Origin of the sequence: Heyndrickxia sp. MSNUG (assembly GCF_049532715.1) — a bacterium.
Taxonomy (GTDB): Bacteria; Bacillota; Bacilli; order Bacillales; family Cytobacillaceae; genus Mesobacillus.
On sequence record NZ_CP150978.1, the window covers coordinates 4508470 to 4566140 of the forward strand.

The 57671-nt window shown below is 43.7% G+C and carries 39 protein-coding genes (1 of these 39 running past the window's edge); 10 read left to right on the forward strand and 29 right to left on the reverse strand.

The genetic code is table 11. The features are described 5' to 3' along the window. From AABM38_RS22575 to AABM38_RS22585, 3 genes are all read right to left on the reverse strand, one after another. On the reverse strand, positions 1-275 hold the 5' portion of the coding sequence (locus AABM38_RS22575) for a hypothetical protein (protein ID WP_423408395.1). The gene continues 91 nt to the left of window position 1, outside the view; 275 of the gene's 366 nt are visible here — the first part of the coding sequence; the start codon lies at positions 273-275; its stop codon lies off the left edge, out of view. Between the two features lie 71 nt (positions 276-346). Next, on the reverse strand, positions 347-4390 hold the full coding sequence (locus AABM38_RS22580; RefSeq protein WP_423408396.1) for an S-layer homology domain-containing protein: 4044 nt from the start codon (positions 4388-4390) through the stop codon (positions 347-349). 150 nt (positions 4391-4540) lie between these two features. Further along, positions 4541-5569 (reverse strand): hypothetical protein, encoded by a 1029-nt coding sequence (locus AABM38_RS22585; RefSeq protein ID WP_423408397.1) that lies wholly within the window; start codon positions 5567-5569, stop codon positions 4541-4543. A gap of 272 nt (positions 5570-5841) precedes the next feature. Between AABM38_RS22585 and AABM38_RS22590 the strand changes: the two genes are divergently transcribed. Beyond that, positions 5842-7485: an S-layer homology domain-containing protein gene (locus AABM38_RS22590; protein ID WP_423408398.1), complete on the forward strand. Its 1644-nt coding sequence runs from the start codon at positions 5842-5844 to the stop codon at positions 7483-7485. A gap of 174 nt (positions 7486-7659) precedes the next feature. Here the strand turns inward: AABM38_RS22590 and AABM38_RS22595 are convergent, their stop codons facing one another. The 7 genes from AABM38_RS22595 to AABM38_RS22625 all read right to left on the reverse strand — a co-directional run bounded on the left by AABM38_RS22595 (position 7660) and on the right by AABM38_RS22625 (position 22167). After that, on the reverse strand, positions 7660-11394 hold the full coding sequence (locus AABM38_RS22595) for a chitobiase/beta-hexosaminidase C-terminal domain-containing protein (protein ID WP_423408399.1): 3735 nt from the start codon (positions 11392-11394) through the stop codon (positions 7660-7662). A 115-nt stretch (positions 11395-11509) separates the two neighbouring features. Beyond that, entirely contained in the window at positions 11510-13894 is a 2385-nt protein-coding gene (locus tag AABM38_RS22600) for a 5'-nucleotidase C-terminal domain-containing protein (protein WP_423408400.1), read from the reverse strand. A 525-nt stretch (positions 13895-14419) separates the two neighbouring features. Beyond that, positions 14420-16876, reverse strand: coding sequence for an S-layer homology domain-containing protein (locus tag AABM38_RS22605; protein ID WP_423408401.1), 2457 nt, complete (start codon positions 16874-16876; stop codon positions 14420-14422). Positions 16877-17430: 554 nt separating this feature from the next. After that, on the reverse strand, positions 17431-18519 hold the full coding sequence (locus AABM38_RS22610) for a glycosyltransferase family 4 protein (protein WP_423408402.1): 1089 nt from the start codon (positions 18517-18519) through the stop codon (positions 17431-17433). Then, positions 18497-19981, reverse strand: coding sequence for an O-antigen ligase family protein (locus AABM38_RS22615; protein WP_423408403.1), 1485 nt, complete (start codon positions 19979-19981; stop codon positions 18497-18499). The genes AABM38_RS22610 and AABM38_RS22615 overlap by 23 nt, the downstream gene beginning before the upstream one ends. Positions 19982-20157: 176 nt before the next feature. After that, complete coding sequence (locus tag AABM38_RS22620) at positions 20158-20871, reverse strand: WecB/TagA/CpsF family glycosyltransferase (RefSeq protein ID WP_423408404.1); 714 nt, start codon at positions 20869-20871, stop codon at positions 20158-20160. A gap of 18 nt (positions 20872-20889) precedes the next feature. Continuing rightward, positions 20890-22167, reverse strand: a complete 1278-nt coding sequence (locus tag AABM38_RS22625) for a nucleotide sugar dehydrogenase (RefSeq protein WP_423408405.1) — start codon at positions 22165-22167, stop codon at positions 20890-20892. A 272-nt stretch (positions 22168-22439) separates the two neighbouring features. Between AABM38_RS22625 and csaB the strand changes: the two genes are divergently transcribed. The 4 genes from csaB to AABM38_RS22645 all read left to right on the forward strand — a co-directional run bounded on the left by csaB (position 22440) and on the right by AABM38_RS22645 (position 26950). Beyond that, complete coding sequence (gene csaB, locus AABM38_RS22630) at positions 22440-23549, forward strand: polysaccharide pyruvyl transferase CsaB (protein ID WP_423408406.1); 1110 nt, start codon at positions 22440-22442, stop codon at positions 23547-23549. 86 nt (positions 23550-23635) lie between these two features. Beyond that, entirely contained in the window at positions 23636-24811 is a 1176-nt protein-coding gene (locus AABM38_RS22635) for a glycosyltransferase family 4 protein (RefSeq protein ID WP_423408407.1), read from the forward strand. A 174-nt stretch (positions 24812-24985) separates the two neighbouring features. Beyond that, entirely contained in the window at positions 24986-26509 is a 1524-nt protein-coding gene (gene murJ / locus AABM38_RS22640) for a murein biosynthesis integral membrane protein MurJ (RefSeq protein ID WP_423408408.1), read from the forward strand. Positions 26510-26770: 261 nt separating this feature from the next. After that, the gene (locus tag AABM38_RS22645; RefSeq protein WP_423408409.1) at positions 26771-26950 is read left to right on the forward strand and encodes a hypothetical protein; all 180 of its coding nucleotides are present in this window, start codon (positions 26771-26773) and stop codon (positions 26948-26950) included. Positions 26951-27365: 415 nt separating this feature from the next. Here AABM38_RS22645 and AABM38_RS22650 read toward each other — a convergent pair whose 3' ends face one another. From AABM38_RS22650 to AABM38_RS22730, 17 genes are all read right to left on the reverse strand, one after another. Then, positions 27366-29354, reverse strand: coding sequence for an S-layer homology domain-containing protein (locus tag AABM38_RS22650; RefSeq protein ID WP_423408410.1), 1989 nt, complete (start codon positions 29352-29354; stop codon positions 27366-27368). 240 nt (positions 29355-29594) lie between these two features. Further along, complete coding sequence (locus AABM38_RS22655) at positions 29595-30602, reverse strand: NlpC/P60 family protein (RefSeq protein ID WP_423408411.1); 1008 nt, start codon at positions 30600-30602, stop codon at positions 29595-29597. 554 nt (positions 30603-31156) lie between these two features. Beyond that, complete coding sequence (locus AABM38_RS22660) at positions 31157-33091, reverse strand: S8 family peptidase (RefSeq protein ID WP_423408412.1); 1935 nt, start codon at positions 33089-33091, stop codon at positions 31157-31159. A 161-nt stretch (positions 33092-33252) separates the two neighbouring features. Next, a complete protein-coding gene (locus AABM38_RS22665; RefSeq protein ID WP_423408413.1) occupies positions 33253-34671 on the reverse strand; it encodes an N-acetylmuramoyl-L-alanine amidase in 1419 nt (472 codons plus the stop codon). A gap of 382 nt (positions 34672-35053) precedes the next feature. Further along, a complete protein-coding gene (locus AABM38_RS22670; RefSeq protein WP_423408414.1) occupies positions 35054-35422 on the reverse strand; it encodes a hypothetical protein in 369 nt (122 codons plus the stop codon). A gap of 150 nt (positions 35423-35572) precedes the next feature. Continuing rightward, a complete protein-coding gene (locus tag AABM38_RS22675; RefSeq protein ID WP_423408415.1) occupies positions 35573-37252 on the reverse strand; it encodes a DUF4855 domain-containing protein in 1680 nt (559 codons plus the stop codon). Positions 37253-37650: 398 nt separating this feature from the next. Further along, positions 37651-38025 carry a hypothetical protein gene (locus AABM38_RS22680; RefSeq protein WP_423408416.1) on the reverse strand — a complete coding sequence of 125 codons (375 nt, stop codon included), beginning with the start codon at positions 38023-38025 and terminating at the stop codon, positions 37651-37653. A gap of 215 nt (positions 38026-38240) precedes the next feature. Further along, positions 38241-39434: a phosphopentomutase gene (locus AABM38_RS22685; RefSeq protein WP_423408417.1), complete on the reverse strand. Its 1194-nt coding sequence runs from the start codon at positions 39432-39434 to the stop codon at positions 38241-38243. A 2-nt stretch (positions 39435-39436) separates the two neighbouring features. After that, positions 39437-40546 (reverse strand): alanine racemase, encoded by a 1110-nt coding sequence (locus AABM38_RS22690; RefSeq protein WP_423408418.1) that lies wholly within the window; start codon positions 40544-40546, stop codon positions 39437-39439. Between the two features lie 90 nt (positions 40547-40636). Next, positions 40637-41767, reverse strand: coding sequence for an aminotransferase class V-fold PLP-dependent enzyme (locus AABM38_RS22695; RefSeq protein WP_423408419.1), 1131 nt, complete (start codon positions 41765-41767; stop codon positions 40637-40639). Then, positions 41768-42685 carry a phosphotriesterase family protein gene (locus AABM38_RS22700; RefSeq protein ID WP_423408420.1) on the reverse strand — a complete coding sequence of 306 codons (918 nt, stop codon included), beginning with the start codon at positions 42683-42685 and terminating at the stop codon, positions 41768-41770. 453 nt (positions 42686-43138) lie between these two features. After that, entirely contained in the window at positions 43139-44431 is a 1293-nt protein-coding gene (locus AABM38_RS22705; protein WP_423408421.1) for a YhfT family protein, read from the reverse strand. Positions 44432-44455: 24 nt separating this feature from the next. After that, the gene (locus AABM38_RS22710) at positions 44456-44815 is read right to left on the reverse strand and encodes a DUF2620 domain-containing protein (protein ID WP_423408422.1); all 360 of its coding nucleotides are present in this window, start codon (positions 44813-44815) and stop codon (positions 44456-44458) included. Beyond that, entirely contained in the window at positions 44812-45192 is a 381-nt protein-coding gene (locus AABM38_RS22715) for a PRD domain-containing protein (RefSeq protein ID WP_423408423.1), read from the reverse strand. The genes AABM38_RS22710 and AABM38_RS22715 overlap by 4 nt, the downstream gene beginning before the upstream one ends. 68 nt (positions 45193-45260) lie before the next feature. Beyond that, positions 45261-46193 (reverse strand): GntR family transcriptional regulator YhfZ, encoded by a 933-nt coding sequence (gene yhfZ, locus AABM38_RS22720; protein ID WP_423408424.1) that lies wholly within the window; start codon positions 46191-46193, stop codon positions 45261-45263. 262 nt (positions 46194-46455) lie between these two features. Next, entirely contained in the window at positions 46456-46611 is a 156-nt protein-coding gene (locus tag AABM38_RS22725; protein ID WP_335377376.1) for a hypothetical protein, read from the reverse strand. A 421-nt stretch (positions 46612-47032) separates the two neighbouring features. Further along, entirely contained in the window at positions 47033-47518 is a 486-nt protein-coding gene (locus AABM38_RS22730) for a C40 family peptidase (RefSeq protein WP_423408425.1), read from the reverse strand. Positions 47519-48337: 819 nt separating this feature from the next. Between AABM38_RS22730 and AABM38_RS22735 the strand changes: the two genes are divergently transcribed. The 3 genes from AABM38_RS22735 (at position 48338) to AABM38_RS22745 (ending at position 50512) form a co-directional block, all read left to right on the forward strand. Next, entirely contained in the window at positions 48338-48904 is a 567-nt protein-coding gene (locus tag AABM38_RS22735; RefSeq protein WP_423408426.1) for a sigma-70 family RNA polymerase sigma factor, read from the forward strand. Next, a complete protein-coding gene (locus AABM38_RS22740) occupies positions 48846-49991 on the forward strand; it encodes a DUF4367 domain-containing protein (protein WP_423408427.1) in 1146 nt (381 codons plus the stop codon). Before AABM38_RS22735 ends, AABM38_RS22740 begins: the two co-directional genes overlap by 59 nt. Positions 49992-50152: 161 nt before the next feature. Beyond that, on the forward strand, positions 50153-50512 hold the full coding sequence (locus AABM38_RS22745; RefSeq protein WP_423408428.1) for a hypothetical protein: 360 nt from the start codon (positions 50153-50155) through the stop codon (positions 50510-50512). A gap of 194 nt (positions 50513-50706) precedes the next feature. On the opposite strand, the gene AABM38_RS22750 is transcribed toward AABM38_RS22745, so the two are convergent. Both AABM38_RS22750 and AABM38_RS22755 read right to left on the reverse strand, forming a co-directional pair. Then, the gene (locus AABM38_RS22750; protein ID WP_423408429.1) at positions 50707-51945 is read right to left on the reverse strand and encodes an efflux RND transporter periplasmic adaptor subunit; all 1239 of its coding nucleotides are present in this window, start codon (positions 51943-51945) and stop codon (positions 50707-50709) included. A 14-nt stretch (positions 51946-51959) separates the two neighbouring features. Then, positions 51960-52622, reverse strand: a complete 663-nt coding sequence (locus AABM38_RS22755) for a hypothetical protein (protein ID WP_423408430.1) — start codon at positions 52620-52622, stop codon at positions 51960-51962. Positions 52623-52974: 352 nt separating this feature from the next. Between AABM38_RS22755 and AABM38_RS22760 the strand changes: the two genes are divergently transcribed. Next, positions 52975-54612 carry an SWIM zinc finger family protein gene (locus AABM38_RS22760; RefSeq protein WP_423408431.1) on the forward strand — a complete coding sequence of 546 codons (1638 nt, stop codon included), beginning with the start codon at positions 52975-52977 and terminating at the stop codon, positions 54610-54612. A 135-nt stretch (positions 54613-54747) separates the two neighbouring features. Beyond that, the gene (locus AABM38_RS22765; RefSeq protein ID WP_423408432.1) at positions 54748-57588 is read left to right on the forward strand and encodes a DEAD/DEAH box helicase; all 2841 of its coding nucleotides are present in this window, start codon (positions 54748-54750) and stop codon (positions 57586-57588) included. The last annotated feature ends 83 nt before the right edge of the window (positions 57589-57671 follow it).

The following is a 57671-nucleotide window of genomic DNA, read 5'->3' on the forward strand; positions in this document are numbered from 1 at the left end:
TGGTTGTGGAAGTAATCCCTGGCGATCATGTCTGCAACAAAGGCTGCGGCAAAGCTCATTACCTGAAGCGCAGCGGCCTTCCAGAATTGATTCTGTCTGGTCAGAAAGATTGCTGCCTGAATGATGATTGTCGCAATAAGGAGTACCAGTGTTATATTTTCATAGACTGCTTCATACTGCTGCGGTACAACCAGCGTACCCGTGAGCGCATACATGATATATTCATATCCAATAAAAGCTGCACCTAGCAGCAGCACAATCAGCTTCTTGATCATACCTAGTCTCCTTTGGAACGTGGGGACGGTTCTTGTGTTCCATTCTGGAACACGAGAACCGTCCCTTTGTATCATTTGATTAATTCTGCAATCTTTTCATAAACGATTTCTTGTTTTGTCATATCGCTGTGTGATGATTGGGATGAGCGTCCGACTACGACGAATGCTCGGTTGTAGGAGACTGCCTCTACTCCTTCTTCGTTTTCTCTTTGGAAGTCGGATGGTATGCCTAGCTGGCTGCCAAGTGTTACGATATTGTCCCCGAAGTATTTTTCACTCAAGACATCTTTATTTTCATCCGGCAAAGTAATACCGTGCTTTTCTAGCTCTCTCTTAATATCGGAGAATAGCTGTTCGTCGGTTTTACTTTTACCCTGAGGGCGGAAGGTTAACATAATTGGAGCCTTGTCAGATGGGATGTAATACTTATCTACTTTGCGCGGCGGGATCCGGTCCCCCGGGACATCGTCGATCATTTCGTAATACCTGCCGATCAGTCCGCCGAAGAAATAATAGTTTGTGCTGCCTTTGTTATCGGAATTCAATGGCTGCTGGCCATAATCAGGGCACCAGTTCTTTGGATCCTGATAGAACAGGTCGCTGTCTTCACGGTCAAGGTCGGCTGCCACGAGACCGCACACTCCGCCATTGTTCAGGTAATCGGAACCATAGTGAGGTGTATCGACTGTGACCAGGTTGTCGATTCTCGGATCAGAGCTGTCCTGAAGCGTTTCAATATACGTACGTGACACCAATCCGCCGGCACTGTGGCCAACCAGTGAAAAGCTTGTTTCCTGGCTGTACCCCTTCGTGACATCGACATCCTGATTTGGCAGGTAATTGGCGATCAGATTTTCCAGGTATGTCTCAAGGTGCTGGGCGGCATAAAGGACATGGTCCATGTTCTCCCAGTTAAAGACAAAGATCGATTCGTTCGCATCATACCCTTGCATTTCCAGATGCCTTGCAAGAGAATCAGCCCGCACTTCTTTAATATACTGTGCATCAAGGTGGTTATATGTCAGGTTGTCTCCTTTGTTGTAAGCTGTTTTCGTTGCGGTCAGGTAGCTTGGGACGTCCTTTGTAAAGTCAGGCTCATCCTGTCCGGCAAACAGTGACAGGTTGCCATTGTCCAGCCATGCATCGCCGCCCCATGTATCGCCAGTGTTTGAACGGATGCCGTGAAGCAGGACGACTGGCTTGATGTATTCACGTAATGGTTTGTCATCGTATTTGTCATTATCGTTGTCTCCATCCGTATCCGCATTATTCGGATTGCTGTGCGGATATTCTTTTAAATAAACCTTTGTCTTGTTGGCGTTGACATAAATATTGCTCAGTCCGCCAAGCTCATCAGCGTCATTGAATTCATCGCCATCTGTATCGGCCAGATCGAATTTGGTGGTGAATTTGTTTTCGATTGGAATCTCGATATCGGTGAACGGAATATGGAAGGTATTCTTCAAAATGAAGCCACCATTGCTTTCCGCCAGCTTTTCCACCCAGTCTGGCAGGCCATCGCCGTCTGTGTCATCATTGTCGATTTGATCCTTTGATCGTTCAAGGACGATTTCCAGATCTTCAGCGGACTCTACATGGTAGAAGTCCCCGCCTGTATCATCGGCAATTTTTTGTAAGAGGTTGTAGTCGATGTACTCGCCAAGACCAATAGTCGTAATCTTGACACCCATTTGCTGCGCCTTCGTTGTCAGGGTGTGTGTATAGTACCCTTCACCGTCTGTCAGCAAAATGATCGCCTTATCGGCATCTGCGCGTCCATTCTTTTCTAGTTCGGCAAGACCTACGGTAACTCCTGCTGCGATATCCGTTCCGCCGCTTGAATCGATTTTATCCACCGCTTCTTTCAGAGCTTCTTTATCCTCTGTCAGCTCCTGGAGCAATTGAGCCCAGCCATCAAAATCAACCACTGCTCCGCGGTCGGCGACAACGGCTACCTGGTCTCCTTCCTTCAATGAATCGATTACTTCCTTCGCACCTGACAGCCGGTAGTCATTCGGGTCATTGCTGGACATACTGCCTGAGCTGTCGATGACAAGCACAAGGTCAAGCGGCTTCTCTTGCTCTCCGCCTGCATCAGGTGCTGGAGGGTTCTTCGTGTTTTCTTCCCATGATTTTGCCCACAGGCTCAAATCACCAAGTACATAAGTCGAAAAGTGAGTCAGTGTTGCTGAGACCGTTGAATTTTCTGTGTTCACTTGCTGGTTTTCAACTGGCTCAAGCTGGTTTGTTTTCGGATTGAAGTAAAAAATCCTCAGGTTTTCCGGCTGGATGCCGTTCAGCTGGTTAGGATCGTATTCAACCGTTAGGGTTGCACTGTCAAATTGTGATGAGGTAGTGATATCGATTGGTTTGCCGACAACACCAGTACTGCCGACAAGTTTGCTGACAGACTTATCTTCTTTTATCAGCGTTGTTTCCGTTGCGTCGCCTGTCGCTGCAAATGTCAGCTGGACATTCTGCACTTCGGACTTCAGCGTTTGTTCTCTTTTTTCCAGCCCGTCGATGATGCCGTCTCCATCCGTGTCTGGGTTTAGAGGATTTGACTTGAATTTAATTTCCGTGCCATCGTCTAATTGGTCATTATCTGTATCTTCGAGCGTTGGATTTGTTTTATAGACGCCGACTTCTTCTTGGTCCTTCAGGCCATCTCCGTCTGTATCGTCCGATAATGGATTGGTCAGGAGCTGCTGTTCCTGGATTGTCGTGATTCCATCACCATCAAAGTCCTCGAGCGGGTCCGGGACACCGTCTTCATCTGTATCTGGTTTCAACGGAGAAAGTTCGGACAGATAGAGAACTTCGTAGCTGTCTGCGAGCTTATCGCCATCGGTATCCGGGTTGAGCGGATTGGTGCCAGCTGCTTCTTCGAGGATGTTGACTAGTTTATCCTGGTCATAGTCTTCGGCTCCGTCAGGAATTTTATTTCCATCTGAGTCCGGTTTGAGCGGATCGAATTTTGCTGGCATTTTTGCCTGAACTTCGAAGTAATCCGATAGTCCGTCACTGTCTGTATCCGGATGCAGCGGATTCGTTTTATACGTGTTGGCTTCTTCGCCATCCTTCAGCTGGTCGCCATCGGTATCAGGCTTAGCCGGATCTGTGCCGATTTGCCTTTCCTGTTCATTGGATAGTCCGTCGGCATCGCTGTCTGTAACGGTTGTTTCCTGAAGCTTCTCAACGGAAATCGCAACGGATTTCTCGATGAGGTACTTTTTGCCTTTTGTTGTTACTTCTATTTTTACGATGACCGTATCGGTTTGCGTATTGTTTTTCTCTGCTGTCCATTCTGCCGATTGCTTGTCGTTTGCGACGGTCAGGTTTCCGGCTGTGGCGTCCCAGCTGGCTGTATAGATAAGGTCTTTGTCTTTTGCTTCGAGAGTTAGGGTTACTTTTTCACCATAAGTGATTTTGCTCTTGGAGGCTGTTAGTGTGAATTTTTGTCCGAGGGCCTCCACTTCTGCTTTCTTAATGCCGCTAATATAGCGTGACAGGAAAAGCGAGAATTGAAGTCTTGTGATGTGGTCTCCTGGTCTAAATGTTCCATCTCCATAACCGGTCGTGATGTCATTTGCGGCGATTGCCCGGATGAAGTCGTGCGCCCAATATGTTTTCGGGACGTCTTTGAACTTTTTGCTGTATGTAGCTGGTGTCTTCAGGCTGTATGCTTTCACTAAAATCTTCGCCATCTCGGCACGGGACAGCTTGCCCTGCGGATCGAAATTTCCGTCTGCCTTGCCGCTGATGATGCCTTCCGCTACCGCAGCAGCGATTGCCTCATAGCCAGGCATACCCTTCTTTACGTCCTTGAAATTTGGATTCGGGTGGTTCTTCGTGTCCAGCTGCATTTCCCTTGCGATCATCGTGACCGCCTGCAGCCTCGTGATTGGCAGGTTCGGCCTGAACGTATTGTCCGGATAGCCGTTGATGATGCCAAGCGCCACCAGCTCGTCAATCTCTTTCTGATATTTCGGCAGATCCTTGAACCCCTTTTGCGGGCTGGCAAGGGCCGCGGCTGACAGCGACTGCATGATCAGGAACACGATCAGCAGGACCGGGAAAGTTCTTTTAGTTTTCTTGGTAAACCTTAACCTCACATATACTCCCCCTAGACTCGGAATTCGTTCTCAGTTAACAAGTATATTGTTCGTTATAAGGAACGATTCCTTCTGCATGGAAAAGAAAAAAATTGGAACGTGGGGACGGTGGTCAAAAAAACACCTTCCATTTTTACTGGAAGGTGTCTCTTATTTTTGATGCAGTTTTTTAAGGTATTCATCAATGTTATTGGAGGAAATCTTTTTACCAAAGTCCTCAGGTACGTCTGGCGGGTTATTCATGCTCAGGCGATGAGCGATCAGTGTTCCTACTTCAGGATAGAAGTGGTGGCCGTCAAAGTAGTTAGATGTGTCTTTTGTGACGGTGTTGATGTCCATGAAATTATATACCTCTCCGAATACGTCAACCATTTCATGAAGCCATTTTTCATAATGCGGATAGGCTCCTGAGTCGATGAGTGCCTGGAAAAGAGGTTCAGATACCGGCGTCGTATAGATGATGAACTTTGTATCAGGATTTTTATCTATTAAATTCTGCATAATGTTCTTGTAGTTGGGATTGTATTGATATTCCCCGTAAAATGTTTCCGTGAACTTCTCAATTTTCTTTTGGAGCTCTTCTGCCGCTTCTTCTTCTGATAATCTAAAAGTTGTAGCGACATTTTTTCGGTCGTAAGTGCGGACAAACTCCGGTTTATTTTTTATAGAAGCTATGAAATTATAATAGGAATATCTCGTTAAATCATAGGATATGAGATTCTTCCACCTGACGAAAGGCTTGTCCAATGTACTGGCATATGGGTAGATTGATAGCGCTGCTTTGCTTTCCGGGAGACTAGATTTGAAGAAATCCAACCCAATTATGACCGTCTTTATTTCTCTATCGCTGTTCTCCTTGGCGAATTGGATATAGCTTTCATACTCCTGAACGGACATATTTGCCACTGAATAATTGTAGACATCCATGTCTTCAAATTCATATTGATTGATATACGTGCTGCGGCTGCTGCCAATCAGAAGTGTATCCGGGCTGAACGGCTGGAATTTAATATGGTTCGTTTTTTGCTGTCTCTCGTTGATGGTATCCTGGACATCATTGAATGCATGCGCTCCGCCATACATCCACATCGGATCCATCCAATAATTGAAGCTGCCAATTCCGGCAATCAGCGCGATGAGAATCACCACCAGCTTTATCGCCCACGCTTTATAAGTCATATACATTCACCTAATTACGCTTTTCTAATTTCGAGTCTTGACCATTATACAATACCTGGCTTGATGTGAACATGGGGACGGTTCTTGTGTTCCTACTTTAGTCCTGATTGTCTAAATTTGTCTAAATTACCATAATAATAATCCGATAGAAAAATGAGGAATTTTTCACTGACTTAAAAATATTTGCGTAGGTAGTATTTACAAAATACATTCTAGCAAACTCCTGAATTTAGGTCGGTGTACCTTCACCATTCAAAGGGGGAATTAACTTAATGATGAAAAAGTCATACAAAAGATTTTTAGCAGCAGGTGTGTCAGCCGTTATTGCTGTCAGTGCATTTAGCACTTCAATTCCTTTTAACACTCTTCAGGCAAAAGCAGCATCTGTGAATTTTTCAGATGTAAATCAAAGCAATTATTTTTCTGAAGCTGTTCTTAACCTGTCAGAACATGGAGTCCTTAAAGGATTTGCAGATGGTACTTTCAGGCCAAATCAAGTGGTCACACGGGCTCAGGCAGCTGTCATTCTAGCATCGGCTTTAGGATTAGATACGAAATCCGTTCAAAATCCTGGCTTCAAGGATGTTCCAGCTGGCGTCTGGTACTATAGCTCAGTTGCGGCACTAGTGGATAAAGGCATCATGAACGGACTTGATCATGATTACTTTCTTCCTGGCAAACAGGTTACAAGAGCTGAAATGGCTAAAATGCTGAGCATCGGATACAACCTTAAGGCTGCAAGCACAAAGACAAACTTTACTGATGTACCCGAAAAAAGCTGGTTTTCAGGATATGTAAGTGCGATTGCTGAGAATGCAATCACAGGAGGTACTTCTTCAACATCCTTCGCTCCTGGACAGGCCGTAAATCGAGGACAGATGGCGGCATTTGTTTTTCGCGCGGAAAATAAAAGTGTGAAGGAAGAAGTTGGTGAACCTGACAGTGAAGTAGTAGTTCCGCCTAGCCAGGATAATGGTACAAGCACTCCTCCTGAAGGAAGTACTCCACCTCCAGGCGTGGACAATGGAGGAAGTACGGCACCTGTTGAAGGACCATCGCCTGAATTAGCCGTTTTATCCGGCACAGGCTTTACTTTAGGATCAACTGCTATTTTCCTTGAATCTGGAACGGTTAATCCTACTTATTATCAACTATCCGATCAATCTGCTTCAACACCATCTGTCGGAAGCACTCTCCCAGAGGGGGTAATACAATTTACAACATCCACAGAGATTAAAAGTGTTCAAGCGGGCCAGTATATCCAAGTATATGAGGCAGATGCAAATGGTAAGGTCTTAAAATTCAAGGAAATACAAATTACGAGTCAGGATATTATGACGCGTAATTTTCACAGACTAGTCTACGATTATAGTTCTTCTGCTATCAATTCAATCTCAGTAAAATTCAATACACCACTTTCTGATGCATCACTTTCCAAACTGACTGTAGATGAGGTAGTCGATGTATTGCAAATTACGAATGTGGGTTCGGCAGCTGATTTTGATAAAACAAATATCGATTCTATCAAATGGGATGTTGTAGATACAAATACTGAATTAATTTTCAAATTCAAAACACCAGTTCCATTAGCTGCAAACCGAATCATTGAATTGAACTTTGCTAATCAAGCAATCGTATTTCAATCGAACCCTAATAGTCAATTAGGCGGAATACTATCAAGAATGAACAGCACTGACTTATTAGAAGTAGAACACTTAGTAAATCTGGCAAGCTCCACAGATGCCCCAGGTTTAGCTGATTGTGTAGGTGATTGGCTCATAACCTTCCAGGGCAAGAACTTGATTAACAACTACATCCAAGCCAATAATCCAAATTACTTGATTGCCATAAAGAACAACGCCGATCAAATTACCAATTTCGCATCATTGCAAAACGTTATTGATGCTGCGAATTAATTGATTTACAGAAAAATCAAAATGATTATTATTGCATAAAGGTCCAGCTAAAATAGTTTGGGAACACAAACAGGCACCTCCCCTTTTCAGGGAAGGTGCCTTAATCATTGGTGGAACTTGGGGACGGTTCTCAATTCCATTTTGGAACATGAGAACCGTCCCTGTGTTTTACTTTTAGCTTGCTGCTGCCACTTTGAAGGGAGATTCCATCAGGTTGCCCTGTGAGTCATAGAACTTGATGGCAGATGTGTCTACACCTGATTTTACGTTCCATGTCTGAACATTTTCTGCTCCGTAGATTTCAGTGACATGTGCATTGTCGATAAATACTTCCTTCGTTTTAGCACCGCTTAAATCGATTACAGTATCCGCTTGAGCCGGGCTGATCACGACTAATGTGTTCTCAAGTCCAGCGCCGTTTACTGTTGCTGATTTTTTCAGCCAAATGCCTTCGGTGATTACTGAAGTGCTGTCAATGTTGATTAAGCTGTTTGTAGTGCCAACAACTAGTTTTTTCGTTTTGAATCCTGTGAGGTTATACACTTTGTTATAAACCTTTTCAATTGCTTTAAGATCCGTCTGGATGAGAAGTGGGTCATGGTCACTTGCGCGTCCATGTGCTTCCATGAATCCAGAGTTGATATGAACCATATTTACAGTTGTTGCTGCTTCCATATTCTTTGTTACGAGGATATGGTCGAGTACTTGAGCATTACCCTGGTAAGAGTAAGAGTATCTTTGGTCTGCAGGAACATTTTCAACCATGTCCACTAATACATTTCCTTTTAATGTCTTTAACGGATTTGACCATTCGAAATCGTTAAAGTCACCTAATAGGATGACATTTGCATTAGGGTCCTTCGCTTTTACGTCATTCACAAAACCATTAACGATTTTTGCAATTTCCATGCGCTGTACTTCACTCTTCAATACTGGAGGCTGATTTTTACCGAATAACGGCTGGTCTCCACCTTTAGAGTTGAAGTGGTTCGCTACAACGATAACGCTCTTGCCCTGGAACTTGAATTGAGCTGCAAGAGATTTCCGGCTAGATTTATAAGCTGGATTCGTTGGATCGATACGGCCTGGGTTCAGCGTCAACTTACCGTTTTCAAAGCCTACTGCCTGGTCAGCAGTTCCTTTTGTGCCTTCCATTAGTTCAACACGGTCTTCATTGTACAGGAAGCCTACGCGAATATTACCGCCTGGCTGTCCGCCGTCCTGCTTGTCCTCTGGTGCGATATCAACAAACTTGTAGTTTGGACCACCAAGAGATTTGATCGTTTCAATCAAAAGTGCTGCACTTTGAGAAGCGTCAGTTGTGCCACTGTCAGTTGGGCCATCATTGTCCTGTACTTCTGTCAGGCCAAGGATATCCGGAGATTTAAGATTTTTCACGACTGCTTCAGCAAGCTTATTGACTTTCTCAGCATCTACTTTTGGAGAGAAGTTCTCAACGTTGTAGGATGCGACTGTCAGCTTATCATCTGCAGGAACGATTGATGTGATTTCACGAGCGTTTGTGCCCTCCACCAATGGCGGCAGGCTGTCTTTCTTCGTTAATACTTTATAGTTGCTGTAGCCATAGCTCATAACACCGGTAATTGATCCATTGAACTGATCACCCATTTTCGCTACGAATTTCTCGTCGTTCATGTCGATCGTGATTCTTTCAGGATTGAAATCACCTTCTGAAATGCGTAGTCCGCCAGCAGAAGTGTTTGGCTGCATTGTCCCAGGAATTACGACTACTTCACCATAGTTTTGAGGAGCAACGACTTTCGCGTCGTCAACCTGAACTAGCATGCCTTCTAAGCTTTCATAGAAATCAATTGCATCTTCTTCTGGATCGAATTTTGCCAATCCATCATTGTCGATTAAATCTGTAGGAGCTGTGCGGTCTTTTCCTATTACTACTGGAGCAGGAAGAGCATGTCCGCTTTCTGTTTTTTCAACAGCAGATGCGCTTAGTTCTGTAGAAGGAAGATCAACCTGTGCTTTATCATCATAGCCTTCGATGTAATATTCTTTAACTGTTCCCGTTACCTTTATTACATCTCCTGGAACAAAGCCATGTGCCTTTTTATAAACAAAAATTCCCTCAGCTGTGTTTTCATCGTTATCAGGCTGAAGATCTTGCATGTAGAAGTTATTGCTGTCTACAACATATGTTACAACACCTTCAACGTTGTTTACATTGAAGTTTTCGTACTTAGAGTAGTGTCCTGCACCTTGAATATCATGGATGCGGACAACGTCTTTTTGAATGATGTAATTGTAAGTGTATACTTTGCTGCTTGTTAAGCCTTCTTTTACAGCAAAAGCCTTGATTGTTATATCCCCGTTTACCACGATTGGCGCACTGTAAACCGGGCTGCCAGTTGTTGGCTCGCTGCCATCAGTTGTGTAGTGAATCACTGCATCCGCTGTATCAGTAGAGAGTGTCACTGAATCGCCTGCTTCGATGAATCCAGCGCCCGGAGCTGCCTCAACTGGACGGACATAGCTAGGATCTAGAACGATATCAGCTTCATTTCTCGGGGTTAGCTGGTAAACATCTCTATAAGCACCTAGAACACCTGTGATAGAATCGTAAGAAGTGTCAACTTCAAGCCATTCTGCCACTCCCGGACGAACCTGATAAGAGTCACCGTTCGCGTCTACAGCAATGTAGTTACCGCCTGAATAACTTTCAACCTTTGACTTGCCTACTTTTACAAGCATAGCTTCGTACCGTTCAGACAAATCAGCTGCAGGTAATTCCTTAGCAGCTGGAATTTCTTTTTGTCCAAGGATTTTAACATCCTCTTGTACTACTTCAAGTTCTAAAAGGGTATTGTAGTCAGCTACCTTACCTGATGCTTCTACTTCATCACCAGGTTTTACATTAAGAGTTCCATAAAGAACGATCCCAGCATTTTCATCCTGAATGTAGATGTTTTTTCCTAAAACTGCTGTAACTACACCTGATGTAAGCGCGTAATTGCCTGCTTTCATTGCTCTTACTTCTGAAATCGTCTTTTGCTGTAAAACTGTGTAAGAGAAAGTTGCAACATCGCTGTTTTCAAGGTTATCAGCAACAGCAACTGCCTTGATTGTTGTATCTTCATTGATTGTGATTGGCGTTGAATATACGTTAGAAGACGTTGTTGGTTCCGAACCGTCTACTGTGTAGTAGATTGTTGCGCCTTCCGTTGCAGTTGTTAAAGCTACCTCAGTACCTGCTTTTACAGAAGGAGTTGATACAGAAGCGGATACTGATGATACTTTCGTTGGAACGTCTGAAGAACCGTCCATTTTGTGGGTGCCTAGGTTATCAAAGTAATCGATAGTATTGCTGTCCCATTCTGTTGCTGGATCAAAAGTATCACCAGTATTTGCATCACCAGAAATGACTGTGCTTTTACGGATCAGCGTTTGATCAATTGTTTTTACAGTTGTTCCCCATGCAGGAACAGGTCTTTCCCCAACTTTACCAATTGAGTCGATAATAGTGCCGTTATGTTTTAGTACTAATGCATCGTCACCATTAAAATTGGCAACTCCATGAGTCAATTGTGCTTTTGCTTTGAGCGCATCACTAGCACTGCCATTAGCTATAACAAATGTCTCACCATTTTTTAGTGTTGCATCTGTCAACGTACTAAAGTTCAGTGGGTTGGTAGCAGTTGTAGCACCATTTGAATAAAGCTCTAATATATATTCCTTTAAATTAACGTCTTGACCAGTTCCGTTATACAATTCAATAGCCTTATTGCTGCTTGAGCCTTCCACATACTCAGAAATGAAAAGATCAGAAGCAACAGTAGCCGCCTTTACTTCCTGTGCAATAAAAGGCAAAAATAAGTTAACCATTAAAGCCAGCGTTAACAAGATACTTAATGACTTCCTTTTCGATCGGTTAATCATTAATTAAGTCTCCTTTTGAAGAGGTTTTATTTTTTTAAACATGTCTAAAGTCCGACTTTCAAGAAAAGGATAAAGATAGCCTCCAGTATACATCTAACCAGAGGCTATTTCTTTATTAATCTACTAGAATTGTGTCGCCTTCAACTGTTACGTTTGATAGTTCTACAGTTGAGTTTCCTTTAAGAGTAAGATCACCTTTTACTACAGCATTCTCAAGCTTTGCTACTCCAGTTACATCTACGCTTACAGAACCTTCATAAACTTTTGGAGCTGTAGCAGTACCACTGAAGTTAGCTGAATCAACAACAACTGGAGGTGCTGGCATTGTTGCTACGTCAAGTATGCGGCCTTCGACAGCAGGGCTGATTGTATCATTAGGCTGTGCATCAAGGTACTCTTTGAATACTTCCCAGTCAACAAAGCCAGGTTCACTTACGCGGCCTTCATTATAAGCTTTTGCAAACATTGAGAAGTTGTCTCCGCCTTTTGCAGTAAAGATGTTTGTAGCTACAAAATATTTCTTGTCAGCCTCAAGTGCAGAGTAATTTCCGTCTGTACCTTTAACTTCAACGGATACAACTCGATCACCAGCAGTTTTTCTGCTGTCATAAGTATATTTCATACCTGCAACTTGCAGGAATGCTCCGTTTGCACTTGGTGCGATTGAAACGGCATGTTCAAGAGCAGCTTCAAGTTCTGCACCTGTGATTTCCATAATTGCTAATGCATTTCCGAATGGCATTACAGTTTGTACTTGTCCTAAAGTGATATCTCCTGCAGGAACAGAAGTACGTACTCCACCGCCATTTTGCAATGCGATTACTGTATTAGAGTTGATTGTTTTTGCTTTTGCCAGCATACCATCGGCAATAGCATTTCCCAGGTTTGTTTCTGCAGTTCTAGCTGCTGGGTTTCCACCAACTAGGTCAACAGTAGTTTTACCAACTACAAGATTTTTTGTAATATTAACTTGATCTTTATATGGCTGCAGCAATGCTTTTGCTTCTGCATCTTCGGTCATTGTAGCAACATCAATCAGCTTTCCTGCATATCCTGCTACCTTGCCATCTTTATCAAATTCAACGTCAAGAGTTCCAAGATATTTATTATATTCGTTTGCCTGTACGATAACAGTAGCTTCAGTACCTGTTGTGTCTATAACTGGAGCAACCAGCTTGTCATGAGAGTGACCGCCAACGATAACGTCAATACCTTCAACTTCTTTTGCTAAAGTAACGTCGTTATCTCCGCCGCCGTCCATGTATCCAAGGTGAGATAGTGCAACAATCTTATTAACGCCTGCGGCTTTAAAAGCCTCAACAGCATTTTTTGCTGCTGCTATATAGTCTTCAAATTTCACGCCTTCTCCAGGACTTGAAATATAAAGAGTTTCGGCAGTCGTTAAACCAAAGATACCGATTTTTTCTCCATTTACAACTTTTACGATACCGTTATAGATTTCTCCGTTTGTACCAGCAGTTGTAGAAATGACATCCTTGAAGTCATCATTTAAGTTTGCATCAGCAGAGAAGTCTACGTTAGCGCTTACAAATGGGAATTTTGCACCTTCAACAAAGGCATCAAGCGTTGCTGTACCTTTATCAAATTCATGGTTACCGAATGTCATTGCATCGTATTTCATTAGATTCATGAATTCCAAGTCGGCTAAACCATTAAATTCGTTAAAGTAAAGAGTTCCTGAGAATACATCCCCTGCGCTCAACAATAGTGCATTTGGTTTCACAGCTCTAATCTGCTTAACAGCTGTTACAGTTTTTGCGATGTTATCCAAGTTAGCGTGCGTATCATTTGTATGCATTAAAGATAATTTGAAATTGCCATTTGGTTCGCCATTGCCTGGCGGTGACACTGGTGGAGGAGTTACTGGTGGTGGTGTAATAGCAACAGCTTGAGACGATTTATGTAAGAAGATAGCAAAATCGCCGCGTTTTATGTTAAGGTTTACTCCAAACTGGTCAGACGACATGCCTTTAGTAATATTATTAGCTACTAGAGCTTGTACTGCTGCTTCATAATTTTTTGTAACATCTTTAAAGGAAAGATCAGCGCCACCTGTTAGCTCAAAGCCTTTTTGAAGCCAGATTGCTAGTTCACCGCGAGTAATTGGGCTGTTTGAACCAAAAGTCGTCTTTGTTTTACCAGAAGTAATTCCTGCAGCTTTAAGAGCATTAACAGCTTTTACTCCGCGAGCTGGTACATCTGTAAAGCCAGAAGCAGGAGCACTCTCAATATCCAAACCCAAAATCATGACTGTTAGAACTGCTGCATCGACACGCTTAATTTCTTCATTTACACCAAAGTAAGAACCATCAATTCCCTTTGCACCTTTAGATAAAAGAAAATCAACAGAATCTGAATATCTTTCTGACACATCTGAGAAACCTGCTGCAGAAATAGCCGGAGCTACTACTGCTGTAACCATGGTCGCTGTGGCAGCAGTCGCAATAAATTTACGGTAAGACTTTTGCTTTGACAACATTAAACCAATCCTCCCTTAATTTTGGTAGGTGAACTTAAAATTGTTAAACCTAAGAATTTCAAGTCTCTCAAAATTACCAAAAGAATAAATTTTTAGAATCATAGTAATTTTGACCCAACTCTTATTATATCAAATTCTGCAAAACTTTCACTATTGTTCAACAACTTTTTACACATTATTCATTTCCGTTTTACAATAGGTGACATACAAGGAGTCGAGCACTCTCAAGGTTTCACTTTTTTGAAGGAATAGTTCTCAAATATAAAGGGTTTATTTACCACATTTTAAAAGATTGATAGGAAGTTTGAAGTATACTATTAACCAATTTGCATTTTCTAAATATTCATCAGATTCCAGGTTCATTTCAAACAAAATAATTCCGTGTTTTTCCATATGATAAACATCTAAAATGTGCTATAACCTTTTGACGATGTTACCTAATCGCCAACTGCCAAATGGCAGAATCTCCTAGACAGACAAAAAAGGATCCTCAGCGTTAGCAGAGAATCCTCTTATTGTTAATGATTACTTAGAAACTGTGCTGTTAGCAACTGCGTTTCCGTTAGCATCAACTAGGTTAGTATTTTTGAATTCTACTGTTAATGAATCAGTAGCATTAAGGTTGTTGGTTGTAACAACTTTCACGTCTCCACCCTCAACAGTTACAGAGGCAGGTGTAATTGCTACATTGTTAACTTTCACAGTAACTCCTGAAACTGCTGCACCAACAGGTGTTGTACTTACAACTTCACTGAAATCAACAAGGATAGTTTTGCTATCAGCTAAAGTTACTTTTGTAGCTGTAGGAACAATATTTTCTTTAAGGTCAAGAGTAGCAGTAGCTTTGCCGTTTAATAGCGTGTTACCGTTTGTATCAGTTAGGTTAGTTGCTTCTAGAGCATATTTACCATTAGCTGTTACAGATCCTTGTGGTAACGTGATTACTACGTTCATTCTGTCATTAACAAATTTCAATGTAGTTCCAGCAGGTAATGCTTTTCCACCTAACTTGTAATTAGAAGCATTTACTGCTGAATCACTCATTAATTTGTTGAAAGTTAATGCGATATCAACATTATTTGTCACAGTTTGAGAAACTGATACAGTTACATCTTTTTTATCAGTAGATGGTCCTGTAGTGAATTCAGGAGCAACTGCAGAGAAGTTTACAGTATCAGCTACTTGGTTACCATAAGTATCTGCAACTACTTTTCCATCTAGTTCAAATGTGTAAGATGACTTAGCATCTGCATCATATGCAATTGCAACTACGTTCTTTTCGCCGCCTTCTACCTTACCATTTTTATCAAGGTCATATCCGAATGCTAAATTCGCTCCTTCAGTAAGGGCAACCTTTTTATTAGACTGATAGATTCCATCAATTGATGTGATAGTTAGATTTCCAGCTGCTCCAGCTTTAACTGCATCATCAAAAGTTACTAGGATCACATCGTTAACGCGTGTAGTTGCAGTATCAGTTCCAAGTGTCTTGATTGCTGCAGATACGAACTTAGGAGCTGTAGTATCAGCAGTGAAAGTTGCAGTAAATGTCACTAGATCCATTTTATTTGTAGATGTATCAGCGAAGTCTTTAACTTCTACAGTTTTTGTGAAGAATGTTGTTCCATTGAATAATTTTGCTTCTTGCACATCAACTGTGTAAGTCTTCTTATCTTCTGAAGCAACAACGTAGTCAGCGTTAACAGTTACATCTCCAATTTTCACAGATCCTTCATTAACTGCTTCAGAGAAAGAAAGAGTTAATTTGTTACCAGAAACTGTTGTAGAAACAGTTGGTTTAGAGTTATCAACAACCGGCTTAGCAACTGTGAAGTTAACAGTGATTTGGCCAGACATGTTATTAGCAGCATCCTTAGCGCCTACAACGTCAAGCTTGTAAGACTTTTCAGCTACAAGGTTTTTCACCGTCAATGTTTTGCCATCAGCACTTACATCATAGTCAGTGCCAGCAGAAATTTCTTTACCATCTAAGCTTACAGTACCTACAGTAGTAAGAGCTTCATTAAAAGTAACAACTGCAGTAGTACCTTTAGCTTCTACAGAAGCAACAGCTGGAGCTGAAGAATCTTTGTAAGAGAATAGAGTTACATATTTAGCAGTTTTAACATCTGCATTTGCTTTAGTTTTGATTTGATCGATTTGCAATGTTGCGTTAGTTACATCAATAACTCCAGCATCTTTTACAGTGAGCGTAACTGTTTTAGCATCTTCAGAAACAACTGTCTTAGTTTCATCGAAAGTTACACCAGTTAAAGATACTTTACCAGCTAGATCGGATTTATCGATTGCTTGGTTGAACTTAACAACAAGTTCTTTACCGTTTACAGCAGTTGCACTTACAACAGCAGGAGTTTTAACAACTTCAGCAGCGCGCTTTAAGAAGATTGCAAGGTCTCCACGAGTGATGTTCATGCTTGTGCCGAACATTGTGTCTGATTTACCAGTAGTCACGCCGTAAGCGAAAAGACCCTGGATAGCAGTTTTATAGTTACCTACAGCATCTGTGAAGCTAGTAGCTACGTCAGATTTTAGGTCATAAGCATTAGAAAGCATGATAGCCATTTCGCCACGAGTTACTGTAGCGTTTGGAGCGAATTCAGTTGCAGACTTACCAGAGATGTAGCCTTTAGCTTTAAGAACTGATACGTAAGCATCATAACGAGTGCCTTTTGTATCTGAGAAGCCAGAAGCTGCAGCACCAGTAGTGTCAAGCTTAAGAGCTTTTGCAAGCCAGATCGCTAGGTCTCCACGCTTGATGTTGTCATGAGTTCCGAATAGAGTGTCGGAAGTTCCTTGAGTGATGTTGTTAGCTACTAGGTAGTCAACAGCATCTTTGTACTTTGGAGCAACATCCGTGAAGTTAGATGCAGCGCCCACAGCTGGAGCGATTGCAGTTGCAACTAGAGTTGCAGTAGCAGCAGTCGCTACAAATTTGCGGTAAGATTTTGGTTGGTATGCCATTTTGTGTTTCCTCCCTGTTTTGTAAATAAATTGTTCTTGGTGCCTCCGGACTGGTAAGATCCGGATTTGAAACGTGTTGTAATAGTTTTATAGTCTATCTCTTCTGATAATTCGGTCTGAAAATCCGTTTTCACTGTCTATGTATTATGGAAAATCATAAACTTTCAGAAACAGTAAATTAGACAGAAGAAAATAGGGTTACTATACATGTACATTATTCTACCAAACTTGGTTGATTTTTCAACCTTTTTTTACATTTTTCTACCTATAAAACAATTTTTTGCTAGAAAAGTAGCATAATACTCCTGTTTTTGGGCTATTTACCAGCACAACACAATATGATTATACTACTATTATTCTTTTTTTGGAAGTTTTACCATGGAAGAAAATTGATTGGAAGACATAGTAATTGTTTCCACTTATTTAAGACGGATTAGGTATGAAAAAAGTTTCATATATTAATAAAAAAATTTTCCAAACAAAAAACATGCAGGGTTCCCTACATGTTTTTGGCCCACAAAGATATAACTATGATGCTATATTCGTGAGTATGCTTATATTTTTTTATAGGTTTCTTCTGTACTTTTTGCCAGCTGGTCTACGGAATAGAGGCTGGATGCTTTTTCGTATAAGTTTTTACCCAGCTCCGGCAAGTTTTCGTGGTCGATTGCTTCTGTGATTGCTCCAGCTATTGCGTCTGAATCCTTGATTGGCACTACCCATCCGAGTGAAGGATCCGAGATTAAATCTTTCACCCCGCCTACATCCGTTGAAATAACCGGTGTAAACGCTCGGGCTGCTTCCAGGATGACGAGCGGGAAGCTTTCGCTGTAGGAAGCGAGCAGTTTCACATCAGAGATGCACAGATAGGAGTGAACATCCTGCTGGAAGCCAAGGAATCGAACGTGTTGCGTTAATTCCTTGCTTTTGACTTCCTGTTCCAGCTCCTCCCTCTCTGGCCCATCGCCAATCAGGAGTAATTTTACATTAGGGTTTGCTGCGGTTATTTTTTTCATCGCATCAAAGACGACAGTGTGGCCTTTGATCGGATGCAATCTTGCCACCATACAAATTACAAAGTCTTCTTCATGAAGCTGAAGATCCTTACGCGACAGCTTGCACTCCAGCTTCTCATCAAAAGAAATCCCGTTGTAAACTGTCGTGATTTTTTCTGCCGGCAAGCCAAAGCCCACAAGCATCTGCTTGAACCGCTCAGACACCGCGAAAAAGTGATCGATCTTTTTAATGACCTTCATATTGATCGTCGTGAAGATTTTTCCCTTGATGCCGCCCTTGATGAAATCTTGGGATGGATCGCTGTGAATCGTGCTGATCCATTTAAAAGATGTTGTTTGGCGCACCAGGTAGGTAAAGAGATTGGCACGCGGACCATGTGTATGGACTACGGATATTCCGTTATCCTTGATTGTTTGTTTGATTTTACTGATGACGGAAAAATCGTAGCGTGAGGACTGGCCATACATGATGACCGGAATCCCCATTTGCCTTGCTTCCTCGGATAGTTTCCCTTCCTGGAAAACTCCTAGCAAGACTTCGGTTTCCTGGAGGTGCTTCAATAAAGAAAGCAGGTGGTTTTTTGAACCACCTGTTTCTCCGCCGCTAATGAGATGAAGGACTTTCATTGTTTCCCCACCCTTTATAATTGATGCCGTGTGCAACGACTGCGAGCATCATGAAGAAATAAGTTGTGAATGTTTTGTCTTCCCAGATGTTGTACAGTACCCCTACAACATAGATTCCTATAAGGACAGCTAAAACAGGAATCGCAAGCTTTGTGTCTTTTCTTTTTTTCCAGAGGAAGAAAAGCATCCCTAAAAGGAAGACTGCGAACAGAATTACCCCTACTGCTCCTGTTTGAGCAATGATTTGGATGTACTGATTATCCGAATAAATGTTGAATTCAATTCCGTAGTCATCGTAAATCGGAGATCCCTTTCCTTTTGCAGCTGAGTCGCCAAAGGTCGCGAAGCCGGAACCGATGATCGGGTGATCCTTGAAGATTTCAAAGCCTTTATTGACGATGAACAGACGGCCAGTTGTTTTACTTAGCTCAACAGTCGACATTTCAAATGTCTCTTTAATCCGCTTCTCTTCATCTGATGGCAAGTCTTCGCCGGGTTCTGATTGAATGACATCACGCGGCACATTGTCACCGAAACCAACAGATTTAATATAATTTGTTGCCTGAGTTACCGGAATATTAATCAGGATAATGGATATTACAGCAGCGACAAAGATATTGCCGGTGCGTCTCCAGTTTCTCGATACTGCAAGGTAGGCAGCAAGGGCGATGATGAAGCCGATCCATGTTCCCCTTGAGTACGTAAGGGTAATAACCCCAAGCATCAGGATCATGCCAATGTTAAGGATGATTTTTGTTGTTTTGCCTGCGACCAGCTGCTTCAGGTAAATCGTCAGCATTAGTGCAAGTGACAGGTAGACTGCCAGAACGTTTGGATTGTCGATCAGGCCATAGATTCTGACACGGTTGTTAGGTGACAGTGAACGTCCAACCCATTTTTCAGGCATCAAATACGTGCGAAGCGATAATTTTTCAACGAGTCCATGCAGGCTAAGCAGAATCGCCATAATGAAGGTTGTCCATAAAAACTTCAGGATGTCTTCCTTAGTGATATCAAGTCGTTTTACAACGTAGTACACGATGTACGTAATGACGAATGCGCGGACTTGGAACACAATCGCGCCGATTGATACGCCAGTAAGGTAAGCGGATAAGGCTCCAATTACGATGAAGAGCAAGAATGCCCATTCAAAGATCTGGAATTTGAATAGACTTTTCCAGTTGCCACTGCGAATCGCTGCAAATGCGACGCTTGCAAACGCCGCTAAAATAATTAGATCTCCAGCCATTTTCAGTGACGGATTTACTTCTATTAAAAATGGACGAGTCGGAAAATAGAGCAAAAGCATCATTAGACCATTTTTCGGTGAAACAAGGGCGTACAGAGCTAATAAGGCTGAAGCCCCAAGGCCCGTGATGGTGCCAGGGAACAATAAGGCAACCGCGAGAACTGGCAGGGCAATGAAAATAAACGGGAAATCTCTCCAGGATAACGAGTTCATTCGACAATTCCTTTCTCATGCTTAAATGACTTAGATGGTATGAGTGCAGATTTTATAAAATAATAGACGTTTTTCTAACCTGTTTGGTGACAAACTTTGGCAAATTTCTTCTTTTAGACATTTTAAAAGGCTTGAATAGTTAGTTCAAGCCTTATTTTGGTTCTTTTTTATCGATATTATTTAGCGCCAAGGATTTTCATCAAAAATCTTGGCAGAGCCAGCTGGCGTTTGAAACGTGTTGGTTCTTTTAACAATCGGTACAGCCATTCAATGCCGAGCTTGCGGAAGAATAATGGTGCGCGCTGGACTTTTCCGGAGAAGACGTCGAAGCTGCCGCCGACTCCCTGGAATACTTTTACGTTCAGCATGCCCATGTTTTCGCGGATCCACAGCTCCTGCTTCGGGCTGCCCATGGCGACAAACAGCAATTCTGCTCTTGAAGCGTTGATTTTATTGATGATTTTTTCATTGTCTTTTTCATACCCATTCTCGTAATCTGAGATGACAAGGCCTGGATATTTTTCTTCGAGCTTTTGCTTTGCCGTTGTGACGACTTCTTCTTTTGCTCCGTAAAGGAAGACCTTATGGTTTTCCTCGGCAGCAAAGCGGATTAGCCTGTCCATCATATCAACACCCGTTACCCGGGAGGAAATCTTGCCGCCCTTCATTTTCGAAGCGAGCAAAATCCCTACTCCATCTGGAATCTGGTAGGTTGATGAGTTGATCAGCTGGCGAAGCTCTTCATTTTTTTCCGCTGCCATAACCTTTTCAGGATTGACTGCGATAATCGTTGATTGCAGGCCTGCTTCCATTCGAGCACGCAGGTCTGCAATGATTTCTTCATAATTTAAAGGCGACACGTTGACGCCCAGATAGTTTTCTTTTTCCATAGCAGTTATCAAACCCTCTTAGAGCTGAATTGGTTTCAGTCCTGACAGGTCGCCGATTTTGTAGACTGTGACAAAATCGCTATCAAGATTTGTACAATTTTTCGTATCGAACACGACTGGTGACTTCATTTGCTTAGAGACTAATTCGCTGTCCAGAGTCTTGAATTCATTGTGGTCAGCCAGTACGACAGCAACGTGAGCATTAGCGAGTGCATCTTCTAATGAAAGAAGTGGGAACTGGACTTGATCCTGCTGTACGTGCGGATCGTGCGCCACTGTTTCAAAGCGCGGGTTCTTCGCCAGCATTTCGTAAATTTCGATTGCCGGACTTTCACGCACGTCATCGATGTTTCCTTTATATGTTAAACCCATAACAGCAATCTTCGGCTTTTCAATCTGTACTGTTAACTCTTCTACCTTTTCCACGACGAATTCTGGCATTGAATTGTTGATGTCGCGTGAAAGCTTGATCAGAACGGATTCATTGCGTGCTTTTTCAACAATGAAATAAGGGTCGACTGCTAGGCAGTGTCCGCCTACGCCAGGTCCTGGCTGGTGGATGTTCACGCGCGGATGCTTGTTGGCAAGCTCGATTACGCTGTGAGCATTCACGCCTAGCTTGGCACTGATTTTAGCCAATTCGTTCGCAAGTGCGATGTTCACGTCACGGAATGTATTTTCCATGAGTTTGGACATTTCAGCTGTAATCGCTTCTGTTTCGATTACGTCGCCAGTTACGACAGCACGGTACACGTCTCCAGCTTTTTTAGCAGCGACAGGCGTTGTTCCGCCGACGATACGAGTATTTTCGATCAGCTCGATCAGGATGCGGCCTGGAAGAACGCGCTCTGGGCAGTGTGCCAGATATACGTCGTTTTGTACGTCAAATCCTGCTTCAACTAGGATTGGCGCTACAACGTCGTCCATTGTTCTTGGCGGGATTGTAGATTCAACGATGACTACATCGCCTTTTTTTACAAAAGGAACGATTGATTTCGTTGCGCTGATGACGTAATCTACGTTTGCAGTTAAGTCATGGTGGATCGGTGTTGGAACGGCAATGATGAAGACATCTGCCTCTTCCGGTGTAAGGGATGCGCGAAGCTTCCCTTTTTCGACAACTTCTTTCACGAGCTCAGGAAGCCCGACTTCTTCAATTGTAATTTCTCCATTATTTAACGAGTTCACTACCCGCTCGCTGACGTCAACTCCGACAATGTCATAGCCGGCTCTTGCAAATACGGCAGCAGTTGGCAGTCCGATATAACCTAATCCAATGACACAAATCTTCTTCATTAAAAGGACCTCTCTTTTTAAGGCAGTTATAATTGCTTATATTATGTGATTATTTGATCAATCTAGTTTCAATTTCTAACATAGTATATCAAATCTTGTCAAACCTTGCACCCTTGAACATTGAATGCTTTCCTGTATAATGATAAAATATTGTTTAGCTTTTAGGTGCTTGGATTTTGTTAAGGCACCTTCTTTTTTTGCACTGCGTTTTAAGTGATTATGATTATGTTTTACCAACGCACTACTTTCTATATTAAGGAGGAACAACTTCTTTGAAAATTGTCATCTCAGGATTTTATGGCCTCGGTAATACTGGTGACGAAGCCATTCTTGAATCCATTGTCGATAACTTGCGCGAGCATTTAGACCAGCCAGAAATTACCGTATTCTCTTTATCACCGGAGCAGACGGCAAAGGAACATCATGTAAAAACTGTCTACCGCGGCTGGCGCCATGATTTTAAAGGGAAGGTCAAGGCCTTGAAGGAAGCTGACCTGCTGATCTCTGGCGGCGGCGGATTGCTGCAGGATACCTATCCGACTAAGTTTATTTTCGGCCCCCTTCCGTACTATTTGTTGATTGTCTTTTTAGCGAAGCTTGTCGGAACAAAGGTTATGTTCTTCTCACAGGGAATTGGCCCGGTGAACTCCACCTGGGGTAAGATATTAATGAAAGTTTTTGCCAATATGGCAGACTTCGTGACGGTACGTGACCAGTTTTCGAAGGACCTTTTACACAAGCTTGGGGTTACTCGTCCAGAAACAGTCGTTACATCCGATATCGTATTTGCTTTTCATCCGAAAAAGGATACGACAGCGATGGACAGCCTTCAGCTCGAGCGCAAGGACAACCTTGTAGCTGTATCTGTACGTCCCTGGTTTGAAAAAGTAAAGCAGTTCGAGCAGATCGCTGAGATTCTTGATCACTGGATTGAAGCTCGCGGCATTACGCCTGTGTTCGTACCGATGGAAGGCCATCATGACGACACGGCAAGCAAAAATGTATTGAAGCATATGAAGCACGCAGACAAGTGCCACATTCTTGGAATGAATTTTACACCGAACCAATACCTGAACTTCATTGCCGAATGTCAGATGACGATCGGCATGAGGTTGCACGCATTAATTTTCTCGACGCTGACAGGCGTGCCGCATATTGGGATAAGCTATGATAAAAAGGTCGAAAGCCTGCTCAAGCGCAGCGGCATGTGGCCATACTCAGCTGTTCTTGAAGAAATGAACGTCGACGAGCTGACGAAGAATGGCTTGGAATTATTAGATAACCGCGAAAAGTACAGCCAGATCGTCAAGGCTAATGCTGAAGAAATGCGTATTGAAGCTGTTAAGAATGTCGATTTGATGAAAGAAAAGTTTGTAAGATAAGTGGAACATGGGGACGGTTCTCATGTTCCCAATTGGAACACGAGAACCGTCCCCGTGTTCCTAAAAATAACTCAGGAGGTGCAATTATGAAAATTCTTATTGCTACCGCTTATGATTACCCGCATGCTGGCGGTCTTTCGACTCATGTTGCTACGTTGAAGGCTGGCCTTGAGGAGCGCGGACATGAAGTGGATGTCCTTTCGTTCACGGATGTGTCGCCTGTTGTCCGCAAGATGTACGCACAGGGGCCAAGCTTTGTCATCAATAAGGTGAAAAAGGGCCGCGGCATCCTATGGAGCCACTATGCGCGCAAGAATTTGTTGAAGGCTCTTATTTTAAAAAATAAACATAAAAAATATGACGTTATTAACGCCCAGGATCCTTTCACTACCCTTGCGGCGCTTGAGACGGGCATCCCTGTTGTTTCGACTGTTCATGGCTACATGGCGTTCGAAGCTGTCAGCAAAGGTTCGATCGATGAAGGCAGCGCTGAAGCACAGGAAATGCAGGAAATCGAAATCCAGGCATACCAGGGTACACGCAAGATCATCACGGTTGACCAGCGCTTGAAGGATTATGTGAAGGAATTGTCTGGCGTTGATGGAATCGCAATCCGCAACTTCATTGACATTCACAGCTTTAAGCCTGATAAGGACAAGAAGGACGCGCTTCGTGATAAGTATGGCGTTTCTCGTGATGAGAACATTTTATTCGTTCCGCGCCGTTTGACGAAAAAGAACGGTGTCATCTATCCGGCGCTGGCATTGCCGGCTGTCCTGAAGGAATTTCCAAACACAAGGTTAATCTATGCAGGAAGTGGCGAAGCGTTGTCGGAAATCAAGAAAATTGTTGCTGAAAATGGGCTAGAGAACAATGTCGACCTGCTTGGCGCGGTTGCCCATGATAAGGTGAAAGACTATTACGCACTGGCTGATGTTGCGCTTGTGCCAAGTGTCCACTCTGCCGGCGTTGAAGAAGCGACTTCGATTTCTGCTTTGGAAGCGATGGGTTCTGGATCACCGTTAGTTGCCTGCGCAGTTGGCGGCTTGAAGGAAATCATCGTGGACAAGGAAGATGGCTTGCTTGTTGAGGAGAAGAACGTCCAGGAGCTTTCCGACGCGATCATCTACTTGCTGGCTAACCCGGAAAAAGGTGAAGAATTCGCTGCGAAGGCACGCAAGAAAATTGAGGACGAGTACTCTCATGTTGCTGCAGCTGCGAAGTATGAAGAGATTTATTTGAGCGCTTTGGGGCGTAAATAATATTTAGTCTCATGTGTTGAGATGTTAGATTGAGTTTGGCAAGAGTAAGGCGGGGCATATGCTGTTTCGCCTTACTTTTGTTTAGGGCCCTTTTCGTCTCGTTTGTATGAAATTTGGCCTTAGATTGAAATTTAATGCGAGAAAATTCATTTATAGAAAGTGACTGAAATATTTATGGCAGGATTGAAAAAAACGGCCATCTGGATCACCCTGCTGGCCTTAGTCCTTAAGCTGTCCGGTTTCTTGCGGGAAAGTATTATCGCTAATGAGTTCGGGGCTAACCATTATACAGATGGATTTTTGCTGGCCTTTTCTTTTATCACGCTCGTTGTGGCGATGATTTCCGGCGGTTTCAATAACGTGTTTCTTCCTATGTATGTGCAAAAGAGGAAGGAAAACCCTGAGGAAACGGAACGCAATGCAAACGGCATATTGAATGGAACGGTGTTGGTCTTCCTCGGGGTTACGCTTGTCGGGTACTTCCTTGTTCCTTATTTTGTTCCTTTCATTTATGGACACATGACGCCTACGACCAAAAAAGTGGCGGTCGATATCACGCAGTTCTTTTTCCTATTTATGAGTTTGATTGCTGTAAATGGGATTTTGGAGTCTTATTTACAGGGACGCCGCGTGTTTGTCCCTTCACAGATTTCAAAGCTGCTAGCTACTTTGATGGGTGCAATATTTGCCCTATTGTTCTCTGATCAGTGGGGAATTTACAGCCTTGCTTACGGTTTTATTTTCGGGACCTTTTTAGGGACTGTCATTCAGTTCTTTTACCTGTTTAAAAACGGTTATAAATGGCAGCCGACTGTTAAGGTGGAAAAGGCATTCTTTTCAGCTTTTATCGTCTTGTTGGCGCCTGCGTTGCTGAATTCGGTCGTTGGGCAGATTAATATGTTCGTTAATAAATCGTTTGCTTCAGGAACTGAGGTAAGCGGTGCGGTTACGTATTTGAATAACGCCTCTCTTCTGGTGAGTATCCCTCAGGCGATTTATGCGACAACTGTTGCGGCGATTATTTTTACATTGTTGTCTGAACAGGTGGACAACCCTAAGAAGTTCCAGGGCACCGTGTTCATGGGTATGCAGATTACGCTTGTGACCTTGCTGCCGATTGCCGTCGGCTTGCTGCTGGTTGGTAAAGAAGCGATCTCGTTTGTGTACGAGCGCGGAAAATTTACAGCTGAGGATACACAGAACACTTATATCGCACTTGTTTATTATATTCCGTTGATTGTCACACAAGGCTTGCAGTACATCGTATCGAAATCGATGTATGCCCGCGGGAAAACAGCGATTGTGCTGCGAATCAGCATTACGACGATCGTGTTGAACCTTGTATTCAACTGGCTGCTCGTAGGCCGGTTTGGATACCCGGGACTGGCGCTGACAAGCTCGCTCGTTTCGATATATTACTTGGGCGTGTCGACATATGTTGTGTATAAGGATTTCGATCGTGAAGAGCGAGTGCGCTTGGGGATGCTGTTCGCGCGTGTGGTATTGCCAACATTGATCATGGCGATTCCGTTGTACCTGATTAAACAGTTCACGCCGATTTCTGAACTATACTCATTGATTCAGCTTGGCATTCTGGTGCCACTTGGAGTTGTGTTGTATGTAGTAGGCGTATATGTATTTTATCGCGAAGGCTTCAGGCAGCTGTTGGGGATTTTGCGGAAGAAGAAGGCAGCATAAATTATATAGAATGGCGTTTTAACCGGCAGAGGATAATATCTCTGCCGGTTTTGTTTTGATCATTTGCTTTTCTGCATATATTTACTCTTTTTCGTAATGAGTACTAAATATCCAAGTCCCGTAATTCGAAACAAGGCCGGAACGTATCTAATCTGAGCAATTCAATAACCATTTTTTCCCTTAAGTTTATTAAAAAGAGACATAAATATTATCATTCCGTCGAAAGATATAGGGTATTAATAATTTTTTAGGGGGATAAGTATGCAAAAAGTCATTTGCACCAATAACGAGGGCATTGAGTTGGAATTCGACTTGGGAGAGGAGTACCCGGTTGAAAGAGAATTGGATTCAACTTATATTGTCATTAATAAACTAGGGAAAAAGCATAGTGTTTTTAAAACTCATTTTGAACCAGTTGAGGTAAACGAGACGGAAGTCTGAAAATGCCTTAAGGATGGAATGAAAACTACTTGACTGCTGGCAGAAAATGTCTTATATCATGAATCTGCGTCATTTGTACAATAAGAACTTTAACAAAAAAACTCCATAATCCTTCCTGGACCATGTACCTATTACATAAATATAAAATGGTTTGTGGCCCTCTGATGTCTTTAAAACCTACACTATCGTTTCAGCTTCTCCTAATATTTTTAACTCCAATCATTCCAGTTTTTTGATTATTCATTTTGAGGTTTATCCTTCTAAAACTCTACAAACTTCCCTACTTCCTACTCCCCTTTTGTTCAGTATTAAGAATGGCGAAGAAACTTAAAAAAATGCTGGCAAACGATATGCCAGCATTTTTTTCATTCTATCATTCAATTTTTGGAACCCGAGAACCGTCCCCATGTACCAATTATTTTACGATTGGGAGTTCTTTGATTAGGTCGGCGCGGATGTAGACTTCGTTTACTGTTGCTGAGTCTGACATGATTTTGTCCCATTCGTAGTTGTCTGTGTGTTTGACTGAGTCGAGTATTGCTACTGGTGAACCAAGGTTGTTGTTTTTGTATGCAATAGCTGATTCTGTTCCTGGCATTACGCGTGCGTTGACACCTTCAACTGCTGTTTCACCGATGCGGTAGGCGTTGGCACCGCGGTCTTTCTTGCCCAGGTACAAGTCGACTCTGTGCATATGGCCAGCGATTTTTTGTCCCCAGTATGGGTCTGAAGCGTATTTTACATTAAAGCCGCGGGCCTTGTTACCTGTCGCTGCTCCATTTGCATGAGCACCTACTGGGTTGATGTAATTTTTATTCAAGTACAGGTTAGCAAGTGCATCAATTGCTTCGTTAGGAGAAGTAAAAGTCTGCGCTGCATCTGTATTGCTGTCGTATGCTTTGATTCCGAACAAGTTATTGCGTTCTAAAGCGTATTTGCTCATTCCGAAGTCGCTTTCATGCATCGCCATTCCCAGGATCAGAAGCGCATTGATGTTATGCTTCACTTCGGCCTCTTTTAAATACGTTCCAAGGCCTTTGATTTTGCTGACGATTGTTGCATCTTTGTACTTCGCATAAGTAGTCGGATTAGAATTATAAAGAGCTTGCTTTTCAGCCAGGATGTAATCGATATATCTATTTAATTCTTCCGCAGTATAAACAGTTTCTGTACGGGCTGGAAGGTAGTTAAAATACTGATAAGCAGTGCCTACAACATTTCCTGAAGTATTCATGAACTGCCCGCCATCCCAGCTGTAATACTTCTGTCCCTGTGAAAGGAAGCTAGGTGCGAATCCCATTGTGTAGGATACATATGATTTTTTTACAGTGTCATAGATTGTATGGACTAGTTCGCCATTTGTGTTAACAGAATAATAGTTTCTGCCCTCGATTAATTGTAAAGGTACAAGAGAAACTTCATCATGTTTTACGTAAACGGTTTTGCCTGCAAGAATTACTTTTACATAATTCTCAGTCGCTTCAAGGTACTTCATTTCCTGGCCTGCTGGCAAATAGGTAAAAGCCGAAGATAATGATGCGTCCTTATAAATGTAAGTTAAAGAACTTCCAAGCGCTGGCTTTGACCAGACCAATCCTGCAGGCATTTCTACGATTTGTTCATTGACTGTAACAACCTGGTTCGAACCAGTAGCTGCCGTTTTGGCAGCTTCAAAAGAAGTATAAACTTTAGAGTACGTCTTTTCCCCAGTGGATTGGATTGTTGCTACTCTGTATCCGTCTGTGCCACCGTCACCGGGATCTTCAGGAATTTCTGATTCAGCCATTTTATTGAGCATGCGGTAGATGAAAGCAGCCGCTTCTTGACGTGTTGCTGTCTTTTTAGGCAGGAATCTGTATGTACCATCGCTATTTGCGAGACCTTTTATTAGACCGTCTCTTGAGTTTTTCGCAACGGACATTTTAAAATTAGTATTGATTTCATTCGCATCTGAAAAATTCAGAACAGCGTCTTCCCTGACAATCTGCATATAATTGAAAGCACGGTCAATCATAGCTGCCGCTTGTTCACGGGAAATCTGATCATTAGGTCCGAATGTTGACGGTGTGTACCCCATGATGATTCCTGCTGCAGCGGCACTGTTGATGCCCGTCGCAAGACCGGATGATAATGGAACGTCAGAGTATACATGCGGTCCTTCAGGCAGTTTAAGTGCACGTGAAATAAATGTCGCAAACTGTCCTCGTGTTACATTTAAAGCTGGTTTGTAGATTCCTTCTCCATACCCCTGGATTACATCAGCGGCAATCATTGCGCGCATTTCTGTCTCTAGTGCGCTCCCTGTAATATCGTCTTGCGCAAATGCCGTTGGCTGCTGGAACGACAATAAACTGCTCACGGTCAACCCGAAAGTCAAGGCGAGCGTGCCAATTTTCTTCTTCATTCTTTTACCCCCAGATGTATTATGTGAATAATTCTGACAAATTACCCTATTATTCTACCAATTTATTTACAAATTTAATAGATAATTTCGTCAGATTTTTCAAAATAGTCATATACTCACTAACTATTAAATTATTCTGCTTTAATATCGGTCCAAAACCTTACATCTTTAGACCTTTTTAGGGAATATAGGCATAGAAAAAGCTGGGATTTTTGCTCCCAGCCTATATTTAATCGTCTCTTATTTACCTGCATTGATAGAATTGAAAATAGATGCAGCGAAGGTTGCGCGCGTTGCTTTTAATGAAGCACCGTATTGGCTGCCGTCGAAAATGGTTGTAGTATCGATTCGGTGCATTGTCTGAATGGCATCATATGCCCAATAGCTTGGCATGACATCTGTATATGGAGCACTTGCTGTTTGTACTGCTGGCAAATTCAGCTTGAATGCTCTTTGAACGATTACCGCCATCTCGGCTTTTGTCATATTGTTGTTCGGGCGGAAGGTACCATCCGCAAATCCGTTGATGACTCCTGCTTCCCTGATCGCTGCGATGTCAGCCGCGAATTGGTAGTTTGGAGAAACATCCTTGAAACCGTTCAGTGTTTTAGGTGTCAGCTTCAACACACGATTAATGATTGCTGCAGCTTGTCCTCTTGTTACTGCCTGCTCTGGCTGGAAAGTGGTGCTGTCAATTCCTTTAATAACATTTTGGCCGCTTAATGTCATAACCGCTTGATATGCAGGATGATTCTGTGGGACATCTTGATACTCGCCTGGCTGAACGTTTGCTGCTTCCAGGATTCTTTTTGCTCCGTAGTATTTAGGTCCCCAATATGTACTATCAAGTGAATCAATTTTGATTCCTTTACTTGTTGTGGCGCTTAAGAATTGATTGTCGCCTATGTAAATTCCAGAGTGTGTTACCCCTGCTTTATCATATGTTTTTTCGAAAAATACTAGGTCGCCTGGCTGAAGGTCAGCTTTGGATACCGGTGTCCCTGTGTTATACTGGTCAGCTGAAATTCGCGGTAACTGGATCCCGATTTCATTAAAGACATATCCAATATAGCCTGAACAGTCGAAACCGCTTGTTGTTGTTCCTCCATACTGGTACGGCACTCCTATGTATTTTTTCGCAATTTCTACCACTTTCTCCTGTTGTGCTGTTGCTGCCATGGCTGAGTGAAAAGGAATCATGGATATAAGTAATGCCGCCAAGATCATCCTGGATACGAGCTTCTTCATCTGTACACCTCTGCCTCGTTGATTTTTGGTAAAAAATATCGTATTTTGCCTCGTTAGGAATATTTTATCAGAATTTGAATGTTATAAATTTTACGATTATATTACAAATCTTGCAATTTGAGTTTAATAGTTTTTGAGGCGGGTAATAGATCTAATTAAGAGGAGATGTATTTTCCTTTTATTGGAATTTATAATTAGGGTTAGATTGCGTTTTCACTCCCAAAGGTACCAAAAATTACCCTCGACAAACTTCGACAGGATTTGCTATAACTAATATACATTAAGATTTTGGTTGGTAATCCATTTATGGCAGACCGACTAGCCATTGTTTGACATCGATCTGGTAAATCGGTGTCTTTTTTTTGCCCATTGATATCGAAAATTCGACAAATTTCAGGTCATCATAAAATAACTAAAAGCCGCTCATTCCTTTACCAGAAGCGGCTTTCTTACTTTTTAATTTTATTACAATAACGCGTTGGAGCGCTGGGGGTCAGACCCCCAGCGCTCCAACGCGTTATTGCTTTAGTGTATGACTATTATATGGCATGAGACTATTTTAAGCTTGGGTTTGCTGCTTTGGACAGGAAGACGGAGTAGTTGGATCTGAGCATTTTTTCATTTGGTTTGAAGGTTCCGTCTTGGTATCCTGTTGTGATTTTAGCTGCTGCCAGGTTGTAGATTTGCTGGTATCCGGCCATTCCTGCTGGTACGTCGGTGAAGCTGCCAGTTGGCCCTGCAGACAGGTTATAGGCTTTTGATAGCATGATGGCCATTTCTGCGCGGGTAACGAGATCGTTCGGACGGAAGGTGCCATCAGCACGGCCGCTGATAATTCCACGCTCAACAGCTGATTGGATATAGCCCGATGCAAAGCTGCTGCTCGGCACATCGCTGAACTTAGTCGCCCTTTGCTTCCCATCCAGTCCGACAGCTCTTCCCATCATCGCTACAGCTTCGGCACGAGTTACATTCTTAGATGGCTGCAGCCGGTTTGATGCGTCCCCTTTTAAGATGCCCGCAGAGTATAGGTACATCATGTTTCGGCTGAACCAGACTGAGTTGGTCAGATCAGGTATAGCCGGACTGCTTAATGTGATCGATTCATCATCTTTTTTATCCATAAGCATGGAGCCGTTCGCCCATGGATAGATCGTATACTTTATGTCGCCCTTTGTTCCGTAGTCCTCAAAGGTTGCGTTGGCAGCGTTATTAGCAATCAATTTTCCATCACGGTAAATCGAGTAAGCCTGATATTTTTCCAAAATCGGCTGCATATTTAATTTGAATGAACCATTGCCTGAGCTAGCCAATGTGATTGGCGCTTGTGCGTTTTCAACTGGCACGGTGTCTGTCTGGATTAGTCCGTAGCCGTATAAGCGATCCCTGCCGGCGATTCCAAGGTCCTTCGAGTTTTTGTGTAAAAGAGTACGGATTTGTTCATTCGTGTAGCTCGGAAACTTTTCTTTATAAAGAGCAGCCATCCCGGCTACAAACGGTGCCGCCATTGAAGTCCCGCTCATCGTCCCATAGCCTGCAGCCGCCACACGTGTTGGAAGTGTGGAATAAATCATTTCTCCAGGTGCCGAAAGTTCAATTTCCGCGCCTGTAGCTGATGTCGATGCTCTGCGATTGTCTGATTTTACAGAAGCCACTGCAATGACACTTGAGAATTTCCCGGGATACTCGACTGTTTCATCGCTTCCTGATAGCGTTCCAGCATTACCTGCAGCTGCTACGACGATAATTCCATTCGCATTTGCTTTGTCTACCATCGCTTTGATTCCCATGTCAGGGTACTCTGTTGTCAGGCTCATATTGATGATATCTACGCCTTTGCGGATAGCCCAATCAATTCCGGCCATGATGGTAGACGTTGTGCCATCTCCATTGCCGTCGAGCGCTTTTACTGCATAGATTTCCGCGTCCGGGGCAACACCAACAATGCCGATGTTGTTGTTTTTAGCAGCGATGATGCCGGCAACATGCGTTCCATGTCCATTTTCATCGATATAGCCATTGTCGCAGGCGTCTGGACTGATGGAGTCATCAAGGGTACATGTTCCATCCTTTACGGTCAGGTCCTGATGGTTTGAATCGACACCCGTGTCAATGATCGCGATTTTCACGCCTTTTCCTGATAAAGTGGATGGCACCTTCTTCGGGATATTGATGTTAGCGTGAGCCCATGGAGTGGTCTGCGCACTTTCCTCGAACTTATTTTCCTCATGAAAACTGCTGATCAGGCCTAGAGCACGCATGCCTTCCAGCTTTGATTGTTCCATTACTACTGTCGCCGCATTAACAGCGGTGTAGGACTGGACGACTTCACCGCCATTTTTCTCAATCAGCTCAGTGTTCAATGGATTTGTAAAAAATACTATGTAACGTTCTTGCTCAGCCTGCAATTCAACTGTGGAAGCAAAGGTTGGGGCAGCCGCCGAGGTCATTAATAATGAAGCCAGTAATACTGCAATCATCTTTTTCATGCTCATTCCCCGTTTCTAAAGCTGTTTTCGTAATGTCGACCTGAAATCCCGCTTATGTGTGAAACACAAGAACCGTCCCATGTTTCAAATATAAGAAAAGGAGTCTACTATTCAGACTCCTTTCTTATTGTAATAGGATCGTATTTTAATTGATAGAGTTATTAATTTACAACGTTGTACAGGTATGAGACGTTGTAGCCTTTTGCTTTGTAGTAGTCGAGGATTCCTAGGTAGATTGCCTCGGCTGCTTCCTGGCGCCACCATGATGAACCGAGCTTCTGGTTATCAGCTTTGTTATCGATGAATCCAAGTTCGACTAGTACGGCAGGCATGGTATTTTCACGGATGACGTGGAAATCGCCATGGTCAATGCCGCGGTCCTGTGTGTTCCATGCTGCTACCAAACGATTTTGGATCGCTTGTGCGAGCTTTTTGCTGTCAGAGTAATATGGATTTTCATAGGCAGAATTATAGTAATAGACCTCTGTTCCATTTGCTGAACCGTTCAAAGCATTGGCGTGGATGCTGACGAATGTATCTCCGCCCACGCTCTTCGCCAGGCTGACACGCTGGGAAAGTGTTAAATAAACATCGGTTTCTCTTGTTAATTTGAAAGAGAATGGTGTTTTAGCAAGAAGCGCTTTTACCTTCAACGCTGTATCAAGTACCACTGCTTTTTCCTGAAGTCCAAGACCGCTTGCACCTGGGTCATAACCGCCATGACCTGGATCGATGACAATCATCTGCGATGTTAATGGACTTGGTGCTGATGCTGGCAATGGCGGGTTCATGAAGGATGGAAAAGAGCCTGTTAAAAATTCTCCATGTACCAGACCTTCAACAGAACCGGAACGGATGAAAACCCATTCACCCACTCTGTAGGCTGCTTCTACCTTCGCCCCATCCTGCAATGCGGTAACAGAAGTGAAGGCTGTAGATGGACCTGTGCGGACATTCAGTGTATCTCCACCTGCCGCTACTTGAAGATCACCACCGAACTCTACATTCGCATTGATTCGGTATTTATAATTGATCGCTCTCGCTAAAAAGATCGAAAAATCCGCTCTCTTAATCTTTAGCTCGTAACCGAAATTATCAGACGTAATCCCCTGTGCAATTCCTTTTTCCATCAGCTTTTTGGCTGACGTTACTGTATCAGTACCGCCATATCCGAAAGCCCTGTTGATCAATATGGCCATTTCGCCACGAGTGACTGGATTTTCAGGTCGGAACGTTCCATCCTGGTAGCCTGAAATAACACTCTTCTCTGCTGCTGACTGTATGTAGCCTGAAGCAAAACTTCCGCTGTCGACATCCTTAAACCAAGTTACACGCTTTGTTCCATTGAGGCCTAACGCGCGCCCAAGCATGGTTGCAGCTTCCGCCCTCGTTACTTCTCGATTGGGGTAAAAATAACCCCCCGTTCCATTGACTATATTTCCACCGGCAAGGTAACTAACTTCTGGATAAGCCCGATGCGTACTGTTTAAATCATAAAAGGAAACAGCCGCTTCGGAGCTTTTCGCTGTGAATGGCAGAATCAACAAAGCTAGTAAAATACTTATGACAAATCGCTTCATTCTCGTCTGCTCCTTTCGTCTTTTTTCTACATTTTAACACATGGAAATGGTGCCTGAATCATCCAATTTAGCTATAAAAAGGGGAATTGTGTTACAAAAATTAGGAGATTAAGAGCTAATTACTGATTTATCAACGTTTTCTGGCGAATTATCTGGAATAAATTACATGTTTCATATTGTTTGATTTTGGGAAAATAAGTAATTTTGGAGTAGATGGAAGAGTATGGGTTGATAATTGACAGGATTTTCTTTTAAAAATGAGACGTATTGGCTATAAAAGTTTTATTGTGGGTGGCTAATTTACTAGGCTGATATCTTACAGAAATAGGGGAGGTACAGGCACCTCCCCTTTTTAAAAGAAATATTTTTTCAACCTAATAGTCTAATCAACTTTAATTTCATAATTTGAAACGTGATTTCCTTCATCAAACCATATTATCAGCCATTCCCTATCGATACTGATTAAGCCGCCCTCGTCACCTAATAGGTAAACGATATTGTCAGGCTCCTTATAATAACTATTTTCCGGCTGGCCTAAGAGCTTAACAATTTTTGATTTTGACATCCCTTTTAACTCTTTGTTGGATAATAGGTCACTTACCATATCCCGACGATTCTCGGGATTGCTAGTCCATGTTTTCCGGTCAAATTTTTCCGGTTGAACAGAATGGACAACAAAAAGCACCAAACCTCCAACGATAAGCCCATTCACTAGTAAGGTGAACAAGATAATTTTTAATGACTTTTTCATATGTAACGTCCCTCGATTTATCATCTGGCATGCTCGGTTTCAAAAATCGTTTTTCTAATTGTGGAAATCTTGTCACGATAGAAGAACCCTACTACTAGCAGAAGCATTCTGCAAAGGTATAAAAAAGCAAGGTGGCAGGCACCTTGCTTTTTATTGGTACGCCAGGCTGCTCAACAGCTGATAGGCCTGGTAGTATGACGGCTGGTTCCAGTATTTCACCATTCTGTCGACCATTCCTACGCCCTGGTAGACGATCAGGGATTGGCCTGGCAATCCATAGCGTTGAGCCATGTCGATGTATTGCCTGAAGTTCTGCAGGCCAGCTTCCATTTGATTAGGGCCATATTGGTCTATTTCAAGATTGATCCCGCTGCCGTAGATTTGCGCTTGCAGGAAGGCTCTATGAAGACGGGCAGGTGTGTCTGTTAGCTTTAACCTGAATGCATTTGGCTGAAGATATGCTCCGTCAAAGCCGTAATTTTTCCAATGCTGAAAATTTGATGATGTCGCATGCGGCGAATAAATGAACATTCTGTTGTTAGAATGGATTTTATCCGCAATATCGTTAATGAGTTTTTCGTCCTCACGGTGTCCCATCGTTTCACTTAACCAGTAATACCCCTTGAAGTTAAGATTCGAATATCCTGCGACATCCCACATCATTTCAGTTTGATCAATGTACCATTCAACTAATTTTTCGCGCTCGGCCATTGAGTTTGGATGTTCCTTGCCTTCAAGGTCTACAATTGTTCCGCCCATTTTCGGGTAAGGAATCGCAATATACACATTGACCGTTTTTTGAAGGCTATTTGCTGATTCGTTCAGATTTTTAAGTGCCCCGTGGTCGGCAAATGTCTCACTGAGGTACCATCCCCAATCAGAATAATTGGCATTATTTTTAGCGTGGACTCCAAATTCGCCTCCTGGATAACTGCGGCCTAACAGGATAAAGGTCTCAAACAATGTACCCCAGCTTCCATTTGGGGTTATGTATGACTTGAAGAAATCCGGAGTGAACGGAATCGTGCGCTCCGCTCCATTATAAATCAGCGCACCGTTGCGAATTCCCGTTTCGCCAAGTGCTCCTGTTTTTTCTGAATATGTAACGAGTGTATTGCTCACAGGATGAACCGTCGCCTTCGGATAATTCAAAGCCAGGCTGATTGCCTCTTCCGCGTCTCTGACAGTGTGAAGTGTGACTCCATCCTGCTTGACGGTGTACTCCAACGGCTTATTGTAGATGCGGGCCAGGAAAACCGAAAACTGAAGGCGATCCACCGGAAGTTCCGGCCTGAATGTACCATCACTGTATCCAGTGGTCACTTTATTGGCAGCAATGGCATCAATGTATGGATAGTTTGGATCGGTTACTGGGATATCTTTGAAAATCGATTTACCTTTGCCCTGGTAATCAAACCCTGATGCTATGGCACGCGCCATATCTTTCCTTGTCAATGGCTCATTAGGCTGGAATGCCCCGTTTTCGTTCAAGACAAACATTCCTTTTTCGATGCCAGCGAGCACCTCGGTATATCCCCTGGTTGTCAGGAACATATCTGCAGGGACTGCTGCCGTCGGTTCAGCGGGAGCGTTCAACTGCATCGCCCGTCCCATCATGACTGCAGCGTCGAGCCGCGTGATTGTTTCATTTGGCATAAACTTTCCATTAAAACCCATGATTACTTCCTTCTCTGTCAGAAAGCTGATGTCATGGTAAGCCCAGTGGCTGCGGGTGAGATCCGAGAAGGTCGTTTCTGCGGCGGCGGCCTGTCCCGGCATCAGGCTGATTAATCCTGCCATACTCAATAATAAAGCTGCTAGTCGTTTCATAGTAAGTACCTCTTCTTTTACTGCTATTTTTATTGCTCAATAATGTAAGTATCGGCTCCACTTGTAAAATTTTAACACTACACTTACGATTTCTAGTATATTGTTTCCAATTTTACAGACGTATGTTAGCTGGATAAGGTTTCATATATTGGAAAAAATATTATTTCAAAATACTCGTGGTGGTAATTAATAATATTATAGAAGAGAACGATTCATTCAGAGAGAGTAGCGGGATTATCGTTGAGTTGATGCATAGCAAAAAGGCAGCCCCAATAGCTGGGGCTGCCTTCGAAAGAAATATATATGGCAAGCTTCATGATTCTATATGAAAGTTATGATAAGTCGAGATCATCAATCGTATTGCACTGCTATTTTATATTTCTGCTCTTTACATGAGCTTAGCATTTTTGCGAGTCGATGATATACTTTGCTTCCATCTTGCAAGAGTAATCGAATTCTTTGCCGTGTTGCTGCTGCAGCTTTTCAATCCCTTCAATTTGTTCCTGAGTAGGCTCTTCATTGAAGATTTTTTCGATTGTTTCATTGATCTTTGCAGCGAGTTCTTCATGAAAAACAGGATCAGCCTTCGTTTCCTCACTGAGCTGGCTGTACCACGATGAAGAGGTAATGATGTACTGACGCCATTCCTTGATAAAGTCCTCAAGGCTATACTTATTTTCATCCCAGCCAATTCTGCTCATATACTGCTCAAATGACTTCGAAATCGATCTGGAAATGCTTATTTTAACGCCTGGAGCAAGATCTTTTAACACTATTTAAGGAACCCCCTAAACACATACTGTACTGCATAAAAGTAACATAACTACCATATCATAACTTCCTACATAAATACAAATCGACTTTTTTCGTCAGTTTATGGGGGTCATCGACAGCATGGGAAGGATTACCATTCCCTTCGCGCTTCACCACACTAACGCACTGGGGGTCTGACCCCCAGTGCGTTAGTGTGGTGAAGCATTGATACTAATTACCGTGTTATTTCTTTAAGAAAGCTTTTGCCCTGGTCTGTTGGGGGCAGGTTGAAGAAGGCGCTCATGGTGGCTCCGATGTCTGCCATTGATTGTCTTGTGCCGATGTCAGCCTGACGGACTTGCTTTCCGTAAATCAGGATTGGCACGAATTCTCGCGTGTGGTTGGAGTGCCCGATTGTCGGGTCGTTTCCATGGTCCGCCATGATGATGATGATGTCTTCCTCTTCCATTTTGGGCAGGAACTGTTCCAACCATGAGTCAGTGTAATTCAGGATTTGCGCATACCATTCCGGGTCTTCCGCGTGACCAGCCAGGTCTGTTTCCTGAACATTTACCAGGAATGCAGCATCGTCCTTCTCTGCCTCGTAGGTTTCCTCTAGAATCCGCAGCACTTCCTTTGAATCTACAACAGGAAACGCTGGACCTTCTCCATGGAGAACGTCTGCGGTTTTGCCAATTCGATAAACCTTCAAGCCGCTTCTCGCAGCGATTATCGGGAACTGTCCGTCGATATTCACGCCGTAACCCATATGATAGACATCATAGCCTTCTCCATACACTCTGGCTTTCGGGGCATCGACACCCCATTGTCCCGGGCTCTTCTCCTTAACCACTGACAGGATGTGCTCTAGCGACGTATGAGGACTTCCGAAGGCAATCACTCTGCTCGTATCGACGTTTTCCCTGACAATCCTGCCGACCTTTTTTAACTCTTCGAAAGGCATTTTGTTAAAATCTGCACATAGATTGATAATGTTGCCCAGCGATGACTCCAGGTTATCCCCGACTACGCAGGCATCATTCACGACAAAAACCGGCCGGTCGGCCCATGGATAGCTGACCTGGTACCCTGCATGTCGCAAGGCATCCGCCAATTTTACATGAATGTCCTTCATCAGCCTTTTCGTTGACTGTTTCGGGCAGCTGCCGGCAATCTCCTGGTGTCCCAAATAAGTGTCGGCACCATGATGGGCAAGGGCAGAGCGGCCATATGCGGTAAGCGGCTGTTCCATCCCATCAACGAGCGTTCCCAGGCCCAATTGGTACATAGCCGGTATCCTCAGGGCTGGAACTGTTTCACGAATATGCTTGTAAGTATGCGCCTTGCAATCTTCGGCATTGAACTCCCCGCAATCATCCATTGCCCCAATCCCGAAGCTGTCAATGACAAGCAAAATCAGCTTTGCCATCACTACCACTTCCTTTCAAAATGGACGATTTCCGGCTTGCCGTTTTGGATTCCTTTTACCAAAGCAATATGGGCCCGGGTGACGAATAGCTGAGTCCTGAAGGCAAACACCGCGGTGTCGCCAATTTTTACAGAAAAAGCGTCAGGCTTTCCGATTCGGCCATAATAGTCAATCGCTTCTGGGGAAACTTCATATGCTGGTACCAGGCGATCCAAAATAGCCGCTTCATTGTCTGCCACAAGGCAGCCTGTCATATTAGAGCGGCCATAGTATCCGCCCCCAATGACGTAATAAAAATCATTATCCTCATGCGATACTTCCGTCACATAAATCACTGCAGGCTTTTCAGGCAAATCGCGATGAGCGTGGAGCGGCGTTGTACCTGTCAACGCATGTCCCGGTTCCCCATGAGTAATTCCATTTTTAGCTAAAAACGGAATCGTTTCGCAGCTTGTTGCGCTTGGTCCATTCACTTGGTCCACTGCAAATCCATGGTCTTCAAGGATTTGCTTTGCTTTTAACAGCGTGTAGAAATTCTCTGTAGGCTCCATTTCCTTCTTGCTCTCTGCAAGCTGGAAATTCGGGAATGTCGTCACCCCTGCAACCCGGATTCCCGGCAGTGCGGACAGCTTTGCGAGCTCGGCTGGAAGGTCCTCCAATCGGAATCCTCCCTCTTGCCCTGGATAAATAAGGTCCTGTGCTCCATAAACTTTAACTAGGATGTCCTGTACTTTTCCTTGCTTAACTGCTTCCTCAGACACCTGCTTAGCCCGCTCGGTTGAAAAAATGGTGACCACTTCAGGATTCCACGATAAAACTTCTCTCCACTGATTCTTTCCAGGCTGGACAAGATGTCCAATATTGCCGATTTTAACGCCACCGTCAAACAGTGTTTTACCCTCATCAAATTCAACAGCGACCGCTTTTTCAATGCCACTCTCAGAAATCATCATCCCGATTTGCGGCAGTCTTCCCAGCTGCTTGCTCATAAAATAAAGCTGGATTCCATGGGCATAGGCTGTTTCTGCAAGCATCCTGACGTTCTCCTGCAAGATATCCATGTCAATCACATACGTATTCGGCGGAATCCGTCCGCTCTGATGCAGTGTCACTCCAGCTTGGATCAGCTTTGGATTCCTTCTTTTGTCACATCTAAAAACACGAAGCTCCCCCCTTTTACATGGGATTCTTTGGTGTAAAAATTAGTCCTTTAGTGCTGCAGGGATTCCTTTTTTCAAAATATCAATGATCGTTTCCGCACCGGCCTTCATCGGATTGATTCGCAGTCCGTATTCCTTCAGCTTGGGCTGCGCCTCGATAAAGCTTCCGGATACGCGGTAAATCATCGGAATGATCTCATATTTTGATTCAGCACCAACTGGGTGTGTCGCTGCCCCGTTGCTGTCACTCAAAGCAATGACCTTCTGCGCCACAGGCATTTCCAGTTCAACGATGACATTTTTCGATTGGGCATTTGTCATGTATGCCGCCTTAATTCCCGGCACTTCTCCTTCATTTAATCGCCGGCAAAGCTCCTCGACCTGCTCATTCTGGATCGCCAGTGATACAGGTGCAAAGGTCATCATCCGGAGAAGCTCCATCGCTTCATATCCCTGGACTTGTCCGCCGCCGGAATAATTCCGTTCATGAATGACGTCCAGGCCGGCTTTTTTCCCGACTATGATGGCTACACCTTCCGGACCAAGCACCTTGAACCCTGAAAAAGTAGAATAATCCGCGCCGTATTCCACGCCAATTCCTTTCGTTTTGAAGGCGCAATAATTATCGTCGACCACAATCGGCAGATCAGGACGGACCGTTTTTACCGCCTCAATTACTTCTTTTAAATGATAGGTGTCGGTTGGCTGCTGGCGCGCATGCTGAATGTAAAACACTTTGGCATCCGTATTTTTTACCGCTTCCCTTACAGAATTCAGCTCGTTAAAATCGACTTTCTCCGTCTGGATTCCAAGTATCCGGATGGTCTCTTTTGTTGTTGTGTAAACGGGAGCGAAATGTATGAGCATTTTATCTCCAGCTGAAAGCAGTGTGCTCAATATGATGCGGATCGCCCCGGTCCCTGCGCCTCTAACAAGTGCACATTCTTCCGTTTCAAAAAAGTCAGCAATCGCGCGTTCTGCCCGGTATGTCTGCTCAGGACGCTTCCACTTTGGCGAAACGCCCAAATCCCCCATCGATAAAAACTGCTTGCCTTCAAAATGGCGGCTCATCATGTGGACAAGCTTGAATTGCAGTTTTTTTGCTTCTTCAATCGACAGACTGGGCAACACTGATTCTGCATATTTCAGTTTTTTCGCATCATAGCTAGACATTTACGATCTCTCCTTTATGGTAAAAGCCCTGGCTGGATTTGAGATCAAGAATAGATCGATTGTTTCCTGTCTGACACCTTTTGCTTTAAGTTGCGGAATGAAGTCTCTAAGGACGAGTCCATACCCCGGACCGCCATGCTTTTTCCAATGCGATTTCCTCGTCAAGTCAGCGGACAACAGAATTTGTTTTTCAAAGTCTCGCTGAATGAATTCAAGCAAAAATTCCACTCGCTCCGCATCCGGCCTGTAATTATTTTTTCCAATCGTGTCAAAGTCGATATAGACCCCGGTTTCGAGTACAGCCAAGACCTCATCAAAATTCGGATTCAAGTCCTGGTGCCCTATAATGATTTGGTCCGTTGCAAGCCCTTGCGCTGTCAGCAGCTGAACCTGTTCATAGCCGAGTGTTCCAAGAGTCGTATGCGTTGTCACTGGAAGACCCGTCTCCTTGCCGGCAAGCGCAGCCCCGATCAGCAGCTCCCGCTCAATCGGTTTGATTTCATTTTTACTCGTTCCGACTTCACCGATGACCCCTGGAAAAATCCCTGTTCCATCAATTCCTTCTGTGGCTTCCTTGATAAAATGCTCCGCAAATTGGGCAGCAGTCCAATTTTGAGCGTACTCTGGTATGAAAGGATCCTTATAAAAACCAGTGCAGGCAATAATATGTACACCCGACTTTTCACTCAACCGCTTCAGCCGCAGCACATCACGGCCCATACCATCATTCGTCACTTCCACCATGGCCCTGCCGCCTTCGCCATGGAAATCCGCCAATTCCTCCAGCATGCCAGGCTCATCGTCTAAAACCGTATCCGGATCTTTTTTTATCCGTGAAAGATCAATCGACAAATGCTCATGCACCGAGCAAACCCCAAGATCCTCCGGCCTGATTTTACCTAAAACAGTTTGGATCATCCTGATGCACTCCATTCTAATTAAAGTTCCCCATAGACAAGCAGCTGCTAATAAGTCCTCTCAAATTATTGAGTTATCAGCAGCCGCTTTGGGGTTATTTTATTGACCGTCCCAATGATTATTTAGGGATGAACATTATTATAAATTTCAAGGCAGACATAGTATTGCGGGATTTCATGAAGAACCCATGCTGCCAGGTTATTGCTGCAACTACGTAAGTCCCAATATTAACTAAGTATTGCTGAATCTCCGCAAGTCCCAATACTAACTAGGTATTGCTGAATCTCCGCAAGTCCCATTGCTAACTAGGTATTGTGGCATCTCCAAATCACAATGCTACCAAAGTATTGCTTGATTCCAATAAGCCCCACTCCTAATATGGTATTGGGGGATTCTAATAAGTCCCAGCGCTAAAAGGTATTGTGGGATCCCCCCAGCTCCAATACTACAAGCCTATTGTGGAATCACCATGAGTCCTAACGCAACCAGGATGTTTGCGATGATACCGACGGCGATTGCGCCTACAGGTCCGACTGCCATGCGGACGATTGGACGGCCGGCGACTTCGTTCAACAGGTAGAAGCCTGCGATGAAGAAGAAACCAAATCCAGGAGCGATCGTATTTGCTGCGTTCGCACCGCCGATTAATAGAGCGACTTCAAGGATCTTCGTCATGGCGCTGCGGATATTTTCGCCAGAATTACGGACTCCAGGGTATTTATCCAGGAATCGTGCAATCGAGCTTAATAGCATGACTTCGCCGAAAATGACGATAACGCCGCCAATCAATGCTACCCAAACATTAGGTGAGAAAAGTCCGACAACGAAAATCAATGTGAATCCAACCGGGCTGTAAACACCCGTGGCGATTGCTGTACTGGCTACGAGCGGGATGAAGCCTAGTGCACGTGCAGCTGCCGCGATTCCAGCGTCCGTATTTTTACCTTCAGCTAAAAGGTTCAAGGAAATTGGATCCCCTGCCATTACGGCAAGATTAGTAGCAGCGGCAATCAAGCCGCCAATGATCATGAAATAAACGACATTGCCCCTGATTTTTGCTACTTTGTCACTGAAGACCGCAGCCAAATCAATCGATGAGCCTTCTTCACGCTTTTCCTTCATTGCAAAAACTAATAAAAAGATCATTCCAGTTATAAGTGCCATACCTTCTTGGTTCAATGTAATGGCTGTGCCAGAAACCATTAATAGTTTGCTAGTGTTCAGCCAAACTGCAAGCTGTCTTACGAGGGCAGAAACGATAAAAGTGATAACCCCTTTTTTCACGCTGAATTGCATCGCAACTGCAAGCGCAGGGAAAGCCATGAACGCTACAACAACCGGTGCGCCTACCTGCCCCATTGCATCAAGGAAGTTCAATGGCAGGTGGTCGAATAATTTTACAAAACCTTCAAGCCCTACAAGCAAGCCTGCACCATATGCTCCGCCAATCACAGCTGCAGCAGGTGTACCCCATTTATTTTTCGGAGTTAAAAGACCAATAATATCCGTTCCTAGCAAAATACTATGAACGAGTATGATACTTGCGGACAGTGTGAACGGGATCCCGAAGCCGATTACAAGACCAAAGCTCATCGCAAATGCCGTGAAAGCCAGATCTCTTCGTGTAAGAGTTCCCTCTACGTGCTCCGAAACGATTGGCCGCAGTCCATCATTAAATACTGCAATATTTCTGTTTGCCAATACTGCTGCGACAGCACCGATCAAGACGATAAAAATCATTTCCATCTTTATTTTCCCCCTGCCTATTTGTTAGTGTTTATTTTTTATAGCTTCTAAAATCATTGGAACTGCTGCTTCTTTGTGGTCGGCTGTAAAACCGAATGCCACTTTCCCTTCTGAGACAGCGCTTACAACTTTCTGTACGTCGGGCTTCCTTCCTGGCATGGATACCGTTTCACATTTCGGTTTGCCTACTAGTGCGATTGCCATTGCCAGCGCTCCGCCTCCGCCCGTATGACAAGCACCAAGATAGTAATCGACTTGTCCGGTTTTAAGAGCCATGGCTGCATCAAGGTCCGATTTGATCACTGTTTCGATGCTGCTGTCGAATTCCTTTACTAAACTTTCAATCTCTTTTTTGTCAACTTGTCCGCCAATTACTATTTTCATTCGTTGCTTCCTCCTTCATTCTGCTGATATACATTTGTGTAATGAATCATTAAATAGTCCAGTTCTTCCGCTGGCAAATTACTTCCGTAAAGGCTTTCGATAAAATTAACTTGCTGCACCACTTCTGAATAGTACTTAGATGTTTTTATTTCAGTGAGGATTCCAGGCATTGGAGCTCCGATTTCTTCACCCCTTTCAATTCTTGTAATTGCCGTTGACAGGTGGGTAAAAAGCATCTCTGAATTCGGGATATTATCAGTATGCCAAGCTTGCTGAAGCTGTGTGAATGCCTGGGTAGTAAGTTCAGCAGATCGAAAAGAAATGACATTATTTTCAGCGAGGATTTTTAATCTTTCTTTTAATTGAATTAAGTTCATTTAGATTTTCCCTCCAGTATACAGTATTTAGTATATTAAGATTACAAAGAAACCAGAACTTCAGTTTCTTAGTAATGAGGATACTTTTTACCTGTGACTACTTCTTGCTGGATGTGGATTACTTCCTTTGTGTCCAGCAGTTCAAGCTGCTCTTTTATTCTTGTACGGGATGTTTCTACAATCATTGCTGCTGTTGTAGCCTTTGTCGCAATTTCTCTTGCTTTTGGGGAATAAAAATCTGATGACGGGAAGGTTTTCAATGTTTTTTCTTCGTCGGCATTCCACACGGCCGCATCGATGATCCCTTTTGTCAGCATCGAGAAAAGCTGCATGTATCCAGCCTCCACAAGCTCTACCTTTTTCCCTTCACACTCAAGCATTGTGATTTCAGCCTGGTCAACGGATGAATAGTCAATCCCAACCTTCATGCCATCTTCAATCTTGGAGAAGCGTTTATTTGAAAAAAAGATTTTATGGGAGGTAACATAGGATCCTGGGCCGAATGTTTTATTGATTTCTAGACCATCGAACGTGCTTATTGCCTCTTCTGCTGCCAGGAGAGACATGATGGCGAAGTCATAGCGCCTCGATTTAAGGGCTTCGACACGCGGAATTGCCCCTCTCATATAGGCAAGACCTGTTCTTTTGTTGATTTTTTCAAGCATCTCGATAATCCCCGTTGCAAGCCCCTCATATTTGCTCGAATACGGCAGGGGCATAACGCCGATGACCGGCCCGATGCCTGCAATCTCGTAAAGCAGATTGAGGTCCCTTTTTAATAGGAATGTACCTAGATGCCCTCGCGATTCAAGCTTGATTGCCCGCATATCTTCAAGTACCTTCAACGCCCCCTGGACCGTGCCCCTTCCAAGTGCAAGCTTCTCCGTAAAATCACTGACCCGGGGAATCCTTTGCCCAGCGGAAATATCGATTAATTCCCTGGCGATATACCTAGCCGCCAAACCATTCTTAGAATATAAACTCTCATCAATTCGACTCATACCACACAACCTCGACATCAATATACAATTTTCTGTATATTAAGAGTATAACGAATACAAATTCAATTAACAAGCGAATTCCAAAATAAGAAGGGGAGCCCTTTAACACACCAACGCGCCGGGGGTCAGACCCCCGGCGCGTTAATACTTTAAAGGACCGGGGGTCAGACCCCCAGTGGGTTAATGCTGCAAAGTGATAGAGTCCTATAAGTTGAAACTAAAAAAAGCAAATGGCGGCTTTTGGCGCATCCATTTGCCTGGTTTATCGTAATAGAGTATTCTTTAAGTCGTTTTTTAGATCTTCGACTATTTTCTGCACTGTCATTTCTTTTTCGTTCATGCCTTTTTCATATGCCTTTTTAATGACATCAAAAACGAGTTCCTGATTATACTCCGCCTGTTTCATCTGTTGTTCCAATGACAAGGACCTCCTGAATTCAATATGAACATTTTATATAAAACCAGAATAATTGTAAATAGAATTCCAGTTAATATATTTGTGAACAATTTTCTACTATTATAGTAGAAGACCTTTTCATGCGTATTACAGTGAGGTTACAAATAACTGACTTGCTAGCTTCATTGATTTAACAATAACTTTCTTGCTTTAATTTATGAAAATCCATTCATAAAAGCCACTACTTTCACCCGATCTTTAAAAAATGGACTCTTAACCTCAAAGTAATCCAAGTTCCATCTATTTACCTCAGCGAGCAAAACATTAAACATGGTAAATAACTGGATATGAAAATTGTTGTTCCCAATTAACGCATTAACCCGCTGGGGGTCAGACCCCCAGCGGGTTAATGCGTTAATTGGGGTGTATTCAGACCCTGCAGCTAATATTGTTTTAACACACGTTTTGCCCCTACATATTTTGTTTTCCAGTATTTTGAGTCCATGGATTGAATGGAGACTCCCTTTGAGACTGTAACTGCGATGAAGTTACCTTTTTCGAGGTAGATCCCTACGAATGAAGCGCCTTTACCGTTCGTATTAAAGAAAACTAAATCGCCTTCTTGAAGATCCTTTATGGCCACGTTCTCGCCTGCTTTATATTGTTCCTTAGTCGTCCGCGGCAACTTTATATGTGCAGCGGAATCGTCATAGATAAATTGAGTGAAGCCGGATGCATCGAAACCTTGTTTTGGTGTCTTACCGCCCCACTTGTATTTCACACCTTTATAAAGCTTTGCTACCTCTGTTACTTCTTGCCCCCACGATACGCTCGCTTCTGCCTTTTGCTGCCATGCACCTAAGAAAACCATTGCCGCCAATGCAAATATTCCAAGCCCAATAAAGAACCGTTTTGTTACTGCATCCATTTTTCATGCCCCCAATTGTTTATATGTTTTGCTTTACACAATGTTAGTCGGAGGATTTTCACCTTTCGTTTCAAACTTTTGAACGACAATAAATTTGACTTAATTTTTCATAATCATGCCGAAAAAGATAAACTGACCGTATTTTTCGTCTAACAACCTACCTTAAGTATCTCCATCATGCTGTAATTCGACAAAATTCTACTTTTAGCCGCTAAGTAGCTTGGTAATTTGTAGAAATTTAGTTTGTTTCAATTTTTGAAAAAGGCGGTATAAGAGGATTAAGAAAACAAAATCCAAAAAAATACATTACACTAAAGGAGTGTTTTTAAATGAAAGTCAAGGCAGGAAGCTGGAGCATGTTAAGTCAGGAACAGAAATTAATCCTATTAGAAGTGATCAGCAATAAAACACGAAAGCCGAAAGAAAATGATTAATAAGCTTAAACTAAAAAACGGTGCCTGACCTCCAGCGATATAAACTCTATCGCGACTTGGGGTCAGGCACCGTTATTTTATTCCACAATCTCAGCCTCGTTATTTGATAGAATATAAGGTAATCAATTTTATTTTCCACTTACAAAAGTGATTTTCCCCCTACTCTTCAACAGCCGAAACCCTCAAAAATAGATTCCTTAAAAAACCTTTCCACTTTAACACATCACCGCGCCGGGGGTCAGACCCCCAATGAGTTAATGCGGTACAGTAATGAGGTTATTTGCTATTTTTAAAATTATGGTAAATTAATAAACTTTTGGAAATGTGGTTCCGTCTAAATAGTAAACAATTGTGCATCATGTGTGCTTGAGATTGGGGTGAGATCATGGAACACCATGAAACGATTAATCAACTGATGACTGAACACGGAACTCGGGTTCTTCATTTGGCTTATTCCTATGTCAGAAACAGGAAAACTGCTGAGGACTTAACACAGGAAATTTTTATTAAATGCTATGAAAAGCTGGATACTTTCAAGGGCGATTCATCCCTTCAGACATGGCTTTACCGGATTGCCTCGAACCATTGCAAAGACTATTTAAGGAGCTGGCACCATCGGATGATTCACGTTAGCGGCTATTTATCTTCCCTTTTAACAGGTTCACAGGCTAGTCCGGAGATACAAGTCATGGATCAGGCTGAAAACCAGGAGCTTGTGGATGCAATGTTTCAGCTCCCTATGAAATATCGTGAAGTCATTTTCTTATTCTATTATCAGGAATGCTCACTAAAAGAAATCAGTGATATCTCCAATCTAAATATTAATACTGTGAAATCACGCCTTACCAAAGCCAAGAACTTGTTAAAGGATCATTTAATAGAAAGAGGTGAGAATGATGGAGAACCAAATCAAGAATCTAAAAGAAAATCTGTCAAAGGGAGAATTGGCTGATTTTATTTTTACCGAAAAAATGCGGAGGAACATCCTTGAAAAAACGAGCAGCCGTACCAGCCGTAATAGGACTGGATTTACCTTTTCGAATGTTGTGCCAAGGAGTTTAAGCCTGGCCGCTGTCCTGCTATTTTCCGCAGGTATTTATTACATTGTCAGCAGCGGCCTGCAGGATCAGGCTAACCCTGTTCCTAACTCCGGACGCAGTCCTGACTCGGATATTATTTTACCCCAGCCTGGAAAAGATACAGATCTGGCTAAAGAAAAACCTACGCTTGTGAATCCTTCCTATATTCCTGAAGGGTATGTTTATAAACAAACACGCACGAACGAGAATACGTATAGGCATGTTTATGTAAAAGAGAATAATGAAGACGAATATTTCACTTATGGAATGCAAGAAGATATGCCGCAAATTATTGGTGAATCGGAGAAAGAAATTGAACTGGCTGACGGTTTAACAGCTCAGGTATATCAAATTACCGAGGAGCATCAACTGCTTACGTGGCAGGATGAAGGCTTTTACCAGACCGTTGAACAGTTTGGCGAAATGAGCGATATTGATTTTTATAAAATTGTGGAGTCTATATTAGAAGCTAAAGGTCATACCGTTCTGCTGGATCAATATATCAGCGAGTTGGAAGCCGCTCAAAAGGCTGAAGAAGAGGAAAAAGCAAGAATGGCTTTTGACGAAGATAAGGCCGTCGCTTTATTGGAAAAATACAAAACCGTAATGGATGAGGCTTTTGCGGATTCCCATAACAGCAATGACTTTAAATTCAAATCGTATAACACAAAAGAAGATTTTTACGCATTATTCACGGATTTCGTGTCAAGGGAACAAGTCGAAGCTACTTTTAGTTTCAGGGTTAAAGAAAAGGCGGATGGATTATACAACCTGCCTATGGATGGACCTCCAATTTTCTGGCCAGAGAACCCATACCTTTTCGTAAAAATATCAGATACAGAGTACAAACTAACCCAGTTCCAAGACAGCGACATGGACGGAAAACAAAACCTCATTTTCCTATTCAAATACGAAGCAGACAAATGGATCATCCAAGACATCCAAGTCATCCAACAATAACAAAGATCGTCAATGCAACACCGCATTAAAGCGCTGGGGGTCAGACCCCCGGCGCTTTAAAGTGTTAGAGCGACGGGCTGGCTGACCCTCTTTTTATTATGTTGGAGTGATGACAAGCACTATGCTGCCGAGTATAATTGGAACAAAAGGAGGTGTGAAAATTGGAGGAAATTCTACAGAAAATTTTGGGACGTTTCGACTCCATAGATGTTCGATTTGATGCGATTGACTATCGTTTCGACCGCATGGAAAAACCGCTCGACTCTATGGATAATCGTCTAGACTCCGTGGAAAACCGTCTGGATTCCATGGATAATCGTCTATTAGATGTAGAAGAAGGTCAAAAGAGCTTGCTTTCAGAGCAGGGGGAAATGAGGAAGGAAGTCGCCTTTTATTATGGCAGCCTAATGAAGAAGCTGGATGAAGCTAAAATAGAACTTTCCAGCGAATTAAAGCATGTTTCCCATATCCAAAAACAGCATCAGGATGTTTTAGAGATACTGAACGAGAGACAGCAGTAGACGTAACCACTTCCGTATCCCCTAAAACGTTCCTCAAAATTCTTCCCGCAATAAAGTTCTTTTGGAATTACTCATTTTTGAATTATGCAATTTACACTTTAACGCATCACCGCGCCGGGGGTCTGACCCCCAGCGCTTTAACGTGGAAAAGGAGAGGCGCTCTGCCTCTCCTTTTTATTTCGCCATTTTATAAATTAGTGTTTGAAGAATCCTACCATGATGGATTTGAAGATGTCTTTTTTGGTTTCTTGTTTGAATGTTTTACTGGTTAGGTTGCTTGGTTTTAGTTTGCTGAAGAATGGGTCGCCGGCTTTTTGGACTTTTTCCGGGTTTTTGACGACGAGTTCGCCTGGTTTGGCGCCTTTTTGCACTTCTACTTTCCCGCCGAGGCTCATGCCTTTGTCAATTTTTCGTTCCTCCACTTTTCCAGCTTTATTCAACACGTATATATAGCTTGCTTTCTTCGTCTTCTTCACTGATTCCTCAGGAACGGCCGCGGCGTTGCGTACTTGATTCGTGATGACAGAAACTTCCACATGCGTACCTTTTACAAGATTCACTGGATCCCCGGCGAGCTCGACTTCATACGGGAAGCGGCTTTCCTTTTTAACCGAAGGATCTTGTTCTGGATAGTTAGCGATTTTGGTCAGAGTGCCTTTTACCTTTGCCTTGATCAAATCAGATTTAACATAAACCTCCATGCCCGCCTGGACCTCTTTCAGATCTTTTTCGGTAAAAGCTCCTTCGACCTTTGGGCTGTCAGAAATAATCGTAAGAATTGGATTCTTCAAGTCATAATTAATATTCTTCACAGTCCCCGCAACTTCACTGTTAATGCCGAGCTGGTCGTTGCCATTCTGCGAGTTAAGAGTGTTATCATATTGCTGAATTTCGGACTGGATCCGCGTTTTTTCACTCTGTTTATCGTAAATTTCTTTTTCAATCGAAGCATTCACAAGATCCCTTGATGACGCTCCGGTCCCCGTTGTCCCATCCCCGGTAACTGGCATGCTGTTATCCGTAGCAGATTCTGAAACAGAAAGTAAATACTCCAGCTGCTGGATTTGTTCATCGATCAAAGCCGATTCCCTGACAAGCTGGTTCTTTTCGGCCTCCAGCTTTTGCTGGTCCGCATCGTTGCCATCGGAGGCATATTCATACAATGGGCTGCCTGTGTCTACCTGGTCACCCTCTTTTACAAGGAAGTTTTTAAAACCGCCCGGAGTGTCATTATAGTAGACATGATGCTCCTCAACTGGTGTGACGACGCCATCGGCATGCAGTGTTTTCGTCAAATTTTCTTTTCCAGTCGCTGTCCATTTATTGATATAAGAAGAGCGCACCGCTTTGCTGTCGTCTTTTAATGCTAAGCTCAGATTTCCCGCGACAAATAGAATGCCTGCAGATAATAGAATTGCTGTCTGTTTTTTCATATGATGCACCTCCCTTAAAGAATCTTCTCAATTTGGACGAACGAAAAGAGCGCTGAGAACAGCCAGAACACGAGATTAATGCCGACGACCATCAATAAGACCATTCCCGGTTTCTTGCCGGTCAGCATTTTTACATACTTGAATTCTATGAAAATAGCCCATACTTTAAATAGAGAAATAGCTGCAAAGAAATAGATTATAAAGTTATTTCCAGTTATGTATTGGGCGATGACGCCAAGCGAGAACGGTGAGGATGTTTTTATTAGACCGAGTGTGGTTGCAAGCGGAATAATGATGACTTTTTCCAGCAGCAAGATCGGCAATACGAATTGCTGGACCGTCACAAATTTTTTCAGGCCGATGTCGGACAGCGTCCAAAAGAACAACGCCGGTATGAAAATCATCGCTGCGCCGTAAAAAAGACCCCAGATGATCTGCCCAAACATGAACAGCAATTTATGCAATTCATAGTTTTCCTGCGAAATGGCGGTCAAATTTTTCGATAGAAATTCAGAACCAATGCCAAAATAGGCACTAATGCCAAAAATCAGGCCGCTTAGCAGGAGGAGCATCGTCGTATTCTTCCAAACTCCGGGTACATATTCAAAATCTCTTAGCTTATATGTATATAAATCAGGATAAAAAAGGCCGCGTAGCACAGGTATTCGGTTATTCATCTTATGTCCCCCAGATTCTTTCTTGTATAGTTCATTTTATATGATAAAAATCAAAAACTGAAATGATATCAGGATATTTTGTGGAAATTTTTTTAAATATGTCACAAAATGGTATGCACTACTTTCTGTATTCAACAAATTCCACATCATTCCCTTCCCCATTTTTCAAAATCAAACATCCCCCCTCCTCTAACAACTCATTTTTGGGTATAATAGAAGAATATGTTTTTTTCGGATTTATTTAATGATTGTATCAACACGTGTTTAAGGGTCCACTGCTTCTAACAGCTGGATTTTACAAAAAATCAATGGCTACTATGGCCGATTGATTTGTGAGAACGGAGGAATGGTTGTGGCTGTCATACCTGAGAACCAGGCACCAATTTTAAAAGAAGCCGCCTCAAAATTGAATACGCTGATGAAGCCTGAGGTCGAGGAGGATGCTCGCCTTGTCCAGAAAGGGCTGATGCTGTATCGCCAGGGTACGGTCCACCATCTGAAATATATGGTGAAGTCCATCTGGGCAACTGTCCAGGATGTGACACCTGTCCGCGTCTACATAAATGTGACCGATCCTCAGGAAAGCAGCTGCACCTGTCCTGCCGGTTCGTTTTGCCGCCACCGGCTCGCCGCTTTCTTTCAGGCTTACAGTGATGTAGCAAGCGTCGGCGACTGGGTCGAAGCCTGGCGCAAGCCTGCCAAAGAGTCGTTGAACGCGGAAAAATGGGGATTACAGAAGGCGAAGGATCTGGTAAAAAAGGACACTCGTTCTGGCCATGATTATGATCAGTGGATCGCTTCTTTTACCGAGAGTTTCTCCGAAATCATGAAGGGCCAGGGTGACCCGAAGCCTTATGTCGTGCCGGGATTGTTCCGGACTTATGTGCGACGGGTTGAGGTTTCCGCCCCGCTTGAAGCTGTTTGGAAAAATCTCTATATGATCGCTGCAGCTGTCTATTCGTTCAATTTGCTTTCTGAACTGGCCCGCGAGCTTGGCCACGATGACGATGTAACGATGGACAGGTATTATCGGCCGCTATTTGAGGATTTGTTTAATGATGCCGAGGAATATATCGACCGGCTGGCCTTCAATACGATGCCGTTTTCGTTTGATGCTTTTTTAGAGAAGATAAAGGATGAGTCAGTTGGGTTGACGATTCCTGATTCTGCTTCAGGCTATGAACGGATTGATTTATACAGGCTTTTATGGGAAAAATTATTTAAAAATGCCAGCTGGCGTGATGATGAGCGTGCGCGGCTTGAGGGATTCGGGGATGGAAAACGGGATATCAGTGAAGAAATCGCCCTCGTCCATCAGCTGATATTGGCGAAACAGGATCAGGAGGCGATGAAACGGTTTGCCGGCCTTTCGGTTGGGTCTCTCCCATTTATGTTTTACTGGCTGGATGGATTCCGGGCATCGCGCGAGTGGAACAGGATGGCCCCATTTATTGAGTATCTCGTTGGGCAGCTGCGGAATTATTTGAAGCATCTCGGCGAGTATTATACGTGCAAAAAGTTCACCCGCTATGCTTTGAAGCTTGTTGGCGCTTATACGAGAGAAATCGGCCGTGGCGAGCTGTATGACCGGGCACTTGCCCAGGCCATGCCTTACAGCTTTTACGAGTACGAGGATTCGCTGTTTGAGAAAAAGCAGTACGAGCAATGGAGCGAGCTGTACTCTTACTTCGGGTTTGAATACAATTCAATTTCGAACGAGCGCATCAAGGTGCTTGCGAAAGAAGCCCCGGATGTTTTAATTCCGCTCTACCACCAGATGATCGGCGACCTCGTCGAAATGAAAAACCGCAGCAGCTACAAACAGGCAGCCCGCCTGCTGAAAAAACTGCGGACCATCTATAAGAAACTGAAACGCATGACCGAATGGGAAGCCTTCTTCGATAAATTACTAATACGGACAAAAAGACTCCGCGCATTCCACGAAGAATGCACAAGGAGCAAACTGATAGAAGTAGCAGAAGCAGAATAGATTGTGTTGTTTTAACGCTTTAAAGCACTGGGGGTCAGACCCCCAGTACGGTGATGCGGTGAAGTGTCGGGGGTCTGACCCCCGGCGCGGTGATGCGGTGAAGTTGCGAGGGCTAACGCTTGGGGAGGTGTTTGGATGCTTGAGATTAAGCAGATTCGGATTGATGTGATGCCTGTTGCTGGCGGGCGTTATTTTTTGAGTGCTGAGGATTTTGATGGTTTTGACCTTCAGACATCGGTGTGGAAGAAGCTTTTGTTTTTCCGCCATAAGGAAAGTTATTACGGGACGATGGTGGATAATGATAAGTGGGGCGGCACTGAGGGTGTGATCCTGAGTGCATGGCAGCTTGTCACCCTGTTCGGTGAGGAAAGCTTCAACAGGCTTGTTGAATGGGAATGGGATGAAATCGGCGACATCTGCCTGTCCACTGCACACGCGGTCTACGATGCAATCCTTGCGAAGGAATGGCATCCTGATTTTGCTCAGCTTGATGGCGAGGATTTCCGCTGGGCGCTGCCTGCGAGTGTGCTCGACGAGTTCCATGAGCCTTTTTGGGATGAAACGATCCAGGTAAAAGAAGAATCTATTTCCGTTCGCACATTTGCTGAAGACCTATTCCACCATGCTCTTGAATCTTATTTCCATGAGAATGATACGATGAAATACCTGCTTGGCGACAAGCTTGATGTTCTCAGGAATAAGCAGCTTTCTGCACAGCAGCTGGCGGCCTATTTTGATGAAGACCGCTGGCTCGAGTGGATTGGCCTGAAAGAAAGTCCGGCACCTTTTACCATCGGGATGCGCCTTGAGGAACCGCTCGATGATCTTGGCGACTGGAAGCTAGGGTTATTTTTGCGTGGGAAAAATGAACCGATGCTGATTGAGGCTCGGGATTATGAAAGCTATCCTGCCGGCTGGGACAATTTTAGCGAAAAGGTTGAGGATGAAGAAAGGCGCCTGGCGAATATTTTCCCATGGATTGCGGATGATTCGGAACCTGAGGTGCGCCTTAAGTCCAGTCTCACAGAGGATGAAGCGTGGATGTTCCTGACCGAAGCGAGCGAGATGTTGATTGCGCTTGGGATTGAAATCCTTCTGCCTTCGTGGTGGGAAGCGGTCAAGAACGCGAACCTCAAGGTGAAAGCACGCTTGAAGGGCCAGACTGGCTACCGCCGTTCGTTTGTCGGCTTGAATGCGATGCTCGATTATGACTGGCGCTTCTCGATGAATGGTGTGGACTTGAGTGAGGATGAATTCCAGCGCCTTGTGAATGAAAAGCGCAGGCTTGTGTATTTAAAGGGCCGCTGGATCAAGCTTGACCACGGCTTCATCCGCCAGATTCAGGATTTAATGAAAAAAGCGGATCAGGAGGGCTTGCACATTCGCGACCTGCTACAGCAGGAGCTGTCAGAGGATGACGGCGAGGATGCAGATGGCCTGGACGATCCGCGCGCATTCGCAAAAATCCAGATTGAGCTTAACCGCCACTGGAAGCAAATGATGAAGCAGCTGTCGGAAACGAAGGAAATCCCGGATACACCAATGCCAGCAGGTTTGAAAGGCGAGCTAAGGCCTTATCAGAAGCTTGGGATGAACTGGCTGCTGTTCCTGCGTAAATATGGTTTCGGGGCCCTGCTTGCCGATGATATGGGGCTCGGGAAAACAATTCAGCTGATTTCCTATTTACTGTCTGTAAAAGAACAGGAAAACGATGGTCATCCAGCGTTGATCATCTGCCCTACTTCCGTACTGGGCAACTGGCAAAAAGAAGTCGAACGTTTCGCACCAGAGCTTAAGGTCCACCTGCATTACGGCCCTTCCCGCTTAAAAGGCGTTAATTTTACCGAGGAAGCGATGGCATCGGATATCGTGCTGACATCTTACGGCCTGACGCACCTCGATTTCGAGGACCTTGAAGCGGTGGAATGGAGCACGGTGGCGATTGATGAGGCACAAAATATTAAAAACGCGGACACAAAACAGTCGCGTGCTGTCCGCAAGCTGAAGGGCAAGCACCAGATTGCCCTGACCGGTACGCCGATGGAAAATCGCCTGTCAGAGCTATGGTCGATCTTCGACTTCACGAACCGCGGCTACCTTGGAAGCGCCGGCCAGTTCCAGAAACAGTTCATCCTGCCGATTGAAAAGGAAGATAAGAAGGAAAAAATCGTCCAGCTTCAGTCGCTGATTAAGCCGTTCTTGCTCCGACGGACGAAAAAGGATGAAGATGTTGCGCTAAACCTGCCGGATAAGGTCGAGCAAAAGGAATATTGCCCGCTTTCTGCAGAACAGGCTTCACTTTACGAGCAGCTTGTTAAAGATACGTTTGCGCAGATCGAGCAGTTATCAGCCTTCGAGCGCAAGGGCTTGATTTTACAACTGCTGAGCAGACTTAAGCAGCTTTGCAACCACCCTGCCCTTTATTTAAAAGAAGCAGATCCAAAGCATCTGATCGACCGATCTGCGAAAATGGAAAAGATGATCGAGCTAGTGCGCGCTGTGCTTGATCAGGAAGAAAGCTGCATCATCTTCACCCAATACATCGGTATGGGCGAAATGATTCAAGCTGCTTTGAAAAAAGAATTTGGCATCGATGTTCCGTTCCTGAACGGCAGTCTGCCTAAAGCGAAACGTGATGAGTTGATTACCAAATTCCAGAACCGTGAGTTCCCAGTCTTCCTGCTTTCATTAAAGGCTGGAGGAACAGGCCTGAACCTTACTGCGGCCAACCATGTTGTCCATTATGACCGTTGGTGGAACCCTGCGGTTGAGAACCAGGCAACGGACCGTGCATACCGGATTGGACAGAGCCGATTCGTGCATGTTCATAAGCTCATCAGCACCGGAACGCTTGAGGAAAAAATTGATGCGATGCTTGAGAAGAAGCAGTCTTTGAACGACCAGATCATCCAGAGCGACAGCTGGATCACCGAGCTGTCTACGGAAGAGCTGCATGATTTGGTGTTTTTATCGTAAAAGGAAACCAGCGCCGGCCAGGTGCTGGTTTTTCATTTTTCTCCGAAAAGAAAAAACCGGCTTACCAAAGCCGGCATGAAAAA

What these genes read in the sequence shown, in the direction of transcription:
- AABM38_RS22705 (WP_423408421.1), bottom strand. Translation starts at nt 44,431, where the DNA reads ATGGAAATGATTTTTATCGTCTTGATCGGTGCTGTCGCAGCAGTATTG.
- AABM38_RS22590 (WP_423408398.1), top strand. Translation starts at nt 5,842, where the DNA reads ATGATGAAAAAGTCATACAAAAGATTTTTAGCAGCAGGTGTGTCAGCC.
- AABM38_RS22595 (WP_423408399.1), bottom strand. Translation starts at nt 11,394, where the DNA reads ATGATTAACCGATCGAAAAGGAAGTCATTAAGTATCTTGTTAACGCTG.
- AABM38_RS22765 (WP_423408432.1), top strand. Translation starts at nt 54,748, where the DNA reads ATGCTTGAGATTAAGCAGATTCGGATTGATGTGATGCCTGTTGCTGGC.
- AABM38_RS22600 (WP_423408400.1), bottom strand. Translation starts at nt 13,894, where the DNA reads ATGTTGTCAAAGCAAAAGTCTTACCGTAAATTTATTGCGACTGCTGCC.
- AABM38_RS22585 (WP_423408397.1), bottom strand. Translation starts at nt 5,569, where the DNA reads ATGACTTATAAAGCGTGGGCGATAAAGCTGGTGGTGATTCTCATCGCG.
- AABM38_RS22740 (WP_423408427.1), top strand. Translation starts at nt 48,846, where the DNA reads ATGATGGAGAACCAAATCAAGAATCTAAAAGAAAATCTGTCAAAGGGA.
- AABM38_RS22645 (WP_423408409.1), top strand. Translation starts at nt 26,771, where the DNA reads ATGCAAAAAGTCATTTGCACCAATAACGAGGGCATTGAGTTGGAATTC.
- AABM38_RS22660 (WP_423408412.1), bottom strand. Translation starts at nt 33,091, where the DNA reads ATGAAAAAGATGATTGCAGTATTACTGGCTTCATTATTAATGACCTCG.
- AABM38_RS22670 (WP_423408414.1), bottom strand. Translation starts at nt 35,422, where the DNA reads ATGAAAAAGTCATTAAAAATTATCTTGTTCACCTTACTAGTGAATGGG.
- AABM38_RS22615 (WP_423408403.1), bottom strand. Translation starts at nt 19,981, where the DNA reads ATGAACTCGTTATCCTGGAGAGATTTCCCGTTTATTTTCATTGCCCTG.
- AABM38_RS22655 (WP_423408411.1), bottom strand. Translation starts at nt 30,602, where the DNA reads ATGAAGAAGCTCGTATCCAGGATGATCTTGGCGGCATTACTTATATCC.
- AABM38_RS22675 (WP_423408415.1), bottom strand. Translation starts at nt 37,252, where the DNA reads ATGAAACGACTAGCAGCTTTATTATTGAGTATGGCAGGATTAATCAGC.
- AABM38_RS22625 (WP_423408405.1), bottom strand. Translation starts at nt 22,167, where the DNA reads ATGAAGAAGATTTGTGTCATTGGATTAGGTTATATCGGACTGCCAACT.
- AABM38_RS22635 (WP_423408407.1), top strand. Translation starts at nt 23,636, where the DNA reads ATGAAAATTCTTATTGCTACCGCTTATGATTACCCGCATGCTGGCGGT.
- AABM38_RS22735 (WP_423408426.1), top strand. Translation starts at nt 48,338, where the DNA reads ATGGAACACCATGAAACGATTAATCAACTGATGACTGAACACGGAACT.
- yhfZ (WP_423408424.1), bottom strand. Translation starts at nt 46,193, where the DNA reads ATGAGTCGAATTGATGAGAGTTTATATTCTAAGAATGGTTTGGCGGCT.
- murJ (WP_423408408.1), top strand. Translation starts at nt 24,986, where the DNA reads ATGGCAGGATTGAAAAAAACGGCCATCTGGATCACCCTGCTGGCCTTA.
- AABM38_RS22750 (WP_423408429.1), bottom strand. Translation starts at nt 51,945, where the DNA reads ATGAAAAAACAGACAGCAATTCTATTATCTGCAGGCATTCTATTTGTC.
- AABM38_RS22650 (WP_423408410.1), bottom strand. Translation starts at nt 29,354, where the DNA reads ATGAAGAAGAAAATTGGCACGCTCGCCTTGACTTTCGGGTTGACCGTG.
- AABM38_RS22665 (WP_423408413.1), bottom strand. Translation starts at nt 34,671, where the DNA reads ATGAAGCGATTTGTCATAAGTATTTTACTAGCTTTGTTGATTCTGCCA.
- AABM38_RS22605 (WP_423408401.1), bottom strand. Translation starts at nt 16,876, where the DNA reads ATGGCATACCAACCAAAATCTTACCGCAAATTTGTAGCGACTGCTGCT.
- AABM38_RS22700 (WP_423408420.1), bottom strand. Translation starts at nt 42,685, where the DNA reads ATGATCCAAACTGTTTTAGGTAAAATCAGGCCGGAGGATCTTGGGGTT.
- AABM38_RS22710 (WP_423408422.1), bottom strand. Translation starts at nt 44,815, where the DNA reads ATGAAAATAGTAATTGGCGGACAAGTTGACAAAAAAGAGATTGAAAGT.
- AABM38_RS22610 (WP_423408402.1), bottom strand. Translation starts at nt 18,519, where the DNA reads ATGAAAGTCCTTCATCTCATTAGCGGCGGAGAAACAGGTGGTTCAAAA.
- AABM38_RS22685 (WP_423408417.1), bottom strand. Translation starts at nt 39,434, where the DNA reads ATGGCAAAGCTGATTTTGCTTGTCATTGACAGCTTCGGGATTGGGGCA.
- AABM38_RS22715 (WP_423408423.1), bottom strand. Translation starts at nt 45,192, where the DNA reads ATGAACTTAATTCAATTAAAAGAAAGATTAAAAATCCTCGCTGAAAAT.
- AABM38_RS22755 (WP_423408430.1), bottom strand. Translation starts at nt 52,622, where the DNA reads ATGAATAACCGAATACCTGTGCTACGCGGCCTTTTTTATCCTGATTTA.
- AABM38_RS22730 (WP_423408425.1), bottom strand. Translation starts at nt 47,518, where the DNA reads ATGGATGCAGTAACAAAACGGTTCTTTATTGGGCTTGGAATATTTGCA.
- AABM38_RS22620 (WP_423408404.1), bottom strand. Translation starts at nt 20,871, where the DNA reads ATGGAAAAAGAAAACTATCTGGGCGTCAACGTGTCGCCTTTAAATTAT.
- AABM38_RS22695 (WP_423408419.1), bottom strand. Translation starts at nt 41,767, where the DNA reads ATGTCTAGCTATGATGCGAAAAAACTGAAATATGCAGAATCAGTGTTG.